This window comes from Arthrobacter rhizosphaerae (assembly GCF_023062595.1).
GTDB classification, from domain to species: Bacteria; Actinomycetota; Actinomycetes; order Actinomycetales; family Micrococcaceae; genus Arthrobacter; species Arthrobacter rhizosphaerae.
The window spans coordinates 57,388-113,842 of record NZ_JALLAN010000004.1; the positions used below are offsets into that span (position 1 = coordinate 57,388).

Genomic DNA, 56,455 nt, shown 5'->3' on the forward strand with positions numbered 1-56,455 from the left:
GTAGAGCGGCAGCAGGATGGTCAGCGATGCAACAAGCATCAAGGCAGTCAGCCACCAATTGACCTTGAAGCCTTCCCGGGAGGAGCGGCGCACAAGCGGCCCGCGCATAGGCGCCTGGCGCCGGTCATTGGCGGCGGAAGCGGAGTGGGGCTGTGCTGTGGATGCGGTCATTAGAGTGAGACCCCCCGGCGCTGGATGAGGCGCAATTGAATGACGGAGATGAGCAGGGTGATGAGGAAGTAGATGACGGCGTTGGCCATTTGGTAGGAGTAATCGCCTCCGGTGAAGCCCGAGAAGATCCGCATGGCCACCGACTGTGTCGCCATGCCCGGGCCGCCGCCCGTGAGCCCGACGATGATTTCGTACGTGCCCAGGAATCCCTTGAAGCCGAGGATAACGTTGATGACCAGGTACCCGAGGATCAGCGGCAGTGTCAGGTGGGTGAATTGGCGCCAGCTCCCCGCACCATCCAGGTCGGCCGCCTCGTAGACCTCCGACGGAACGCTTTGCAGGCCCGCAAGATAGATGATGGTGGCCCCCGGTGCCGCCTGCCACACGGTCACGAGCACGATGGCGATCCAGGCGAGGTTCTCGTTTGCCAGGATGCTGCTGGCCAGCGGTGTCAGTCCGAAGCGCTCGGCAAGGACCGGAAGGGTGTTGGAGAACAGGTAGTTGAACACGAACGAGACGATGAGGGCCGAGAGGACCATGGGGATGAAGAAGACGGTGCGGATGCCGGTGCGCCACTTGATTTTGGCATTCAGCCCGAGCGCGATGGCCAGTGACACGACGTTGACCACCACGGTGGTGGTCAACGCGAAAAAGAACGTGAAGAGGTAGGACTGCAGAACCGCCGGGTCCTTGAAGATGTTGACGTAGTTGGTGAGGCCGATGAATTTCCAGTCACCGTAGCCCGCGTAATTGGTCAGGCTGAAGAACACTCCGACGAGCGCTGGAAGGGTAATGAAAAAGGCGAACAGAGCCAGCACGGGGATCAGCATCCAGTAGAACGTTGGATCAACTTTGTCCCTGGTCTGCCGGAGTGGTGGAGAACCCACGGGTGGAGAATCCGCGCTCGCGGTGTGGCGGGTTGACGGCGGCGTCGCCTGTCCCACCGAGGAAGTTGTGGTCATTGCTTGCTCCTGAAGGTGGGGGTCAGACGGCGGTGCGTTCGGCAACGCGGCGCCACTCGGCGTCGAGGTCCCTGAGGAACTGCCCGGCGTTGCGGTTGTAAACGAAGGATTGGATGTAATTTCCCAACGGGACCGACGGCGGGAAGTACGTGCCTGCGCCCTGGTAGTAGCGCCCCTCCGCCACATAAGCAGCCAAGCCGCTGATCTGCGGGTTACCCACCGCCGGAGCATTCATGAGGGGCGAGAATGCGGCGTTCTTTTCGTTGAAGGTGTTCACCACCGACGGCTCCAGGAGATAGTTCACAAACCTCTCCGCAGCAGCCCGGTTGGGTGTGTTCCGGGTGATGGACAACGCCATATCCACGTTGACGCGGGCTTTGGTATCGGCGGGATTGTTGGTGGCAGGCAGCGGGAAGGTACCCAGCTGGATGTTTTTGTTGGCTTTGACGAGTTCTGACAGCGCCCATGGCCCTTGGAGATACATGGCTGCCTGTCCCCTGCCGAAGGCCGCATTGCCGTCGGCATAATTTTTGCTTGACGCCCCCGTTTGCGTGAACGCGGTGAGCTGCAGGATCTTGGGAAGGGCCGGTCCGAAGTTGCTGGAGAAGGACTCGGGAGCATCTTCCCTAATGTCGGCACCTTCTGCGTAGAGACGGGCGAAGAAGTCCTCCACATCCACGGTCCCGCCGGTGACGTAGTCGAACGCACCCTGCTGAAGGGTCCAGGTGTCCTTGAACGTTCCGTAAATGGGGGTAATTCCTGCCGCGCCGAAGATCTCGCAGGCTGCCAGAAACTCATCCCACGTCGTCGGCACAGCCACTCCATTCTGAGCGAAGATGTCCCTGTTGTAGATGACTCCGGCCCCGGCGAGGGAAAACGGAATGGCGCTGGTTTCACCTTTGTACTGGCCCCAGGAGTTGACCAGGGCCTGGACCTTGGGATCGATGGTGGCAGCGGACGGCAAATCTGAAAGATCCGCAAAAACGCCCTTCCGGGTGAAGTCTGCAGTTGCTTGGGCGAAACCACGCGTCACGACGTCAGGCGGGTCATTCCGGACCAGCGAGGGCACAAAGTTGCCTTCGTTGAAGTCCTGGACCACGTGAATATCCGGATTCAGCGCTTCGAAGTCCTTGATCACCTGGTTGAAGTACGCCACAACTTCAGGTTTGTTCTGCATAAAACGCAGCTGGGTGACGCCCTTTTGCTGCGCTGGTGAAGACGTTGCGCACGCTGAAAGGGGCAGCAGCGCCGCGGTGCAGGAAATGCCTGCCGCCTTGAGCAGCAAGCGTCGGCTGGGCAAGACGGCCGTCATAGCCCACGTCCGCCCTGGCGGCGGCCAGGGCCGTGTCGAAAAATTCTCACTGTTGCTCCTTTGCAAAAGGGCCGGGCAGTTCGCTGATGACGAACCTCATCTGAATGAACATTTTATATAGGTTCTAAATTTAGTTCCTCAAGTATTATGTGAGCAGAGCCACAGGGAGGTCAAGAGGGATGTCTGAAATTACGGCCGGGACGCCTCAGTTGCTGCGGCGGGTGAATGCCGAGGCCATTTTGCTAGTGATGCGTTCAACCACCGCAGTCACCGTGACAGAGCTGATTGAGGCAACCGGCCTGACACGGGCCACAGTGATCGCCGTCTGCGAAGATCTGGAGCAGCGGGGATGGGTGCGGGAACTTCCAAACCAGCGCGATTTCGGGGGATACCAGAAAGGGCGCCCGGCGCGGCGGTTCGAACTCAATGAGCGTGCGGGTTACGTCCTCGGAGTAGACGTGGGCGTAGCAAAGACAACAGTGGTGGTGGCTGACTTACGCGGCACACTGCAGGGCCGCGCGAGCCAGCCCTTCCGGTCAGCCGAGATCCCGGCAACGGAAAGGATCGAGGTCATCGACCGCACGGCCATCGCCGCTCTGGAGGACGCCGGAGCATCTCCCCAGGACGTTATGTCAGTCTGCGTTGGCATCGCCGCTCCCGTTGACCGCAAGGGGGACGTCCTGGTCACGCAGAGCTTTTGGGGCAAGTTCGACGTCGGACTTCGCTCCGCACTCACGGACCTGCACGGCTGGAACGTCCTGCTGGAGAACGACGCAAATCTTGCGGCCCTGGGCGAACGATGGCGCGGATCAGCCGTTGGCATCGACGACGTTGTGGTGATTCTCGCCAGTGAGCGCTTTGGCTCCGGGGTCATCGAAGACGGCAGGCTGCTTCGGGGATCCGGCGGAGGTTTCGGCGAGATGGCCTATCTGGACCTCGTGGAAGGCGTTGGCGATCCCTTCGGCATCGCTTCACTGGCACGGCGCTGGGCCGCGGAAGCCCTCGCCAGCCCCGCTAAGACAACCTTGCGCCCGTCAGCACCGGGCACTGAGGTAGAGGCAGAGGATGTTTTTGCGGCCGCTGCGGCCGGCGACGCCGTCGCCCTGGCCATCCTCGACCGTCTGTCGGACCGCGTGGCGCGGGTGGTGGCCACGGTCTCCACCATGGTGAACCCCGAACTTGTGGTGATCGGCGGCGGCGTTGCAAAGTCCGCCGGCGTCCTGCTGGAGTCAGTGGCCGAACGCCTCCCGCAACTGACCGCCACGCCGCCTCGCCTGGCCGCCTCGCCCCTGGGCGATGCCATCGTCACCGTCGGGGCAGTGCGCCGCGCCTTGGACCACGTCGAAGCCAATTGGCTTGAAATGGAACCTGCCGCAGCATCCTGACCGCAGTCTGTTAGCGCTCAGTAGACGGTCTGCAGGGCTGCAGCTATGGGCAATGAGCCGTCCCGGAACTCGATGGTGCGTCCGGCAGTCTCCGGAAGGCCAAGCACGGCCGCGGCCACCAGCGCCACGTTTGCACGGGAGGTGGCTTTGCCCTTTGAGGTGTCTGCCGGGTTGACGTCGATGAGCCCGTTCCCCGGGCCGTTGGTGAGGGTACCCGGGCCGAGGATGGTCCATTGGAGACCGCTCCCCCGCAGATATTCATCCGCAGCGGCCTTCGCGTCGGCGTAGGGGAAAAAGCCGTTGTCCTCCGGAACACCGTGTCCGGGCCCGGCGCCCAGATACGAGACCATGATGTACCGCCGTACGTCAGCTGCTGCCGCCGCATCCATCGAGCGGATGGCGGCGTCCCTGTCCACCGCATAGGTGCGTGCCGGATTGCCGCCTCCTGCGCCTGCCGACCACACCACAGCATCGTGGTTCTGCAGGGCGACGGCGAGCTCCGCCGTCGTCGAGGTTTCAACGTCAAGGATGGACGGCGTTGCACCGGTGGCGGCGACATCGTCCAGATGGTCCGGATTGCGGATGTAGGACGTGACGCCCTGCCCCTGTGCGGAGAGAATGGTGGAGAGCTGCAAGGCCACTTTGCCGTGGCCGCCGATGATGGCAATACGCGTCATGCAATCATTGTGCCTCAGGCGGCCGCCTGGGGCGGGAAGGAGCCGTGATGCAGCAGGTCAACGCAAAGTACATCAACTTCGCGTCCATCATCGACAAGAGCACGCTGGAGCAGAACCTGAAGACATCCTCCATGCCCTTCATCTGGCCGCACCTTGCTTCGATGCCGGACGCGCACCTTGGGAAGGGCGCCGCCGTGGGGTCGGTCATCCCCACGGTGGGCGCAATCATTCCGGCTGCAGTCGGCGTCGACATCGGATGCGGGATGATCGCGGTCCGCACACAATTCAGCCTCCCTGACCTGGACCGCAGGGACCGGAAGGTACTGCGGGTGGCCATCGAACAGGCCATCCCCTTGTCGGCCGGAAAGAACAACCGAAGGCTGACCGAAAGTGCCGCGGCAAGGGCCAAGGTCCTTGAGGCCGATGCCAGGAATGCAGGGTTCAACCCGTCCACCTATCTTGAGAACTGGGACCTCCAGCTCGGGACCCTCGGATCGGGAAACCACTTCATCGAAGTTTCCCTGGACCAGGATGATCATGTTTGGCTGTTCCTGCATTCCGGCTCGCGGGGCGTGGGAAACAGAATCGCGCAGCACCACATCGTTGTGGCCCAGGAGTACTGCCGACGCCGGTCCATCACTGTGCCGGACCGGGACCTTGCGTACCTGGAGGAGGGCACGCTGGAATTCAGCCGGTACATCGCCGAACTGATGTGGGCGCAGAAGTTCGCCCTGCTGAACCGTGAGGAGATGATGGATCGGGTTGTCCGTGCCGTGACGCATTGGATGGGAGAGCCCGTGGTGGAGAAGGAGCGCATCAACTGCCATCACAACTACACCACCAGGGAACGCCATTTCGGGAAGGAAGTGTGGTTGTCCCGGAAGGGAGCCATTGACGCCTCCCCAGGCAGACCCGGCCTCATTCCGGGGTCCATGGGAACCAGGTCCTACGTGGTGGAGGGGAAGGGATTCGCACCTTCCTTGAATTCAGCGCCGCACGGGGCGGGGCGGGAGTATTCCCGTACAGCCGCACGGAAGACCTTCTCCCGGGAGGAACTGCGCAAAGCCATGAAAGGCATTGAGTACAGGGATACGGACGCGTTCATCGACGAAATCCCTGCCGCCTACAAGGACATCGACATTGTTATGCAGGACGCCGAGGACCTCGTGGCTGTGAGGGCAACGCTGCGCCAGATCATCAACGTGAAAGGTGACTAGTCCGGGTCGCTGTTTGGCCGCCCGCGGGTTGGGGTACGTGAAGGGTGCAGCGGTAGTACGTTGCACCGATTCTTAGGAGAGTCTTAGGAGAACTGCATGAACTACTCGGCCAGCCCCAATGAAAAGGCAATCACCGCCGGTGAACTGAACCGCAGCCACGTCGGTCACACCATCAGCTTCCAGTCGAACGACTTCACGGTGGTTTTCGGGCGGATCGCGGGAATTGCAAGAACTGACGTCCAGGTCTATCTGTCCCTGGATGGTGTATCAGGCGGCACCCATTTGAAGGACGAGTACGACCTCCCCGTCGGCCATGAGGTCTACCTGCAGCTGGATCCCCTGAGCGGGGCAGGAAAGGCCCTCTCAGACGCGGAGAAGACCATCAAGGAAAAGCTGGACGACATCGTTCGGAACCTTCGGGACCGGGAGCAAAAGGCCGGTTCCGAGTAAGCGCTCAAGGACCTGCCGGCCCCTGCGATGAAACGAAGATGGCTGTCCGTAACCGTCTTAATCTTCGTGCTGCTGGCCACGGGCTGCGAAGGCCCCGTACCGTTCCAAACAGACACCGACCCTCCCGAAGTCTCCGGGTCACCGCCGACACAGGCTCCGACGTCGCCCCGGACGACGGCGGCCCAGACACCCGCGCCCGCAGCGACGATCCTCCGGCCCGGCAAGTACAGGTTCAACGCGGCCACGGGCGCAACCGGGACAATGGAAATCCCCGCTCCGCCAGTGCCTGGGATCGAAGAACTCAGGACCTTTGTGAATGAAGCTCCGGTCACGTACCTCACCGCCGTCGTCGATAACCGGCAGGGATCGGTCGCTATCAATATGGACAGCATCAGCATTTTCACCCCGGAAGGTGCCGAATATAAATATCAGAGCGCATCCGACTACATCAACAAACTTCGTGAGGCGGTGCCGGCCGAGGCGCCGGCGGAGATCCGGAGCAGGTTCGATGAGCTTTTCAAGGCGCACCTTGGCGATGCACCGCCCCTGGCTGCAAAGGATTTCGTGCTTGTTGGGCCCGCAGTTCCCAACGAAATGAGCGAAATCATCGTCCACCCCACCAGCGGCTTCCATCCGGTCCCGGCGGTGCCTGCAAACAATTAATGTGCATGGAGCGTTTCACATGGACGGACGGTGGGTATGGGCTTGATACCACCGATGAACTAAGCCATGGGGTCTCAGTCGGTGGGAGGCGGCTCGTTATGTCAAAACGGGGGTGACGAGCCGCCGCCTCAAACCCCTTGCAGCACCCCCACTGCGGAGCCGTCTCAGAGCAGGGCAGTGCCCACTTCCCCCCTCGGATCCCCTAGGGCCAAACACCGAATCGCGATAAAATGACGGACAAATACGTCTCGGCGGTGAGGTGAATGTCCAGCAAGCAGGAAGGGTCCGATGGCCTGGGCGCAGGCTGCGTGTTCTGGCTCCTGGCGACGCTGATCTGGCTGGTCGTCACCCATCCATGGGTGCTCCTGATCCCGATCGCGATCTGGCTGTGCATCTTCCTTTCCAACCGTCCAAAGAAAGTGCGCGGTCGGCCTCCCCGTCAGCCAGTGGCCCCCACACCGGCGCCGAGGACCATGGTCGCAATGCCTCCCGTGAGGACGAACACGCCGGTACGACCTCCGAAGGTCATCCCTCAGCCAGTCAGGATCGCCCCTCCCGACTTCATTGCGAAGGACCGGGAATACAACAGATATCTGGCCAGAACATGGGACGAGGAGTTCGAGGCGCTGGTCAAGAAGCATGACCGGTTCCCCCCGAAGTAAGGAAAAGACCCCGGAATCTCAAGGATTTCGGGGAGCCACGCTCTAGTGAGGGGATGACCATGCGTTCATCACCGTGCTGGCTCTGACGCGACTCCCAGCCTTTCTGCCTTATGGAATCCATCGAGTTCGGACTGTGGCGCTAGTTTCCCTCTGCGCCACAACCGCAGCTTTCCCGCACGATCAGCCGGACTGGAAGTTGCCTCTCCACGGGGGCGGAGCGGGGATCCGTAAGTGCGTCGGCGAGGATTCTCACAGCTGTGCGCCCGATCATTTCCATTGGTTGACGAATGGTAGTCAGTGAAGGCCGAGCCAGGCGGCCTGCGGCAATATCGTCGAAACCGGTTACGGCCACCTGGTGTGGGACCCGGATTCCGGCGGCCTTGAGCGTGTCCATGACCACCAAGGCCTCTTGGTCGTTGGCGCAGACGAAACAGTCGGGGAGGGACCCGGAGGCCAGGAGGTCAGCGATTAGGCCGGAAGTCACTGCATTGGCGCCGGGATGGCCCTCCAGCGGAGGGGGTACGTCCAGTCCATGTGCATGCAGGGCAGTCCTGAAAGCGTTGTATCTGGCTTGTGTCTCGGCGTTCGGGATGGTGACGAACATGAATTTCCGGAACTTGTGAAAGCCGATCAAATGCTCCATCAGGTGCCCGATGCCGGAGGCATTGTCTATCGTGACGCGGTGAAGGCCGCTGTCACCGGAGGGGTCGGAAAGTTCAACAACGGGAATCCGGGCGGAGATCCGACGGGATACTTCAGCGGGAATGGTGCGGGCAAAAACGATCAGTCCGTCGACCCGGCCGGCAATGTCAGTCACGGCCCTTTCACCGCTTGCCTTGTTGCCTCCCCCGAGCATAAGCGCGTAACCCCGGCGGAAGCACTCCAGCTCAACGCCCCGTTGGACCTCGTCGACCCATATCGGGAACATCCGGCAATCGCCATTCGCTTCCGAGACATCCTCGTCGTCGTTTTCCTCTGCTTCCGGCAACAAATTCAAATAATCGAACGAGAAGAGCCCGAGAGCCCCCGTCCGCCCTTTGGCCAGACCGCGGGCGCTTGCACTGGGAACATACCCCAGCGCGCGCGCAGCCTCTAAGACTGAGTCCCTCGTCGAATCCCTTACACGGTGAGGCTGTGTGAAAGCAGTGGAAACCGTGGCGATCGAGACTCCTGCCCGCTTCGCCACGTCATAAACCGTTGGCCCCTTGACCATCGCCACCCTCTTCCTGCCAGCTCCAATGCGCTTAACAATAGGCCTTCAATGATGAATTGCTGCGTTTGAATCGATGGAAGGCCGAGGGATTCCGCGAAAAGTGTTGTCAAAGTCACACTGATGCGCTTAGATTGTGTCTCAGTGCCCGAATTAGCGGTATCTACGCAGATTTATTGCCCATAATCGAAGCGCTTCAGTTCAGGGATTTGTCCCACTGTTGGCGCCCGGGGCGCCTGATTGAAAGGAAAGAACATGATCCATGCTCCTGCGGACACAGGTGTCCGGCTCAGGAAAGCGGCCGCGCTTGGCCTGGTCGCCGGGTTGTTGCTAACCGGTTGCGGCCGCGGCAACGAGGTCGCCAGCGGTACAGAGACCGGCAAGGCTATCGCGGCCGGGGCCGCCACCGGAACGATCAATTTATGGGCTCAGGGCGGGGAAGCGGAGTTGCTTCCGGAATTCGTGAAGGATTTCGAGGCGGAGAACCCCGACGTCAAGGTCAATGTCACCGCCATCCCGTGGGATGCGGCGGTCAACAAGTACCAAGCAGCCATTGCCGGAGGTACCACACCGGACATTGCCCAGATGGGCACCACGATGATGACCGATTTCGGTGACGCTTTCGATCCGAAGCCGGCTGAGATCGACACGTCCGGGTTCCTTCCGAGTTCGGTCAAATCGACAGAGGTCGCCGGTACGGCCGTGGGTGTCCCGTGGTATGTAGACACCCGTGTCTTCTTTTTCCGTAAGGATCTGGCCGAGAAAGCGGGCTTCACCGAATTCCCCACTACATGGGAGGGCCTAACTGAGATGGCGAAAGCCCTGAAGGCCCAGCCAGGCGTGGAAGACCCCTTCCAGCTGCCGGTTAAGGAACTCCAAGGCATGCTTCCGTTCCTTTGGTCCAACGGAGCTGAATTCATCACCAAAGACAACTCCAAGTGGACCTTCGACACCCCTGAAATGGTCGAAGCAATGAAGTACTACCAGAGCTTCTTTACTGAGGGACTGGCCAACAAGAACCCACCGACGGGCGCCGGCGCCGGTGAAGCGGCCTTTGTCAACGGAACCGCTCCCGTGCTGATCGCAGGACCGGGCCTTCTCGGGCAGCTCAACAAGGCCGGCGGTCCCGGCTTTGAGGACAAGTACATGGTGGCGAAGATTCCCACGAAAGTTACCGGAACCTCCTTCATCGGCGGATCCAACCTGACGGTTTTCAAGGACGCCAAAAACCGGGACGGAGCCTGGAAACTGGCTGAGTGGTTCTCCAAGCCGGAGGTGCAGGCCAAGTGGTACAAGGTCTCAGGAAGCCTGCCCGCAGTTGAGAGCACCTGGAAGGACCCCGTGCTGGCCGGCGACAAGAAACTCGCTGTGTTCGGTGAGCAGTTGAAGGACACCAACTTCCCGCCCACGATCTCCACCTGGACCGAGGTGGCCGGCGCAGCGGACTCCGAACTGGAAAAGATCGTCAAGGCCGGAAAGGACCCCGCCGCAGCAATGAAGGATCTCCAGGCGACCGCGGACAAAATCGGGACCGGCAAGTAATCATGGTCACCACTGAAACCAGGCGGGCTGGCAGCTTCCGGGCTGTCCGCCCGCCCAGGGCCCCCGAGCGTCTGGGCCCGGCCGCCAGACGCCGCCGGCAGTCTGTCATCGCCTGGCTGTTCGCCTTGCCGTTCGTCCTCATTTTCGGCTTCTTCATGCTGGTCCCGCTGTTTTCCTCCTTCCTGCTGTCCTTCACGGACTTCACCAGCAAGGACGTCCGGAACCCCCTCGGCGTAGGATTCGTCGGACTGGACCAGTTCGCGGAACTCTTCGGCAACCAGCAGTTCCTTCACTCAATGCTCAACACGGGATACTTCGTGATCGTCGGGATCCCGTTGACGATGGCCGTCGGCCTGGCCCTGGCAGTGGCTTTGAACAACGGCATCACCCGCTTTCGCAGCGCCTTCAGGGTGGGTTTCTATACCCCGGTCGTGACCAGCATCGTGGCTGTGGCCGTTGTGTGGAGGTTCATCTTGCAACCGGACGGGCTGCTGAACCTCATGCTGGGCTGGGTAGGGATAGCCGGACCGGACTGGCTGAACAGCACTGAATGGTCCATGCCGGCGATGATCATGATGGCTGTCTGGCGCAACATGGGCACCCTGATGATCATCTTCCTGGCGGGCTTGCAGAACGTCCCCGTGGATGTGTTGGAAGCGGCGCAGGTCGACGGCGCAAACGCCTGGCAGAGGTTCATCCGGATCACACTGCCCATCCTGCGGCCCACCCTGCTGCTGGGCGCGGTACTGCTCTCCGTAGGTTTCCTGCAGTTTTTTGAAGAACCCTTTGTCATGACCAAGGGCGGACCCCTGGACTCCACGTTGTCGGTGAGCTACTTCACCTTCAACCAGTTCGGATACGGAAAATACGGCCTGGCCTCGGCCGCCAGCTACGTGCTGTTCGTGGTCATCGCGCTGCTGAGCCTGATCCAATTCCGCGCCCTCCGCTCCAAAGACTGAAGCGAGTAGACAATGACCGATACAAAAACCGCACCGCTGCGGGATCGCCCCACCACCCGAACGTTCGCCACACCGCGATCTGGGCGCTACTCAGCTTGGAAGAGGCAGGGCTGGGTTTACGCCGCCCTTGTTCTCGCCGGAGCCGGGACCGTGCTGCCCTTTGTCTGGATGCTGCTCGGCTCCTTCAAAACCCAGGGGGAACTGCTGCGGAGGCCCGTCACCTGGTGGCCGCAGGACCCCACGCTGGACAACTACGTGCGCTGGTTCACTGAACTGCACATAGATCTCTTCTTCATGAACAGCCTGCTCGTGGCCGTCGTAACGGTCCTGGGAAATCTGCTGTTCTGCTCAATGGTCGGGTATGCGCTGGCCAAAATGGACTTCGCAGGAAAGCGTGTCCTGTTCCTGCTCGTGATGGTGACCCTCATGGTTCCCGGTGTGGTGACCTTCGTCCCGCTGTTCGTGATGGTCAGCAAGCTGGGCCTGGTCAACACCTACCCGGCGCTGATCCTGCCCTTCCTGGTCTCACCGTTGGGGGTCTTCCTGATGCGGCAGTTCATGATGGGGATCCCGGACTCCCTGATCGAGGCGGCCAGAATCGACGGGGCAGGGGAACTGCGGACCTTCACCAGGATCGTGATGCCCTTGTGCGGACCGCCACTGGCAACACTGGGGATCCTCACGTTCCTCGGCTCCTGGAACAACTTCCTCTGGCCCCTCGTGGCCGCCCAAAGTGAAGAAAAATACACGCTACCCGTTGCTTTGTCCTTATATTCGACCGGGCAGAACGCTACAGACTACGGCCTGCTGCTGGCAGGTGCGGTGCTGGTGATCGCCCCCATAGTTGCCCTGTTCATAGCCCTGCAACGCTTCTTCATCCAAGGCGTAGCCGCGACCGGAATCAAGTAAACGCTCTCAGGCAATCCTCCAAACGAACCGATCCCTTCCTTCCCAGGAGTCCCATGTCTTATTCCCTTCAGCTCTACACGCTCCGCAACGCAATGCAGGAGGACCTGCCCGGAACGATCTCCAGGGTCGCCCAGATCGGATTCACCCAGGTTGAACCGTACAACTTCGTGGCCACATCCGAGGAGCTTGGCGCCGCCCTCAAGGACAACGGCCTGACGGCACCGTCCGGCCACGCACCGCTGCTAAGCCAGGATCAGGATGAAATCTTCGCCGCCGCCAAGAAACTTGGCATCGGCACAGTGATTGATCCCTACCTTCCGGCAGAGCATTGGCAGGATATGGAAACCATCCAGGGCACAGCGGCCAAGCTCAACGCGGCAGCTAAGAAAGGCGCTGAGTACGGCATCCGCGTCGGATATCACAACCATGCCTGGGAGCTGGAGTCCAATATCGGAGGCACCACCGCCCTCGAATACTTCGCCGGACTCCTGGACCCCGAATTGGTCCTTGAGGTAGACACCTACTGGGCCGCCGTGGGGGGCCAGGACCCGGTGGAACTCCTGACCCGGCTCGGGGACCGCGTGCGGTTCATCCATATCAAGGACGGCCCGGGCACCACGGACACCACAGCCCAACTGCCGGCAGGCCAGGGAACCATTCCGGTCCTGAATGTCATCGCGGCCGCCAGGTCCCTCGAGGTGGGAGTCGTTGAGTTCGACGACTACTCCGGCGACATCTTCGAGGGCATTACCGAAAGCCTGACCTACCTGACCGCTTCCTCGCAGTCGGAAGGAGCGAATGCATGAGCACCGCCTTCACGCCCTCCACAAACAAGAGTCCCGTGGGTGTCGCGGTCATCGGAGCCGGCAACATCAGCAAACAGTACCTTGACAACCTGACCGTCTTTCCCGACTTAAAGGTCCATGTCATCGCGGACCTTTTCGAGGACGCGGCCGAGGCGCGGGCCAAGGAATACGGCATCGCCGAGTGGGGTTCGCCCGAGCTGGCGCTGAACCATCCGGACGTCGAAATCATCGTGAACCTGACCATCCCGGCGGCCCACGTGGAAGTCGCGACGGCGGCCGTGAACGCCGGCAAGCACGTCTGGACCGAGAAGCCCTTTTCCCTGGACCGCGAATCCGGGCTCGGACTGCTGAAGGCCGCTGACGCCGCCGGCATCCGTCTGGGGACAGCCCCCGACACTTTCCTCGGAGCCGGCCTGCAGACCGCCCGCAGAATCATCGAGCGCGGCGACATCGGCACCCCGCTCAGCGCACTCACCATGTTCCAGACCCCGGGCCCGGAATCCTGGCACCCGAACCCCGCGTTCCTGTTCCAACAGGGAGCCGGCCCCCTGTTCGACATGGGCCCCTACTATCTGACCGCTTTGGTTCAAACCTTTGGCTCCGTACGGACGGTGGCCGCTGTCGGCTCCTCGGCCAGAGCAGCCCGCGTCATCGGTTCCGGCCCCAAGGCAGGGGAGACATTCGCCGTCGAGGTCCCCACCCATGTCTCCGCTATGGCGCGGTTCGAGGGCGGCGCGTCCTCGCACAGCATCTTCAGCTTCGAGTCTGCGCGCGAGCAGACAGGCATCGTGGAAATCACGGGCTCCGAGGCTACTCTGTCACTGCCGGATCCGAACGAATTCGACGGCGACCTCAAGCTGTGGCGTCCGGGTAGTGAAGAACCGCAGGTCATCCCGGCCACCGGTCCATCCAACGGCCGCGGCCTGGGCGTACTGGATATGGCCCGATCCATCCGGGGCGGTGTCCCGCACCGCGCCACAGGAGACCTCGCCTTCCACGTGCTGGACACCATGGTCTCCATCACAGAATCTGTGGAAACCGGCTCTTTTGTGGACGTCACCAGCAACGCACCCGTCTCGGCGGCCGTCCCCGAGGACTGGGCGCCCGAATCCGCAACCCTGTAGAAACCACCGAGGAAAACATCAACCTTGCAGCCACGAAGGCGCCCGCTACCTGCGCATCTCCTCTACAGCCGACGCCGGTAACTGGTGGAACATCGCTCACGTCCGCCTGTACAGCTGAACCGACAGGAAGGAAGAGGACGTGATCGAAGATGCCCGTGGAAAGGCGGGGCAGGGGGATGATGATGACGGCGGTCGAGGTCCTACACCGTCGTCACCACGCCTTTCCTATCGAACCAGTGATACTCGAAGGCGCCCCGAACATGATGCGGATCTGGAGGTCAACCACGCCTTTGACCACGAACATGTTCTGTGTGCCGCCCTGCAGTCGCTCCCTGCCCGCTGGCAGCAGGTGCTCTGGTACGCGGACGTGCTCCAGGAAACTCCCCACGTCATCGCGCCCAGGATGGGGCTGGCCCCGAAGGCGGCATCAGCCCTCATCCGGCGAGCCCGAACCGGACTCCGCAGAGCTTACCTCTCCAGGGGTCCGGTGGAGAGCTGAACGAAGCCGGGGATGGGAGTCCGTAGTGCTGCCCCGGTTGGTCCTAAGCCTGAACGAGTGGGCTACCGGGTGAAGCAGGGCAAGGAAGCTTCCACGCCGCAGCCGGATCGGCGCTAGCATCGTGGATATGCCACCGCGAAAGTCCCCCAACCTCCTGAAGCCGACGATGAAAGACGTTGGTGTGTTAGCTGGCGTATCGCAGAGTACCGTGTCGCATGTGGTGAACCGGACGGGAAAGATCCCTCCGGAGACTACCAAGCGCGTCCGCGACGCTATACGGCAGTTGGGCTTCCGGCCCAACGACACAGCGAGAAACCTGCGCTTGCAGCAGAGCAAGACCTTTGGGCTGATCACAGACAGAATCGCGACCTCTCCGTTCGGCGGAAAGATTCTGCTTGGTGCCCAGACGTATGCGTGGGAGCGAGGGTACTTGCTCCTCGTGGTCGACACTGGCCTCGATGCCGATATCGAGGTTGCGGCGGTGGACGCGATGCTCTCGCGTCAAGTGGACGGTCTCCTCTACGCGTCCATGTCCTGGCGCGAAGTCGATGCGCCCGGCGGGGTCTCCAAGGTTCCGACAATGCTGATCAACGCGTGGTCGGCAAGGGAACCGATCCTTCCATCAGTCGTGCCGGACGAGGTGTCAGGCGGCCGACTTGCAGCGCGCGTGGTGATTTCCGCAGGGCACCGACGCATCGCCTTCCTCGGTGGACCTGACGATGACCAAGCCCGGATCGAACGTGAAAGAGGCTTCCGGGAAGAACACGAGGCTTCCGGTTTGGCCGTGGACCCGGGCTTAATCCATACCGGCGACTATCATGTCGACTCGGCGTACCGTCTCGCCATTCGTTTGCTCACTGAGCCGAATCCGCCCTCGGCGCTGGTGTGTGGAAATGACCGGATGGCGCTTGGCGCCACAATGGCGGCATTCTCGATCGGCCTTCGGGTTCCCGCTGATCTTTCTATCGTCGGCTACGACGACCAAGAGGAAATCGCAGACCAGATCACACCAAATCTGACGACCGTGTCGATTCCGCACTACGAGATGGGCCGAACGGCCGCAGAGCTCCTCATCAAGGCCATCGATACCGGAAAGCCCCCCGCCGGCACGGCAATTCCTGGCGAACTCATACTCCGGGACTCCGTGGCTCCACCCGCCTTGACCTGATTTTCCTCGGGCCCAGGTCTGTGTTTCCTGCCCCGTTCCCGCCGTATTTCTGATATCAGGACAGCACCAGTCCGTGATTCTCTGTTGCCGGCACTCTCCTTTGTGACCTCAATGTGACTTGCCCACGGGCCGGGCCGGACCGACACCTTGACAGCCATCTGAGGTTTAGCTCACACTCTTCATATTCCGCAATTCATACGTATGAACAGAGAGGTTCACCTTCGTTGAAGAGGATCACAGCAGGCTCCTTCCGCTGAACGGACAAAAACGTCCACAAGATCCGTCGTCCCGCCGCCAACCCGATAACCGGGAACAGAAGACCATGACCGGGCACCCGTTTGCCCGAACCCTTCACACACATGGCCTGTCGTCCTCGACGGCGTCTCACAGGTCCCGCTACTCCCTTCTGGGAAAAGCCCGATTGATTGGACTGAGCGCCGTACCCCTATAGGCAATATCGATGTCAAGGACCGTGCCTGCCCGAAAATCCTGCCCTGCCCGTTAGCCGCGGATAGTTCCCCGGCCCGAATGACCTAAGGAGTGAACAGTGACGTAGACCCGTCTATTCAGTGCATTCTTGCGCGGCAATTGGCGTCAAAAAGTGGCCGCCTGAGATCGAATCCAGCTGCACCCTGCAGCACCACCCTGGCAAACAAGTCCCTACGGAGGAATGAGCATATGCGCACTCAAAGACGTACGCTGCTTGGGCTCACGCTATTGAGCGTTGGCCTTGCAGCGGCACCAGTGATCCAACCAATACCTGCACAGGCAGCGCCGAAAAGCAGCACCCCTGTGCAGGTCTGGCTCACCGACATCGGAAGCAACCAGTGGGTCGCCAAGCAAGACGACGTATCGTTCCAAACCCAGCAGACCACCAACCCGCTCACCATCAAGGTCGACGACAGCGTCAAGTACCAGAAGATGACGGGCTTCGGCGCCGCGCTCACCGACTCCTCGGCTTGGCTCATTGACAAGCTTCCGTCCGAAAAAAAAGACACCCTGATGCAGGATCTGTTCGATCCCTCCGCGGGTATCGGCCTTAGCATGCTCCGCTCCCCCATGGGTGCAACGGACTTCAACTTCGGCGGGAACTACTCCTACAACGATATGCCGGCAGGCCAGACGGATCCGACGCTGGAGAACTTCTCCATCGAGCACGATGTCCCGTACATCATCCCGCAACTGAAGCAGGCCATGGCCCTGAACCCGGACCTCAAGATCGCCTCGACTCCCTGGAGTCCCCCCGGCTGGATGAAAACCTCGGATTCCATGCTTGGAGGCACCCTCCTCGACGAGCACTCCCCGGCGCTTGCCAACTATTTCGTCAAGTACATTCAGGCCTACGAGAAAGCCGGGGTGCCGATCTCCTACGTCACGCCGCAAAATGAGCCGCTGAACGCTCCAAGCTGGCCCGGGATGGCCCTGACACCCGGCCAGGCAGGGAAGCTGGTCCAGCAGATGGGCCAGGCCTTCGACGCCAACAAGATCTCCACCAAGATCCTCGGCTGGGACCACAACTGGGACGTACCCTCGTACCCCGAATCCATGTACAACGATCCCGCTACCGCCGATTACGTCTCGGGCGCAGGCTTCCACATCTATAGCGGCACCCCGGTCTACCAGACTTTGACCCACAACGACTATCCCGGCAAAGAGATCTACCTGACCGAAGCCACCGGCGGTGTGTGGCAAGCCAACGACCAGGCCGCTTTCCGCGAGGCCCTCAACACCTGGATGATCGACTCCACACGGAACTACTCCAATGGCACCATGTTGTGGAACATTGCACTGGACCCCGAGATGGGTCCATTGAACAGCGACACGAACGGCATCGGGATGTGCCGCGGACTCGTGACCATTGACCCGGACACCGGGGCCGTCACCTACAACCCGGACTACTACGCGCTTGCCCAGGTCACCAAGTTCGTGAAGCCCGGAGCCGAGCGGATCTACTCGAACACCTTCGGTTCCGGCAGCGTCAACAATGTCGCCTTCCAGAATCCTGACGGGTCGAAGGTCCTGGTCGCGTTCAACGATTCGGCTGCCGCTCAGACGATCACCGTCGCAGACGGAGCGCAGTCATTCGACTACTCATTGAACGCCGGCAGCGCCGCAACGTTCGTCTACTCGGAACCCAAGAACGGTGACAAGGGAAGCGCCGGAGCCGCTGACGGCGTGCGCGCCACCACCGATCCCACTTACGACTTCGCCTTCAAATCGCCATCGGGCCAGCAGACCATCACCTATGACCCGAAGCTGCTGCCCCTCCAGAACTCCGTCATCAGCGGAAGCGACCTGACCACGTACTCCCTTCCGGTCGGAGCATCCATCCAGCCACCGGGAGAGGAGCTGAGCCGCAGCGGATGGACTCTCTCAGGCTCCTCGAACGACTCTACTGATCAACCGGTGAACGCCGTCGACGGCGATCTCAGCACACGATGGCGCACTGCAGGAAAAATGAGGAGCGGCGACTGGTTCCAAGTGGACCTCGGGGCCCAGACCAGCTTCAGCCAAGTCGTACTCGACAACACCGCGGACAACGCCTTCGGCTCCGTCTTCCAGTACCAGGTGTACGTCTCCAATGACGGCGTCAACTGGGGTAGCGCGGTCACCAACGGCGCCGGTGACCTTGGCAAGACAACCATCACCATGCCACCGCAGACGGCACAATACATACGCGTCGTCAGCACCGCACCGTCGTTCTTCTTCCGCTGGTCAATCGGGGATATCAAGGTGTTTGGAGCCCCCGGCGAACCCGGCTCCATCCAGGCACCGACCGCAGTGTCCAAGGGCCTCCAGCTTCAGAACTGGACCAGCCCCGACGGCGCGAAGGTCTCCGTTGTGTACAACGGGACCAAGGGCAGCGAAGCCTTCCCGGTATCCCCGGACGGCAAGTACACCTACACGCTGCCCAGCGGGACTTCCGCGATGTTCACCACCAAGAGCCTGTCTAATGATCCAACGCCCGCCTTCGGCAGCCTGACGCCAGCCCAGGGCATCCCGGGCTATAAGTTCAAGATCACCGGTTCCAACTTCGGCGCGACTCAGGGACTGGGGACTGTGTACTTCGGAGGGACCAACGCCAAAATCGAGAGCTGGTCTGATACCAGCATCAGCGCGTTTGTTCCGGCTGGGCTTCCGTCGGGAACATACACGGTGTCTGTGAACGGAGCAGGGGGCAAGTCCGCAGGCGAATCCACGTTCACCGTCAACGGCCTGGGCACGCCTCTGTCGAAAACCGACTGGACTCAGACGGTGTCACACTCAAACATGTCCCCTGGCGATGCGCCAGCGAACATGATCGATGGTGACATCGATACCCGCTACAGCTCCGGATCCGGGCAAGCCAACGGCATGTCCGTGCAAGTGGACCTGGGACAAGCACAGACCTTCAACACGGTTGCTCTGGATGCCGGTAGCAGCATGGGTGACTACGCGCGCAGCGCGGAGGTGCACGTGTCATCGGATGGAACCAACTGGACAAAGGTCGCCTCCATCAAGGCGGACGGTCAACAAATCCAAGCAGTATCCTTCCCAACGCAGACGGCCCGCTACATCAAGGTCGTCAACACCGGCAGCGCCGGCAACTGGTGGTCAATCGCGGAGTTCAACGTCTACGCAGACGGAGCCGTGCCCCCCGTCGACGATGGCGGAACCACCAACCCCGCCTATGGCACACCCCTGTCAAGGTCCGGCTGGACCCCCACAGCCTCCAACACCAGCCCATGGCCTAACGACGCGCTCGAGAAGATGATCGATGGTGACGCCACCAGCCGCTACAGCTCCGGCGCATCGCTGACCAGCGGGATGTGGGTACAGGTAGACATGGGGCAGGCGCAGACCTTCAACAAGGTGGTGCTCGATTCGGGCACCAGCATCGGTGATTACGCGCCAAGCGCGGACGTGGAGGTGTCCTCCGATGGGACCAACTGGACAAAGGTTGCTTCCATCGTTTCGGATGGCGAACAAATCCAGGTAGCGTCCTTCGAAACGCAGACAGCGCGCTACATCAAGGTGACCAACACCGGCAACTCCGGCAAGTGGTGGTCAATCGCGGAATTCAGCGCATACAGCTGACCTCGCACAATCACGGCTCCGAGCCCGGCCAGCTTGTCTGTCCGGGCTCGGAGCGGCGTGGCCTGCCAGTAACGCAGCGCCGCCCCTTTGCCGCTCACAAGAGCCAGTCCTAAATTCCACACCCATCAGGCGCCGCGCGAAGGACCACACAGCCAATGCCCGACTCCATCGTTTCTTCCCCAGTGTCCGAAGCCTTCCGGCCGGCAATCCACTATGCCTGCAAGAACACCTGGCTTAACGATCCCAACGGGTTGATCTTCCACGACGGCACCTACCACCTGTACTACCAGAACAACCCGTTCGGGAACATCTGGGTCCCTTGCCTGGAGCACGGACGGCGGCTACAGCTGGACCAAATACCACGAAAATCCGGTCCTGGACCGCGGTTCCGCAAACTTCCGGGACCCGAAAGTGTTCCGCTATAGCGGCCCGCGTGGCAGCTATTGGGTCATGGTCGCCGTCGAGGCCCACGACCACACGGTGGTCCTCTACCGTTCCGATGACCTGAAAACGTGGGAATATCTCAGCAGCTTCGGCCCGGCCAACGGAACCGGCGGCGTGTGGGAATGCCCGGACCTGTTCCACCTGCCCCTGGACGGAAATGAGGACAACATCAAATGGGTCCTCACCGTCAACCTCCATCCCGGCGGGCCCAACGGAGGCTCAGCCGGACAGTACTTCGTCGGCCACTTTGACGGCGTGACGTTCACCGCGGCATCCACCGTCACCGACGGACTGCAGGATCCGGCACGAATGGACGAGTATCTTTGGCTCGACTGGGGCAGGGACTACTACGCAGCCGTGTCCTTCAACAACGTCCCGGACGGGCGCCGGCTCATGATCGGGTGGATGAACAACTGGCAGTACGGCAACGAAATTCCGACGTCGCCTTGGCGGAGCCCCATGTCGCTCGTGCGCGAAGTATCGCTCGTCAGCTCCAACGGACAACCCCGTCTCAGCCAGCATCCAGTGTGGGAAGACCCGGGGTCGGACACCGGCACAGTGTCTTATACAGGGCTCGACGTCGACGGCGTCCACCCGGTTGAGGGCGGCGCCGCAGTGCAGCTCATCGAGGCCACGTTTGTGCCCGGCTCAGCGGAAGAGTTCGGCCTGGTGATCCGCGGCAACGGGGCTGAAGGGACCAGGATCGGCATCCGCCCCGCCGACGGCCGACTCGCAGTAGACAGGACAATGTCGGGCAACACGGACTTCCACGAGACCTTCCCGTCCATCGACTCCGCGCCTCTCCAAGCCCCAGGAGGAACCTATGTTCTGCGGATTTTTGTCGACCACTGCTCAGTAGAGATTTTCGCCCAGAACGGACAGGTCACCATGACAGAACTGATCTTCCCGGACCCGGAAAGCATCAGTGTATCGGTGTACGCCTCCGAAGGGACTGCGACAGTTTCCTCACTGAAGCTCACCACGCTGCCCTGACAAAGGCCGCCGCATGCAGACAGATGGCGCCTCCTGAGATTCCCGAATCCCCATACCGAGCTCAGGTTTTTCCAGCTCCAGCTACAAGCCATGAACCGCGTGGCGGTCAGGCTGGTGGGGCCGTCCGTACTGCCGTGAGTAACAACCCATCCAACGCAAGGCCTCCGGTTCCGGTCGGGGGCCTTTGCGCGTCCGGCGCGATTCAGGCCCGAGGGACGAGGACCCGTTTCTGCATTCAGTTCCCCAATGCCCGACGCCCATACACCTGACTCTACGTCTGGTGACGTCAGGCAAGGCCAGGAGAGGCCTAGCAGGAACAGGGCGGGTTCTGTAGCTCAACCACCAATGAGGCCCTTACGTCCTCCTCTAGCACGGCAACGCGGTATCCAGCGGGCGACTCAGGCAGACGGATACGTAGCCATTTTGTAGCCACCCCTCAGAAATGGCTACCAACTGAGGGAATACAAGGGAGCGGCCATCTCTCAAGGGGATTCCCGTTAACTAAAAAACCCCCGGAATCTCAAGGAATCCGGGGGTTCTTCTATGTAGCGGTGGGGAGGCTCGATCTCCCGACCTCACGATTAGCTGGCGGTACATTTCGACGTCATCCGTCATCAGCCGTCTTCCCTGTGATCCAGGGGAAAAACGGGTATAGGTGCTGCTTTGGGTACTCGTCATTGATTGACGTACGTCGTCATTTTCGTTGGGTAAACGTTGGGTGAAGTCGGAGAAATGAGAGGAGCACTTTGCGGCTGTGTCGTTCAGCCTAGCTCCAGTGCCCATTCGTTTTCGTCCGCTTCATCCATCAACAGACTTTGATCGGAGGGGTCCAGGATGGCCGAGAAGACCATCTCTCCGGATTGCACCTCGATCTCGGCTACGCCATCAGGCTCAGGCAGCCAATCGTTAGAAGCAACGCCTGGGAACGACGTCATCAGGATTGCGTAAGTTTTGGCGTCGGCCAACCCGTGCGCGCCAATCGCGATGTATACGATACCGCTGTCCATCATGCGGATCTGCACCCAAACCAGCGCGTCCCCGATCTCGAAGCAAAAGGCCTTGCTCATGTTCAAAGAAAGCCAAGCGCACTTCCGAACCATTTTCTGCATAATCGATTTCGCGGCAAAAGCCTGCTCCGCGTACCAGCGTTTCCAGTCCTTATCCTGGGGCAGGTAGTCGGCAGTTTTTGCTGGCAGGCTGGCATAAAAGTCCTTGGATGGCGTGTCACTTTGACGCTTTCCCGCCAAACCGAGCCAAAAGGAGCTGTTGCCGCAGACATGCGCCCATGATGGGTTCGCATCCAGCACCGTAACGCCGCCTCGGAATTCGCCTGCTTTTACTTTCAGCCAACGCCGATCATGGAGAGAAAGAATGGGCTCAGCGTCGTTCGACTCGACGAGGTCAGGAATCTTTTGGGCCTTGGCCACCAGCGGGTGATCGACGACATCAAGTGATATGTCAATCGTTGGCCTCTTAACGCCCAAGACCTCCAAGCAATCGAATGTAGGTCGTACGAATCGATACTCAGAGGTCATGGGTGCTTTTCTCTCTTTACTTCTCTGGAACGCCGCCGAGCTCATCGAGCTCTTCAGCGGAAAGTCCGGTCATCATTGACACAACGGAGGTGTTAGTTCCGTCCAGTTGGGACATGGTGTCCTTGATCGCTGCGCTCAGCTCGGAGCGGTGGCTATCTATGTATTCGCGCACTGCTTCGTCTACTACAGCCTTCTTCGTCTTACCGAAGAAGTGTGCTGCGTGCGAAATGAGGCGGTCTGTGTGCTGGTCTACTTTGATTGGTGTGGCGGTGGTTGTCATGTCGTTTCGTTCACCCACGTCTTTTCTAATGTGGCGTTATTTGCGTATTCGCGGTGATGACTCCATGATCCTCGAAGTACCCAAGTACCGCAAGTTCCTTTGCATATCGTTACCATTGTTCCATCCGTCTGTGATCCGGGTCTGAGCACGCACCACCACGTAACCCTTGATTAGCAGGGCCAGAAGACTCCAAAGGGCAAACGGATGCCCTCGCGGTCGAACTTTAGGTTGCCTCTTCCGGAAGTCATTGACGTCGGACCACAGCAGGTCTATCACTGGGGAGCGAGCGCGTGGTTCGATGGGCAATGACTGAACAATCGTTCCAACCTGCCATGTACGAGTACGGCATCCGAAAAGAAGACGGCGGCACCGAAGCAGGCTTTCACACCGAGGCCCAAGCAAAGATCACCGCCGATGATCTTGGCCTAGATCCCAACACCTACTCCATCGAGCGCCGCCCGATCGGCTTGTGGGGTCAGGAGAGCCGGGTTGACCTGCTAAAGCTGTATACCGTCCCGGAAATTTCCGTCATCCTTAGACACCTCAGTGTCTACACCATCAGGCGCCTGGCGAGGCAGGGCAAGGTTGATTGGGTCAAGGGCGAACGCAACAGTGTCCTGATGACTGAGGGCCAGATAGCGGCGCTCCTGAAGCACCTGACGCAACCCATAAGGCCCACGGAAGTGGATCGACCCCTCCCGAATGGCGTCGACTCTCTGACCAGCGCACGGTCGCGAGCGAGAGCAGGCCACCGCTAGCCCCTGTTGCCGTGGCGTGAGACCTCGTAGTGTGATCGGACAAGGCTTAGACACCAGCACAGGGGGCAACAGAGATGTCACTGCACGAAGAAATTGGGCCGGATTTCCCGCTGCCCGGCCCCCAGCTACTTCAACTGCTGAATGTGGCCATGCCCAGACTGTAATCAGAGTGCATCGTAGCTATTGGGGGATCCTTTGAAACGCCTGCTCACACCTCTTGTTCTTGTCATGCTCGCCGCCGGCTGTTCCGCTCCAGCCGCCCAGCCACCCGCCCAAACCAGCGAAGCCCCGACGTCCGAAACCACACCGACGCCTGTGGTCATGGCTCCAGGGAAGTACACGTTCGAGAATGCCACCGGCGCCACTGGCACACTGGATATCCCTGGTCAGCCGGATCCTGAAATCGAGAAACTGCGCGAACTTGCAGGCGCCGCACCCACCACCTATCTGACAGTCCATGTGGACAACCGGAAAGGAACGGTTGGAGTGAATATGTACGCGGTGAGCATCTTCACCCCAGAGGGCAAGGAACTGAAATACGTCAACGCCGATACCTACATCGACGAGTTGCGCCCCGACGACGCGCCAGCCGAGGTGTACAACCAGTTCATCGAGCTCGGAAACAAGCATATGGAGATGGCCAAACCGAAAGCCGTGAAGGACTTCGTTCTCGTCGGCCCCACCGTGCCGGACGTCATCGCGGGGATAACGGTCTATCCCACGGGGATGTCCGGGGAGGTCGACGCGCTGCCAGCCAGTTGATGGAAAGGACAGGCTCGCTTTTGGGTTGCTCACAAGACGAAGCATTAGCCGCAAAAGAGGCCGGACCGGTAGACGACTCCTTGCGAAAGGTGGCAATGGTCTACAGGGTCGCCCAAGCGACTCAAGGCAGGCCAACAGCCGCCGTCCAACAGGCCTTCGATTTGCCCTACAGAACGGCCGGCTCCTGGATACAAAAGGCCAAGTTCAAGGGATACACCCCTGACCCGCTCTTTGAGGGGCTCCATCTGACTCAGCAGGCGCCTGATGCCTAGACCACCGCTGCCCGTCGGGTCCTGGGGGAAGATCAAGCGCACAGAGATAGATAAGGGCCGCTGGGTAGCCAAGGCCCGAGTAAGGGATCTTGACGGTGTCACGAGGCTTGTGGAGCGCAACGGCCGCAGTGGGGCTGAGGCTGAACCGAACCTCAACGCCCACCTAGCAGAGCGTACAGCGCCGTCTGCGGAGGACCTGACCCCGGAGAGCCGGCTGACCGCCCTATGGGAGGCATATGAGGCGCACCTACTCGAAGAGGGTCGCGCAATCCGCACCATGGAGCGCTACCGGTACGTCTCCACCTACGTCCTCAAGGGGCTCGGTGGATACAGGATCAGGGAGATCACCACACAGCGCCTGGACGGCTTCGTGAAGGCCCTCAAAACCAACCATGGCCCATCGGTCGCCACGTCCTCCCGGGTGATCCTGAGCAGCATGTTCGGGCCCGCCGTCCGCTTCGGAGCCGCCAACACCAACCCTGTCAGGGATGTCGGCACGATCAAGATGGAATCCAAGGCAGCGAGGGCACTTTCTGCCGATGAGCTCCGCGGCATCCTAGACGCCATGCGCTCGTCGCAGCTCGTACTGAACCCCGCCAATAGGGTCACCCCACGCCAGACGCTCAGTCAGTACTGCGCCGCTGCAGACCTTACCGACGTGGTCATCATGTATGCTGCGACCGGCGCCCGCATCTCAGAGGTGCTGGTAATCCGCTGGCGGGACATCGACTTCACGGCCAAGACAGTCACGATCAGCGGGAAGGTCAACCGGGCGCCTGGTCTGGGCATGATCCGGGAGAGCTTCGCCAAGACGGCCGCCGGCCAACGGGTACTCCCCCTGCCTGCGTTCGCCATCGCCATGCTCATGGGCCGAAGAGTCGCTGCGTTGGGCAATATGCACGACGTCGTGTTCCCGTCAGCACTGGGCACACTCCGGGATCCTCCGCGGTGCACAAGCAGTAGCGCACCGTCCGGGCTTGCCTCAAGCTCGACTGGGTCACATCACATACCTTCAGGAAGACACTGGCCACTCTCCTGGACGATCAGGGCATCTCTGCACGCATCGGCGCTGACCAACTCGGCCACGCCCAAGATATCTATGACTCAGGATGTGTACATGGGCCGGAAAGCCGTGCACACCGAGGTTGCCGATGTCCTAGATCGGGTTGTCCGAATTGCAGGAACTTAGATGGATGAGCCGCGACTTGAGAGAATACGAACAATTGCGAGTGACTTCCACTTGGCCGCGCAGAGTCCTGACATGGCTCATCATCCTGGGCTCCACAGCTTTCCACAGGGGTCCTGCCGTTGGGCTTCATTCATGCTGGCTCAGGTACTGTCAGACTTCGGCGAAGAGGGATGGGTTGTTCGCTGCGGGGAACAAGGACCCGAGTGGCTCTACTCGCACTGTTGGCTTGAGCGCGAGGGCTACATCTTGGATGTCACTGCGGATCAAGTAAAGGGATATGACGGCCTCCTCCTGCACCTCGGCCCATCCCCATTCGAGTCGGTCTTTCGTCGCCTCCGCTCGATCCATGCCTCTGATATCCACGAGCATCCCCCGATACTCGAGGCTTATAGGCAGATTGCGCTCGCAATATCAGCGCCCAGGAGCAGCGGCGAAGCCGAGAAGGGCTGACTTACTCGCCTCTATGGCACCCCAACCCGCAGATGAAGCGAAGAAGTTTCAGACAGGACGGTCACGTGAACTCAATTGATCCCGGCGGGGATGAGATGCATCCAGAAATCGATCCGCTTCCGGAGCAAGCGCTCTCAGGGAGTGCGGGCAAAATAATACTGGCAGCGGGGGCAGCGGCTCTCAATGCAGTGATCCCAGGTATTACCGTACCGGTGGCCGTCGGGATGGCTGCGCTCGACGGGCTGCGAGAGAAACTCAGCAAACAGCAGGAGGCACGGCTTGCTCAATTGCTTCAGTCCGCTTCGGAGGAGTCAACGTTGGACCCCTAACAGTCGTGCATCAACTCATAGAGCGTGACGACTTTGCTCTTCTCGCTGCGGAGGCGATCGACGCGGCGAGGCGCTCCCGACTCGAGGGTAAGGCTTCCGCCCTTGGACGAGTTCTCGGTTCCATCCTTGCCGACGAAGCCCTGCTAGAACCGGAAGCGGTGTGGATCAGGATCATTGGATCAGTTGAACCTCCCCATATACGAATTCTCCAGTCTCTTCTAGAGCATCGCGCACACTGGGGGTCTGGTAGTGAAACAAAGTACTGGCAGACCGGGCACGGTGTGAAGCTCAGCGAACTTGGGGAAAATGTCGGGCTCAATCAGGCCGTTTTACCCCTAGTTCAGGACCTTTCGGGTGCCGGACTTGTTGTAACCTCCGGTATCCAGGGTGTGAACTCCGGGGTGCCAGACGTGTATGGGCAGTCCGTCCACGCCACTCCACTTGGTGCAGAGTTGTTCGCCCGTCTTGCGGATGCCGGCGCTACATCACCCAATTAGTTGGGTTTCCGTTGGATCGGGTACTTAAAACAGAAGCAGGTCAGAGGCATTAGGCCTCTGACCTGCGGAAACTGTAGCGGTGGGGAGGCTCGATCTCCCGACCTCACGATTATGAGTCGTGCGCTCTAACCAACTGAGCTACACCGCCACGAATGAGAAAAACCTGCACCAAGCCGGTCAAAACCGCCTTGACACAGGCCCTCATTCAGAGCCCCCCACCGGAATCGATCCGGTGACCTCGTTCTTACCAAGAACGCGCTCTACCACTGAGCTAGGGGGGCAACGAGTAAATACTCTACCGGACATTCTTCCCACCAACAAATCGAGGAAGGGAAGCCACGAAAGGCCGGGATTCAGCCGATCCCGCGGCGTTTTTATGGGCCCGGAACCCGCCCAGACAGCGGATTGCCCAGCACTAAAACGAGGTGACTTCCGGCACTTAAAAGGAACGGGCCGGCCTGTAAAGGCCGGCCCGTTCTCAGGGACTAGCTGGGCTTACCACTTGCCCTTGCGGTTGAAGTCGCGCTGTCCGCCTTCGTTGCCGTGGCGGGGCTTGCGTGAGCCGTCACCGTGGCCGGCGAAGCGGGAGTCGCTGGCCTGTCCGCGGCTGGCGCCGCTGTCGGCTCCAACGCTGCGCTCAGTGCGTTCGCTGTAGGTGCGTCCACCGCGGTCAGCCGAGGAACGCTCGCCGCCGGCGTAACCGCCGCGGTCGCCGTCGTTCTTCCGGAATTCCTTCTTGAACCCGCCGTTGCCCTTGAAGTTGCCACGGTCTCCGCCGGAGTAACCGCCGCGGTCGCCGCCACGGTTGCCCTGGTAGCCGCCACGCTCGCCGCCACCGGACGGCTTGCGTCCGTTGTCCAGCTCGAGGTGGATCAGCTCGCCGCCGATCCGGGTACGGGACAGGGCACGCAGCTGGTCGGCGCTGAGGTCCGCCGGGAGCTCCACGAGGGAGTGGTCCGAGCGGATGTCGATGCCTCCGATGTGGGCCGAGGAGATGCCGCCTTCGTTGGCAATGGCACCAACGATGGATCCCGGCATAACGCGCTGACGGCGTCCGACGGCGATCCGGTAGGTGGCGTTGCCCTCGGTAAGCGTGCGGGTGGGGCCACGTGAGCCGAAGCCGTCCTTGGCGCGTTCGCGCTTCTGGAATTCAGGAGCAGCAGGCAGTTCCTTGACCAGGAGCGGCTGTCCGCCCTGAGCCATGACGGCCAGTGCTGCAGCGATCTCGGCGGCGGGAACGTTGTGCTCTTCCTCGTAGGAGGCAATGAGGTCACGGAAGGCGGAGACGTCCTGCGATGCCAGGGTTTCCGTGATCTTCTCCGCGAACTTGCCAAGGCGCAGCGTGTTCACAGTCTCGGCAGTCGGCAGGTGCATCTGCTCCACCGGCTGGCGCGTAGCCTTCTCGATGGAACGCAGCAGGTACTTCTCCCGCGGCGTCATGAACAGGATCGCGTCACCCGAGCGGCCTGCACGGCCGGTACGGCCGATGCGGTGCACGTAAGACTCAGTGTCATGCGGGATGTCGTAGTTGATGACGTGGCTGATGCGTTCCACGTCAAGACCGCGGGCAGCAACGTCGGTGGCGACCAGGATGTCGATGCGGCCTTCCTTCAGCGCCTCAACAGTGCGTTCGCGCTGCTGCTGCGGGATGTCGCCGTTGATGGCGGCAGCCTGGAAACCGCGGGACTTCAGCTTGTCGGCGAGGTCCTCGGTTGCCATCTTGGTGCGCACGAAGGCGATGACGCCGTCGAACTCTTCAACCTCGAGGATGCGGGTCAGCGCGTCGAGCTTGTGCGGGCCCATGACCTGCAGGTAGCGCTGCTTGGTGTTGGCGCCGGTGGTGGTCTTGGACTTCACCGAGATCTCAGCCGGGTTGTTCAGGTACTGCTTGGACATCCGGCGGATCTGGCTTGGCATGGTGGCGGAGAACAGTGCCACCTGGCGGTCCGAGGGGGTCTGCTGGAAGATCTGCTCAACGTCTTCAGCGAAGCCCATGCGGAGCATTTCATCAGCCTCATCCAGCACGAGGTACTGGAGTTCGGAGAGGTCCAGGGAACCCTTGGCAATGTGGTCGATGACACGGCCCGGGGTACCGACAACAACCTGGGCACCGCGGCGCAGGCCGGCCAGCTGGGGACCGTAAGCGGAGCCACCGTAAACGGGGAGAACGGTGAAGTCGTCAATGTGCTTGGCGTAGGAGGTGAAGGCCTCGGCAACCTGGAGTGCAAGCTCACGGGTCGGAGCCAGCACCAGGGCCTGCGTCTTGCGGGAGGGGCCGTTGAGGTCGTGGAGCTCGGCCAGGCGGGAAAGTGCCGGTACTGCGAATGCTGCAGTCTTACCGGTTCCGGTCTGGGCCAGGCCCACGACGTCGCGGCCTTCGAGCAGCAGCGGGATGGTTGCTGCCTGGATGGGGGAAGGCTTCTCGTACCCGACGTCCTGCAGCGCGGCAAGGACGCGGGGATCGATGCCGAGGTCCACGAAGCGGATGCCTTCGGCCTCGGTGTCAGCGTCACCAGCGGACGTGTCAGCCTTCGGGGCTTCTTCGCGGACAGCTTCCGCAGCAGGCGCAGCTTCAACAGCAGGCGCAGCTTCAACGGGAGCAGCTTCAACGGCAGGCGCAGCTTCAACGGGAGCAGCTTCTACGGGAGCGGCTTCGGTGAAGACGGGGGTGGAGTCAGCCGGTGCGGCTGCTTGGGGAGTCTCGACGCCGGCAGCGATCTCGGTGTTCGCTTCGAAGGGGTCGTTCTGATTTTCGGGCATAGGGAAGAATTCCTCATCCATAGGGGGCCAGGCGGCACAACCCGAGGGTGAGCGGAGCCGCAGTACATGTGCCGTGGATGCCGGGCATACTTTGACCGGCCGGTCACGTAGAAGTCCGGCGCTTTCGCAATCCCGTGGCAGGACTTCCCGCTGCATCTCTTGGCTGCTATCCCAGCAGTCTGTACAGCGTTTTCTTTAGCCGGCTCTCCCTATGAAAATGCCCGCAATCACATTGTCGGGCCCCAACACTTGCCAGTCCTGCCTCAAAAATTGGGCAAGAATAAGGGATTTCCGGAGTGGGGGATGTTTCAAGTGTAGGGTACAGGTGCCAACTCAGGGAAATCGGGAGGCCGACGGCGGGCGTGAGCTTGCGCACACGGCGCACCGCTCTCCCGCATGACGGCGGACGAGGCCTAGGCCTGGAGCCTGCGCTCAAGTCTGGCAAAAGCCTCCTGGAACTCCGGCTGCAAGCGGATCTCGCCGTCGGCGTCGGCGTCCCGCAGGGCCTCCATGTCCTCAACAGTCGGTTCACTGAACCACTTACCGATAGTCACTCCGTGCGTGGGCACGTAAAGCCTGTGGATGTGGTCACCTGCCCTGATGGTTCCGGTCCGGACGACACGCAGATAGGTCCCCACCCTTCCTGCTTCCGCAAAACGCTTGACCCACTGGGCCTCGTCCATCCGGCGTTGGAAGGTGGCGCAGGGTGTTCGGGGGGACGTTACTTCCACCTCGACGTCCAGCCCGATTTTCCATCGTTCGCCGATGATGGCCCCGGTGGTTTCGATACCGGAGACGCGCAGGTTTTCGCCGAAGATTCCCGGCGGAAGCTCCCGCTGTAGCTGGCCAGTCCAGTAATCAGCATCGGCTTGCGAGTAGGCATACAGGGCCTGGTCCTCGCCTCCGTGATGGAGGCGGCTCGCCTGGATATCGGCGTGCAGGCCGAGTTTGTGAACCTTGACCGGGCCTGTCACTGCCCGCTTGTCGATGGCGGTGACACCCACGCTCCCCTCGTCCTGGAGGAGCTGGTGTACGCGGCAGACTGCAAGCACGGCGGCGGTGTTCATGGCAACAGTCTAGGTTCTCCCGCCAACCGCCTGCCGGGTGGACTGCGGATGGGTCCTTCTCCCCCAAAAACTGTTAGCGGACAGGGTTTGCAACGGCTAGGCTGATTTCAGGATTGTCACTCCGGCGTTAGACCATGCCCGCAGTGCGCCAACGGAGTCAGCATGGACAAGCAAGGGGGACCCATGAACCCGAATCAGGACAGCAGCCGGGACGATAACCACCGCCCGTCACAGGAACCACAGCCCGAGGAACCACAAAAGGATTCCTCCGGGCCCGGGCGTGCGAATGAGCCGGCCACAGGTCAGCCGGAGTGGAAAACCTCCCCTGCAGATTTCACACCGGACCCCTCAGGGTCCAAGGCGCCTCCTTTCCAGGTTCCGAAGCCCGAGCTTCGTCCAGAACTCCTGAATCCACAGAATCCCCCTGCTCAATCACAAGAGCCACAGGACGGACCGCCTCCGCTGCTCGACCCCTTCGCCCGTGAGAGGGAGCGGGAAATGGCGGCACGGAAAAAGCGTTCGCAGCGCCGCACCGTCGTCGTCGGCCTCGGCGTTACTGCTCTCTTGGCCGGAACCATCACCGCCATCGTGGCGAGCAACGCTGACGAGCCGGACTACGCGCAGGTCTGTTTCGACGAAGCAACGGGCGAACGGGTGGAGGACACCCAGTGCAACAGCAGCGCCGGCCGAGGCGGCGGACTCTACGCGTGGTACTTCTACTCCCGCGGCGCCAACGTTCCGCCAGTGGGTCAGAACCGAACCAGCTACCCAAATTTCACCAGAACAATCCCTGAGGGCGCGAAGGCTTCCACCGGCTACAGCACCAAGGGCGGCACTGTCAGCAGGGGCGGCTTTGGCAGCAGCTCCAAGGGCGGAAGCACGGGCGGATAGCGTGAAGAGGCTTTCCTCAACTCCCCGCCCCGGCTGGAAAGAGAAGATCCAGGAGCAGGGACTGGTTTTCTCCACCACCACCATGCCGGACGGCAAAAAGATCGAATACTGGAACGAAGCCGCCTACTACGAGTTCAGCATGGACGAGGTGGAAACCCTCGAAAAGACTGCCGAGGACCTCCACCTGATGTGCCTGGAGGCGGCGAAGTATCTGGCCACGGGTGCCATGGGGCCCATCGGGATTGGACCGCAGGCCCTGGAACTGGCGGCAGAATCCCTGCAGGCCGGCGACATGGACATTTACGGGCGCTTCGATGTCATCTATGACGGCCAGGGTGGCGCCGCCAAAATGCTGGAATACAACGCCGATACCCCTACCGGCCTGCTTGAGGCCGCCGTGGCCCAGTGGTTCTGGCTGCAGGACGTCTTTCCCGAAAAGGACCAATGGAACGGGATCCACGAAGCCCTCATCCGGCAATGGAAGAAGCTCCAGTACCGGACGGGCATGAGCACCCTCCATATTGCCCACTCTGAGGCCGAGGAATCCGGGGAAGACTGGATGACTGCTGCTTACATGCGTGATGTGGCAGGCCAGGCCGGGTGGACCACGATCGGCATCAACATGTCCGATATCGGCTGGGACCCGAACCTCAACCGTTTTGTGGACCTGGACAACTTCATGATCAGCACCATCTTCAAGCTCTACCCCTGGGAACTGATGATGAAGGAGCCGTTTGGCCATCGCCTCCTGCAGCGAGCCCATAACCCTCGCTGGGTGGAACCTGCCTGGAAGATGCTCCTGTCCAACAAAGCGCTCCTGGCCGCCCTCTGGCACCTCTATCCCGACCACCCCAACCTGCTTCCGGCCTACCTGAACGATCCCGGGCCACTCAAGGAATGGGTGGCCAAGCCATTGCATGGGCGCGAAGGGGACAATATCCGCATCAACGCTCCCGGCATCAACCTGGAGATGCCCGGCGGATATGGCCGTGAAGGCTGGTGCTACCAGCAGTACCACCCGCTCCCTGATTTTGACGGCAACCATCCGGTGCTGGGGCTGTGGGTGGTGGACGGAGAATCCGTGGGTTGCGGCATCCGCGAATCCGACGGACCCATCACCGATTACTTCTGCCGTTTTGTCCCCAACACCATTGACGCGCCTGCTCCCCTCTCAGCCCAGGCACAATCCAGCAAGGCAGGTATTGCACTATGAGCACCGAGACAACGACGCCGGGAGTCCCCGGTTCGCCCGTTCCCTCCAAAGGGTTGCGGGCCGGGATCCTGGACCTCGGTGACTCCGTCATGCTGGGCCTGGCGTCAACCGCTCCGGTGTATTCGCTGGCGGCCACGCTCGGGCTGATAGTGGCGGTCAACGGCAACTACACTCCCCTGATCCTGCTCCTGGGCTTCATCCCCGTGCTGTTCATCGCGTACGCCTTCCGCGAACTCAACAGCGCCATGCCCGACTGCGGCACCACGTTCATCTGGGCACGCCGTACTTTCGGTCCGTGGGCTGGCTGGCTCGGCGGATGGGGTGTCGCGTTGGCAGGCATTGTGGTGCTGGCCAACCTCGCCCAAGTAGCGGGCCAATACGTCTGGCTGCTCGTCGGTGACGGGTCCTTGGCGGACAACAGCCTCCTTGTCACGGCAACCGGCGTGCTTTTCATCGCCCTCATGACTCTGGTTAACTACCGGGGCATCCGCCTGGGCGAACACGTCCAGCGCGTGCTGACGTACGTCCAGTACATCTCCCTTGGCATCTTTGTGCTGGCCCTGGTGTTCAGGATTGCGGGTGGGGCTCCGGAGGGCCAGGCGTTCGATATTGAATGGTTCAACCCGGTCGGTGCCTTTGCCGATCCCGGGGCCGTGGTGCACGGGGCGCTCTTGGCCCTCTTCATCTACTGGGGCTGGGACACCTGCCTGGCCGTCAATGAGGAAACCGAAAATCCCACCAAAACCCCCGGCCGCGGAGCCGTCATCTCCGCCTTTTTGCTCGTGGCCATCTACGTTTCCGTGGCCCTCCTGGTGATGCTGTACGCCACCGTTGGTACGGAGGGAATTGGCCTGGGTAACGCCGAAAACCAGGACGATGTGTTTGTCGCCATGAAGGATGTTGTCCTGGGCCCCTGGGGCTGGCTCATTGTGGTGGCGGTGCTCGCCTCAGTGCTGTCCTCAACCCAAACCACCATCCTGCCCACTGCCAGGGGAACGCTCTCCATGGGAGTCCACGGGGCTCTGCCGGCCAGGTTCGGCCAAGTCCACCCCCGCAACCAGACCCCGGGGTTCTCCACCACCGTGATGGGCGTCGCAGCCATCGCCTACTACGTGGCCATGAGCATCCTCAGTGAAAACCTGCTGTCCGATTCCATCAGCTCGATCAGCCTCTTCATTGCCTTTTACTATGCGCTGACCGGTTATGCCTGTTTCTGGTTCTTCCGCGGAACGCTGCGCCAATCAGCCAGGAACCTGTGGTTCCGCGGCATCCTGCCTTTACTTGGTGCGCTGATGCTGACGGCGGCCTTCTTCATCTCCGCGGTCCAGATGTGGGACCCGGCCTACGGTGACACAGAGATCTTCGGGGTGGGCGGCGCGTTTGTGAGCGGGGTGCTCCTCTTGGCGCTGGGCGTGGTCCTGGCCGTGGTGTGCCGGTTTGCACCGGCCACCCGCGGTTACTTCGTCAGCAAACAACCAGCTTTGCGCTAGCTGCCTGTCCGGCCGTTGGAGATGAACGAGAAGGCATGGTCAAGGTCGGCGATCAGATCCTCAACATCTTCGATTCCGCACGATAGCCGGATGAGGTTCTCGGGGACAGCCAGTTCCGTGCCTTTGACGGAAGCGTGGGTCATCTCCGCCGGGTAGTTCATGAGGGACTCGATCCCGCCAAGGGACTCCGCCAGGGTAAAGACTGAAGTGGACTCGGCAACCTTCCGGGCCGCGGCCTCTCCTTCCTTGAACTGGACGGAGACCATCCCGCCGAACTTCTTCATCTGTTTCCGGGCAAGCTCGTGTCCCGGGTGCGATGGCAGGCCCGGATACAGCACAGCCTCCACCTCGGGGCGTTCCAGCAGCCATTCCGCCACTGCCTGGGCGTTCTCGCTGTGGCGATCCATACGCACACCCAGGGTCTTGAGCCCGCGGGTGGTCAGGAAGGCGTCCATCGGACCGGAGACGGCTCCGACGGCGAACTGCACGAAGCCGATCTTGTCCGCCAGCTCCGGATCGTTGACCACCAGGGCACCGCCCACCACGTCGGAGTGGCCGCCGATGTATTTGGTGGTGGAGTGAACCACGACGTCGGCCCCGAAGGCGAGCGGGTTCTGAAGGTAGGGGGACGCGAAGGTGTTGTCCACCACGAGGAGGGCCCCGGCGTCGTGCGCTATGTCGGCGAGCGCCGCCATGTCGGTGATCTTCATGAGCGGGTTGGAGGGGGTTTCAACCCAGACGAACCGTGTTTTGTTGGCCGCAACCGCATCCCTCACGGAATCGAGGTTGGCCATATCCACGGGTGTGTTCCCGATGCCCCAATCGCCCAGGATGCCGTTGATCAGACGGTACGTTCCGCCATAGGCGTCATTGCCGAGAACGATATGGTCCCCCGGCCGGGTAAGCGCCCGGATGAGGGAATCTTCCGCGGCCAGGCCTGAGCCGAAGGAAAAGGCTGCCGTGCCGCCTTCCACGGCAGCAAGCTGCTCCTGGAGGGAGTCGCGGGTGGGGTTGGCGCCGCGGCCGTATTCGTAACCGTCCCGGAGCCCGCCGATCCCGTCCTGCGCGTAAGTGGAGCTGAAGTGCAGCGGTGGAACCACGGCGCCGGTGCGTGGTTCGAAGGCCTGGCCGGCATGGACGGCGCGGGTGTTGAAGCCGGCGGATTCTGGGACGGGCATGATGCTCCTTGAGTCGTTGCTGAGTAGGGAGGCGGTCAGTGGCTGAGGTAGGCGAGAAGGTCGTGGCGGGTGAGGATTCCCACCGGGGCGCCGACGAACGTCACCATCACTGTGTCGACGTCGGAAAGCAGCTCGCGGGCGGCGGAAATGGTTTCGAGCGAGCCGATGACGGGCAGCTTGTCCCCCATATGCTCGGCGATCTTGTCCGTCAGCTTGGCTTCCCCGCGGAACAGTTTGGCAGTCAGCGAGCGTTCATCGACGGCGCCCAGCACCTCACCCATGACCACCGGTGGCTCCTGTGACAGGACCGGGATATGGCTGACGCCGAACTCGTTCATGATGTTGATGACGTCGCGGACGCTCTCATTGGGATGAATGTGCACCAGGTCAGGCAGCTCCCCCGTTTTGGACTTGAGCACCTCTCCCACAGAGGTTTCCTCCCCGCCGGACAGGAAGCCGTAGGAGCGCATCCACTTGTCGTTGAAGATCTTGGCGAGGTAACCGCGGCCCGAATCGGGCAGGATGACCACTACCACCGCGCTCTCCGGGAGGTCCCGGGCGGTCTGCAGGGCGGCAACAACGGCCATTCCCGATGACCCTCCCACCAGGAGCCCCTCCTCGCGGGCCAGGCGCCTGGTCATGGCAAAGGAGTCCCCGTCAGTGACGGCGATGACGTTATCGGGGACGGCTTTGTCGTAGTTGGCGGGCCACATGTCCTCGCCCACACCCTCGACGAAGTAGGGCCGTCCGGTTCCGCCTGAATAGACCGAACCGGCGGGGTCCGCCCCGATGATCCTGACCCGGCCGCCGTCGGACTCGGAACGGTCAGCCGAGATCTCCTTGAGGTACCGCCCGGTACCTGTGATGGTGCCGCCGGTTCCTGCGCCGATCACCACATGCGTGACCTTGCCGTCGGTGTCCTGCCAGATTTCCGGGCCGGTGGTCAGGTAGTGGCTGCCCGGGGCGGCCGGATTGGAGAACTGGTCCGGCTTGTAGGCGCCGGGGATCTCCGTCACGAGCCGGTCCGAGACGCTGTAGTAGCTCTGTGGGCTGTCAGGCGCGACGGCGGTGGGAGTGACTACGACCTCCGCACCGTAGGCCTGGAGGACTGCGCGTTTGTCCTCGCCCACCTTGTCCGGCACCACGAAAATGCACTTGTAGCCCTTTTGCTGGGCTACAAGTGCGAGTCCGACTCCGGTGTTCCCGGAGGTTGGTTCCACGATGGTTCCGCCAGGCTGGAGTTTGCCGCTGCGCTCGGCGTCCTCAATCATCTTGGCCGCGATGCGGTCCTTGATGGAGCCGCCGGGGTTCAGGTACTCGAGTTTGACCAGGACGGTAGCCCTGATGCCTTCGGTGACGTGGTTCAGTTTGATCAGCGGGGTGTTGCCGATGAGGTCCAGGATGGACTGGGCATACTTCATAGGTACAAAGTTACCGCTAGTCCCGTGCATCGCATTGGTCGGCCACACCCCCTTCTTCCCGGCAGTGCACTGATCCCTACCCGGCCGGCCGCTGGTCGGCCGCCGCACTCTGTTCGCTGGGCGAGGCGTTCTGCCACAGCCCCATGAGATTTCCTTCGGTGTCACGGAAGTACGCCGCAAAGCCCATGTCCATTACTGGCTGCTTGGGGGAAACCACCGTGCCGCCGAGGCCTGCGATTTTGGCCAGGGAGGCGTCGATGTCCTCAACGTCCACGGTGATGACGGGGACTGTCAGCTCCCCCTCCTTCTTGAACATTCCGCCGTTGATGGAGCCCGGTTCTTTTGGCAGGCCCTGCTCATCGGAGGGGGTTGTCATCACCATGTTGTAGTCCATATCCGGCACCGGACTGATGTCCCAGCCGAAGGCGGAACTATAGAAGTCCCGGGCACGGTCCTGGTTCTCGGTGGGTATTTCGAAATGCACAACTTTTCCAGCCATGTGATTCACCTGACAATTCGAAAAGGCCTGGCACGGGCGGTCCGCGCCACACGCAAATTCTAGTCTCGGGGCCCTTTTCAGGTAAGCGGCCGGAGGGCCCTGCGGAGGGAAATGCCACCCCTTGGACGTCCGCTAATTTGCTGTCAGCACAGCCACACTGCTGTAGAAAGCGTGGATGTCTTCAGACAGGGCCTGCGGCGACTCATGGGCTGCGTAGTGGCCGTGTTCCGGGTAGACGGTCCAGGCGGCAATGTTGCTGTGGTCACGCTGGGCGAAGCGTCGGATCGACTGGAAATCCCTGCCGCCAGCGGCCAGAGCGATGGGTACCGTGGTTGGTCCTTCCGTGTGCTCCTGCGTCTTGGCCATCTCGTAGTAGAACCGCAGTGACGAAGCCATGGTCCGCGTAAACCAGTAGATGGCGACGTTGGCCACAACGAAGTCGTCATCCAGATCTTCGCCCAGAAGCTGGCTGTTCCAGCCGAGAAGGCCTGCTGGCGAGTCGGCAAGTGCGTGGGCGAGTGTCTGCGGAGCCTGGGACTGCAACTGGTTGAAAGCACCCATATTCTCCCAGAACCACTTCAGGTGCTCAATCGCGGACTCCTCCTCGGGCGTCAGATCGGCAAATTCTGCGGGATCCCCGGTGGGGAAGGAAAAGAGTTGGGTGACGTGCACCCCGATGACATGGGCGGGATCGAGGCGGCCGACCTCCGGGGAGATGATAGAGCCGCCGTCATTTCCAACCGCCCCGTAGCGTTCGTATCCGAGCCTGGCCATCAGTTCAACCCAGGCCCTGGCCACGCGGTATTGGTCCCAGCCTCGTTCCTTTGTGGGGCCGGAGAAGCCAAAACCGGGAGTGGACGGAACCACAACGTCATAGCCCGCGGCCACGAGAGGGTCGATGATGTCCAGGTATTCAACAATGGATCCCGGCCAGCCGTGGGTCAGGATGAGCCCGATCGCGTCGGCTTTACCGCTCCTCACATGCAGGAAGTGGACATTCTGCCCGTCAATCTCCGTGGTGAACTGCGGATAGCTGTTCAGCCTTGCCTCGAAACCACGCCAGTCGAAGGTCTTGCGCCAGTGGGTCAGGAGATGCTGAACACGGGCAACTGGAACTCCATAGGCAGCGCCGGAGTCGGGGAGCTCGTCCGCCCAGAGTGTCCTGTCCAGCCTGGCGTAGAGATCGTCAAGCTCGGACTGGGGAACATTTACCTTGAAGGGGTGAATGCTCTGGTGTTGGGGGGCCATTTCCGGGTTGGTTGCTTCCATTTCCATGGTGTTCTCCTCGGGCGGGAATCTATTTGGCTTCCGAAACGGAATGCTTCATTCCGTTATTGCCACTCTAACGGAACGAAGCGTTCCGTTCAAGTGGTATTCTGGAATTTATGAGCACTTCGTTGGAGCCCACCGGTTCGCCCAGCCAGTCCACACCGGGGCTTAGCGGCCGCCGTGCAGAGGCAGCCCGCAATGACCACACCATCCTCGCGGCCGCCCGAAGCGTCTTCCTGCAAGACCCCCAGGCCCCTGTTTCCGCGGTAGCAAGGGCGGCCAGCGTCGGCATCTCGGCGCTCTACAGGCGGTATCCAGGCAAGGAGCAGCTCCTCCAGAAGCTCTGTGCTGACGGCCTCCACACGTTCATCTCGATCGCAGAGCGGCACGCGGACGGACAGCCGGATCCTTACACGGCGCTGAAGGAGTTTGTTCGAGGAATCGTTGATGCGGACGTCCACGCCCTGACTGTCAAGCTTGCAGGAACCTTCACCCCAACCCCTGAACTTGGCGAGCTTTCGACGCGTGCAACACTGATGGCGCAGGCGATTTTTGACAGAGCTGCCGAGGCCGGCACGTTGCGCCCGGGCGCGGACTCCAATGACATTCCCATGATCTTTGAACAGCTCACGGCCATCCGCTTTCAGGATGAGGCGCGAACTGCTGCCCTTCGGCACCGGTACCTGGACATTCTGATGGACGGACTTCGGGCGCATCCCGCGGCCGGCACTCTTTCCGCCCCTCCTCCCACCGACGCAGAGCTCGGCGAGCGCTGGGTCCCGCGGCAGGAGGCCTGAGGGGGCACATGTTCTGGCACCCGCTGCCCCGTCCGCAATCCTGTCAGCCGGGCGTGGGAGCATAGTCATGTGACCCCTGCTCCTCCGTACACAGGCTTGGCGCCTGTCGCCGCGTTTGCCGACGCTCCGGCCTTTCCCGCGGGGACGGCGACCGCCGGCGGGGCAAGGGCCGCCGACGCTTCGGTGCAGTGGTCACCAGACGGGGACTACGACCTCCTCCAAACACTCGGCATCCTTCTGCGCGGAAATTCAGACCCGGCCGCCAGGATCCGGCGTGATGGATATTGGATGGCCTTTACGACGCCGGACGGCCCGGCCACCCTGCGCCTCTCACCCTGGGCGTCCGGTTCCGGCACCGTAATCGACGCTGCCGCATGGGGTCCTGGATGCGCTGCAGCGTTGGACGGAGTTCCGGCTCTGCTCGGGGCCGGGGATGACTGGTCCGCTTTTGATGAACCGGCGTTCCACGCCACGCTTCCTGCGCTGGTGGTTGAAGCCCGACGCCGGAACAAGGCCGTGCGTTTGCCCTCCACCCGTCGGGTCATAGATTCTCTGGTGCCCACGATTCTGGAGCAGAAGGTCACCGTCATCGAGGCCCGCCGCGGCTACCGCTACCTCATGTACCGGCACGGCACCCCAGCCCCCGGCGCCGGCACCTTTGCCCCCGCCGGGCTCCTGGTCGCACCCACTCCCGAGGCATGGCTCCGCATTCCGTCCTGGGAGTGGCACCAGGCGGGAGTGGGACCCCAGCGGTCCGCGACCGTCATGCGGGCGCTGCGCTCCGCCGTCGCGCTTGAACGCCTCGCCGCACTGCCGGCCGTGGAGGCAGCCCAAAAGCTGCAGACCATCCCGGGAATCGGGGTGTGGACCGCCGCCGAGGTAGTGCAGCGGACGCACGGCTGCCCGGATTCCATCGCCGTGGGTGATTACCATCTCGCGGCGTACGTCGGCGCAGCTCTGACTGGCCGGAGAACGGACGACGCCGGCATGCTGGACCTGCTGGCGCCCTGGAAGGGGCACCGCCAGCGTGTAGTCAGGATGATCGGGCTGAGCGGCTTCCGCAAACCCACGTTTGGGCCCCGAATGACCATCCAGGACCACCGACGGCACTGAGCTCCCCGCCTCATCGACAATCACCATCAGCAGGGCAGGAGAGTTCTCCCCATCACTCCCTCGCCCGCAATAGCCTAGGCTTCAATAGGATCAGCAGCAGGACACCGGGGGAAGCATGGCAGGCATTTATGGGGCAGACGTTGCCCAATTGCGGGCGCTTGGCAAAGAATTGAACGACGCTTCAACAGCGATGGCGTTCGCGAAGCGGGTGTTGTCCGCACATGTCCAAGCTTCCGCTGCCTGGAAAGGCGCCGATGCCGACAACTTCCGCAGGGATTGGAATACGCAGCATCGTGCGCTCCTCGAGAAGGTTATCCAGGATCTTGCATCCGCCGGCAAGGTGGCCAAAGCCAACGCTGATGAGCAGGAAAAGACCAGCGCAGTATCAGGAAGCGGCCGCGCCATTGGCGGTGCAGGCCAAGGCAACAGCAACCCGGACACGCCTGCGGGACGCGCAGATCATTCCATTCCCCGGCACCCGGACCAAGGGCAAGCGGACCTCAGCCATGAGCAATTGGAGAAGCTGAAAGGCCTCGTGAGGGATGCTGGAGTGAACAACGACTTGTTTGAAGGCAACGACAACGACGTCAACGAGCTCCGGGATGCTCTTGCCGACTTGAAGCCTGCCCAGCTGGACCAATTTCTGAAGACATTGTCCGACGACGAGCTTACAAAATTGGCGGAGGGTTCCGTCTCAGACGGCAAAGGACTCTTCAACTGGGAGGGAACCACGCCCTTCGAGAAACACCAGCTCCTGGACCAGCTGCTGTCGAAGGCCTCACCGGAACAGGTGGACCGCCTCAGCAGCCTTATCCCCTGGGCGCAGCCCGACGGCCAAGCCAACGGCGACGCTGCGGCTCCGGGAGGGGCGCAGGGTGATGCATCCAATAGCTGGCTGACTCCTGATTCAGCCGTCCTCGGCGAGCGTCAGGGGAAGAACGACATCGACCAGGGCAACTACGGAACCTGTGTGGTCATGTCTGCCGCGGGAGCAATCATCAATAATGATCCCTCCTGGGCAAAGGAACACGTGACGGACAACGGCAACGGCACCGTATCAGTCAAGCTCTACGACAAGAACGGCGACGGGCAGTGGATTACAGTCACCAAGGATCTGCCAGCCAAGGAAGATGGCACTCTGAAAGGGGCCCAGCCAACGCCGGGGGGCAACTGGCCAGCCTATGTTGAAAAAGCTCTCGCTCAGGTTTATACGGATGATGATGCCAACGATCCCGAGGACGGACAAGGCAATCCCGACATCGCCCGGCCCCCGGGCAGCTACAGGGCCATTGAAGGGAACTATGGTCCGGATGTCTCTGCTTACCTGACCGGAACGCAGGGTGAGCAGACCGAGGACGCCGACAAACTGTGGACCGCGGCCGCCAACGGCCAGCCGATCATCGTGACCACGCAAAGTGAGTATCCAGCGGATCCGCCAGTGGGCTACGTAGCCGGTCATGCCTTTTTCGTCGTTGGGTCCAAGGACGGGTACATAGAACTCCAGAATCCCTGGAGGCCTACAGCGGACCATATTTTTATGTCCAAGGATGATTTTAAATCCAAATTCAGCGACGCCACGATCATGGCCAAATGACAGCGGCCCGCTGGCTCACAGCTTTCCTGACCGTCCTGCTCGTCACCTCGTGCGCCGAGCAGCCCATACCCTCAAAGGATCCGACCATGACAGCCGAATGCACGGAATCCGGTCACTATCTTCTGAATCAGGCAATCGATGTATCCACACCGAGTCTCCCGAAATCAGCCAAAGGAAGGGCGCACACGCCCGAAGTCGGGCTGATGGGCATTCGTTTCCGTGATGTACCGCCAACAGTGACCATCCAGATGATCTCTCCGGAACCCAGCGGGGAACCGATCGAGATCCGCGATCTCAAGGTCGGCGACGAAGCGACATACGCCGGTTACACCATCAGGATCACGGCCATTTGCGAGCGAACGGCAAGGTTCGACCTCGTCAACCAGCCTGACTCGTAGGGCCGCCCAAGCTCAGCGGACGGAAGCTGTCCTGATGCCCGTGGACGCCCTCGCGGTATGGGTATAGCGTGACTCCAGAGAGTCCCGCAAGCCCGGAACCAGAGCACTAGCAGCACGCATTCTCTGGAGTCACTCATGATCCACACGGACAAACTCAGCAAGAATTTCGTCGTCAAAAAGGAAACCGTAGAGGCGGTCAAGGCCGTCAACATCGATGTTGCCCCGGGCGAGCTGGTCGCTTTCCTGGGCCCGAACGGCGCCGGCAAGTCCACCACCCTGCGGATGCTCACAACCCTTCTGAGACCCACCTCCGGAACAGCGACCGTGGCGGGCGTGAATGTGGTCTCGGATCCGGCCGGAGTGCGGGCACGCATCGGGTACATTGGGCAGGGAAACGGCGGCGGGCACAGTTTCCGGGTGATCGACGAACTCATCATGCAGGGCCGCTTCTACGGGATGAACACCGCTGACGCCAAGGCGCGGGCAGAGGAACTTCTGAAGTCCCTTGATCTCACCGACCTCGCCAAGCGCACCGTGATCAAGTTGTCCGGCGGCCAGCGGCGAAGGATGGATGTGGCGCTGGGGCTGATGCATTCGCCGCGGCTGCTGTTTCTGGATGAGCCGTCCACCGGCATGGATCCGCAGAACCGGGCCAACCTCTGGGAGCACATTACGAGGATGCGCGCCGAGTACGGCACCACCATCGTCCTCACCACGCACTACATGGACGAGGCGGACACGATGTCCGAGCGCGTCATCGTCATCGACCACGGACAGATTATTGCCGACGACACCGCTGCCCGGCTGAAGGCGAATCTCGCAGGAGATCTGCTGGCTGTTGAGGTTGCAGCAGGTTCGGCCCAGGACGTCAGGGGGCTGCTGGGCCGCGCCGCGGCGGGCGGCGAACTGCAGGAAAACGCGTCCGACGGCGTGGTCCGCTTCCGCCTGCGGCTCCCCGAAGGCGCCCGGCTGGCGCCGGCGCTGTTGAAGGAAATGAACGACGCCGGCGCTCCCGCACAGTCCTTGGAACTGAAGCCTCCCACGCTGGACGACGTGTTCCTGGAGCTGACCGGCCGCAACCTCCGGGAAGGAGCGAACCGCTGATGGCTGTTGGAACCAGCCAGGACGTCATTAAGAAACCTGGCCTCTTCCAGATTTTGAAGGACACCCGCTATGTCTTCTGGCGCGAAATGCTGCTTCCGCTGCGGGATCCGTTTTCGCTGATCTTTTCGCTGATCCAGCCCCTCGTTTTCCTTGGTCTGTTCGGCCCGCTGCTGGGGTCCGCGGTAGGAGCGCCTGCTTTTGGCGGCCAATCAACCCTTCAGTGGTTCCTTCCGGGTGTGGTGGTCATGATTGCGCTCTTCGGGACATCGATGACAGGTTCGAACCTGCAGTATGAACTCATGACCGGTTCCTATGAGCGGATCCTGGCCACTCCCCTGTCCCGCTCGTCCCTGATGATCGGGCGGGCGCTCAAGGAATGGGCTCCACTGGTGGTGCAGGGGCTGCTGATCGCTCTCGCGTGCATACCGTTCGGTTTTGTCTTCTACCCGCTGCATGTGCTTTTCGGGTTGGTCATCCTGGGGATCTTTGGAATCGGGCTTGGAGCGCTGTCCTACGCCCTGGCCTTGGTATCCCAAAGCAAGGAATGGATTTTCTGGGCAGTGCAGCAGACTCTGCTGTTCCCGCTGATGATTCTCTCCGGCATCATGCTCCCCGTCGAGGCTGGGCCTGACTGGATGAAGACGGCCAGCCTGTTCAACCCGCTAACCTACCTCGTCAACGCGGAACGCGAACTGTTCGCCGGGAATGTCGGAACGGACACGTTGGCGGGCCTGCTGGCAGCCGTGGTGAGCGCCGCCGTCGGACTTTTTGTGGGCGTGCGGACAACCAACCGGAACATCAAGTAGGGGGATTGCCGTCCTCGTGGATCACTGCGTTGCCGTCGCTCTGCAGGAACGCGAGCACCGCAGCAACACGGCGGTGTATCCCCGTCGCGGGGAGGCGAAGTTTGGTGAAGATCGCGTTGACGTGCTTCTCCACAGTGGAGGACGAGAGGTAGAGCGACTGCTCGATGCCGGCGTTCGTCCTTCCCCGCGCCATCTCCCGCAGCACGTCGAGTTCACGAGGCGACAATTCGGAAAGCGGGTTCGCCGCGCCTGCGCTGCGGCGCCGCACGAGCGTGTCGACGATCTGTGGGTCGATGACCGAACCGCCCACTTGCACCTCACGGAGCGCGTGCACGAGGTCCTCAAGGTCGCCAATGCGGTCCTTCAGCAAGTATCCCAGGCCCGCCGAACCGTCGGCGAACAGCGCGAGCGCATAACTTTCGTCAGCGTGCTGCGACAGCACCACCACACCTGTGTCCGGATGTTCAGCCCGTATCGCGCGCGCCGCCTCGATGCCTTCCATATGGTGGCCGGGCGGCATGCGGATGTCAGTTAGCACGGCGTCGGGAGAGAATCGACGCACGGCATCAAGCAACTCGACAGCGTTGCGGTGCAGGCTATGACGTCGATTTCGCCGGAATCCTCGAGCAGACGACGGAGGCCCTCGCGGACGAGGTAGTTGTCCTCGGCGATCACGACGCGCAGCACGCCCGAGTCATCCACTGCGATCTGCCTTCCGCTCCACGGGGAGCTCTACCAGCACGATCGTGCCGGACGCGTCACTGCCCGAGACGTTCACAGTACCCCGCAGCGCCGCCACCCGGTCATGGATGTTCGCCAGGCCGCCGCGCGGGGCGGGCACGAGGGTGCCGATGCCGCATCCATCGTCGATGATCGCGACCTGCAGATGCCCGTCATTCCGTACGAGCTCAACTGAGGCCAGGGTGGCACCCGAGTGCTTCGCGGTATTTGCGAGCGCCTCCCGCACAACGTAGTACGCCGTCGTCTCCACGATCTCCGGGAACCGTTCGCCGCGTACGCCTTCACCCGCTTTAACGGTCAACGGGATCGGGAACCTCGCCACGCTCGATTCGATGGCCGCCACGAGGCCGTTATCGCTTAATACGGGCGGGTGGATGCCGTGCGCGAGCTCCCGAAGGTCGGTGAGCGTTTCCCGTGCCTGGTCCTGCAGCCTGGAGAGCTCCACCGCTGTCAGCTCGCCCCGCTGCAACCGGTTACGGGCAAGCCGGAGCCCGGCGACCTGGGCAACGACGTTCTGCTGGATCCCGTCGTGGAGGTCCCGCTCCAGGCGCCTGCGTTCGTCGTCCTGTGCGGCGACGAGCCGCTCCCGGGAGGCAGTCAGCTCGTCGAGTTGCTCGGCGAGCTGGGCCGTGAGACGCACGTTTGCGACCGCCGTCGTGGCCTGACCTGCCACCGTGCGCAGCAGGGCGCCCTCGGCCTCACTGTAGTCCCCTCGACGGCGGGGGCCGAGCTCGATTCGGCCGAGCGTCTCATCGCCCCTCACCAAGTCGAACGAGTCGACTGGCTCCCCGCCCGCCTCGCCGGCGGCACCCACTGGGGACTCAGCGAACATGCCGTCGGGTCCGGACAGCTTGATCCGCACCCATCCGGCGTCAAGACCGTCGCGTACCGCGGCGGCCAACCGGGTGAGCAGTTCACGGGGGTCTACCGCCTGATCCAGCTGGGTGCCGAGCTGGCTGAGCAGCATCAACTGGCGTTCACGGTCCCCAAAGACGGCGCGCTGGATCCACCGCCTTAGCCACCCGCGCAGCGGCAGCATGCAGACGGCGAGGAGCGTGGTCAGCAGGATCGCACCGGTGGCCGAAAGGCTGCCGGCGAGCAGCACGGCCGGCGTCGCGGTTGCGACGCCGAAGAGGACAGTGATCAGCAGGTTCGACGAGCGGGAGACCAAACGTCCACGGTCGTTTGGTGCGATGTCAAACGCGCCATACCGGAGTATGCCGTGGATGGCCGCGAGGGGCATAGCGGCCAGCGACACGAAGACTGCGACCGTGGTGATCCAATTCGGCGGGCCAAACGTCCAAAGGACAAAACTGACCAGTGCCGCAGTGACAACCCAGGTCATGACGCGCATACGTGCACGAACTTCGACATCGCCGAAGAGCGCGCGCCAGTAGAACACGCCAAGTCCCAGCAACATGCTCGGCCAGGGCTGATAGATGGCGTAGTGCACAGCAGGGGCGGCCCACTCCAGCCCGGACAGGAAGAACGGATTCGGAACAGCCCCGCTGATGCCGACATATGGCTGCATTACGACGTGCGGGGTTGTGAGCAGCGTCAGCGGGCCAACCAAAACCGGCAACCAGACGAAAGCGACCGCGATCCGTTGCCATCGCCGCTCCGGGTTACCGGTCGGGTATGTAGCGAATAAGGCCAAGAAGGCTGCTGTAGCCACTGCATCCGCCGTCAGCCCGACCATGTTGAAGAGCGGGAACCACGGTTCCTGGATCAACGCAGCATTCCGCTGCACGAAGGTCTCGCATGCGGAGCCGACAGCCATTGCGGTCGATGCCGTCGCAAGAAAGACGGCGGACCGAGACGACGAGACCGTGAGCAGCCAGATGCCAAAGACGAACGTCGGCAGCACGCCAAGTAGTGCCCAGCCGAGCCCATGGTTCCCGGTTGATTCGACAAATCCACGGATGATGACGACGTAGAGCAGCGAGGCAGCTCCAATCGGAGCCAGCATTGCAGGCAATCCCCATCTGCGGAACACACTCCCATGATCCGCCACAGGCACGATTACCGGGAGGGGGTCTTCCCCCCTCACAACTGCGGGTAACCCCCATACACCCTGCGGTCACCCGCGTTCCGGGCACAACCTCTGGGCGCCTACGTTGGGGTCCAGCGGATGCCGCGGAACGGCGGCCGCACGAATGGAGGAAATCATGCGCAGGACCTACTCAGCAATCGCTTGGATCATCGCCGGCGGCGTGGTGGTGCAGGCCGCTTCGATCGCCTTCGGCCTCGGTGGAATGTCGCACTTTATCCAGGAGGGCGGCGTCGTCGACAAGGCCCTCATCGAAAGCCGTCAGGCAACATTCACGGGTGTCCTTGGATTCCCGATTCATGGCATGGTCGGCGGCATGGTCATTCCCCTCGCCGCCCTGGCGCTGCTGATCGTCGCGTTCTTCGTGAAAGTACGCGGTGCACGCCCCTGGGCGGCAATTGTGCTTGCGTTGGTTGCATTGCAGATCACCCTTGGATACTCCATCGCCGATATGCCCTACCTCGGACTGATCCACGGTGCTAACGCGTTGGCCCTGCTGCTCGCCGCCGTGTACGCGGCGCTGCGCATCCGTCGGCGTAAAACCATAGTTGCCCGGGAACTGTCCTCTGATGTCATCGCGACGTGACCTCTTCCGGCGCGTCGCCATCAGCATGGCGGTGACCGGTGCGCTTGGCTTCGGCGCGCTCGGGTGGAGCTCAACGCTGCTGGGCGAGTACTCGGTGATGGACATGCGTGACCCGTCTGCCGGCCATGTCCATGGCTCCGCTGCCGGCGCGGCCGGACCGGCCAGTGCCTTAAGCGTGACCGAGCTCATCGCAGACCCGCTTCGGCCTTCCGACGTGCGAACCGTACTCGTGGCCCGCCAGCAGACGATCGATCTGCCGGGAGGGCGTCCGTTCGAGGGGTACACCGTGAACGGCACATCACCGGGACCAACGATTCGCGCGCAGCAGGGCGCTCTCGTCGAGGTTGTGTTCGTTAACGAATCGGTCGGCGCCGATGCCACGCTGCACTGGCATGGCATAGACGTGCCGAACGCGGCCGACGGGGTCGCGGGAATCACGCAGGATGCGGTTCCAATCGGAGGCCGTCATGTGTACAGGTTCATCGCTGAAGACGCCGGCACCTACTGGTATCACTCGCATCAGGTATCGCATGAGCAGGTGGAGGGCGGGCTGCTCGGTGCGGTGATTATCGAACCTAAAGAGTCACACGCTGGCGGGTTCGAAACCGACGTCGTCGCGCTCCTGCACGTCTACGGCGGCCAGCACACACTCAACGGGCGTGTGCAGGACGAACAGGTGCCGGCGGAGCCCGGCTCGAGCACGCGGATCCGCGTCATCAATACCGACCAGGGCACTGCAGCTGTCTGGTCAGCCACTCCCTTCCGGGTTGTCGCGACCGACGGCCACGACGTGAACGGCCCCACCGTCGTCGAAGGCCGAACGGTGCTCATTCCTGCGGGCGGGAGAGCGGACATCGCGGTTCAGGCCCCTCCGCAAGGCTCCGCGCGCCTCCACGTCGGCGGGGCCCGCAGCATCTCCATCGGCGATCCGGCCGCGACTCCGCCATCAGTGCGGCAGCCGGCTCAGTCGCTCGACCTGCTGGCATACGGCAGCGCTGCCTCTGTCGAACTCGACGCGCGGACACCGGACCTCAGGTTTGACTACGTGATCGGACGCCGCTTCGGCCTCATTGACGGCCGGCCCGGAAACTTCTGGACCCTGAACGGGCGGCTCTTCCCCGACGTTCCGATGTTCCACGTGCGCGAGGACGACGTCGTCGTGATGCGAATCGTCAACGAGACCGGAGAGGTGCATCCGATGCATTTGCACGGTCACCACATCCTTGTGCTCTCACGCGACAATGTGGTGGCGTCGGGCAGCCCGTGGTGGATCGACTCGCTGGATGTGCATCCCGGCGAGTCGTACGAGGTCGCCTTCATCGCCGACAACCCCGGGATCTGGAGCGATCACTGCCACACCCTCCCGCACGCCGTCGACGGCCTGGTCGCCCACCTCATGTACGAGGGAGTCTCGACGCCGTTCACCATCAACGGCGCCGCAGGCAACCAGCCCGAATGAACCCGCTCAACATCAGAAAGAAGACTCCCATGCCATCAATGTCCTTCACTCCCCAGGTCCGTCTTGCTGCCCGCATATGCATAGTGGGTGGGGCCGGGTTTTTCATCCTCGCCATCGCGGCCCTGACTGTACCCGAGCTGGCGCCGGGCAACCCGCCTGTGACGTGGCTCCAGGTTCTTTTCGCGGTCCTCCATTTGTGCCAGATCGCCGGTATCGCGGCAATCGGCTTCACCGGGGCCGTCGGCCGGGCCGGCATGGTCGGTCTGTGGCTGGCGGCGGGAGGCGCCGCCACCTTCGCCGTCGCCGAGCTGATGGTGCTGATCAGTATGCCCGGCTCCGAGACGGCGTTCGGACTCGGATCCCTGCTGACCATCGTCGGGCTGTCCATAGCTGGGGGCTCCGTGCTGCACCAGAGGACGTGGGACGGCCCAGGGCGGTTCCTCCCCCTCGCCCTCGGAGCCTACAACCTGGTGTTGGTTCTGGTCCTGTCTACAGCGTCAGCTCAACTTGGTATTGTCGCACTGGCTTTAAATGCCGTCCTGTGGACCCTGCTTGGCTGGTCCCTGAGTGAAACCAGGTCAACTGTGCCTTTGCGCGGCGGCCTGGCCTGAGCCTGAGCGTGTTTGCGGATGATTCACACGGCAGAACCAGTCAGAGCCCTAGCCTGGCCACTGCTTCCTCACGCATCTCCACTTTGCGCACTTTGCCGGACACCGTCATCGGGAAGCTCTCACGGACATCCACGTAGCGGGGGATCTTGTAGTGGGCCAGGTGTCCCCGGCAGTAGTCGGCGACGGCGTCGGCATCCAGGGGCTCGGTTCCTGGCTCCTGGATGATGCATGCCATCAGTTCCTCGCCGTATCTGGCATCCGGGACGCCTATCACCTGGACGTCCTGGATTGCCGGGTGCGTAAAGAGGAACTCCTCGATCTCCCGCGGATAGATGTTCTCGCCGCCGCGGATCACCATGTCCTTGATCCGGCCCTCGATCACTACGTAGCCATCGTCATCCATCCGGGCGAGGTCACCCGTGTGCATCCAGCCGTCCGCATCGATGGCCTCGGCCGTCTTTTCCGGCTGGTTCCAATAGCCCTTCATCACTGCATAGCCCCGGGTGCACAGCTCTCCAATCCGGCCACGGTCCAGCACCTCACCCGTGGCTGGGTCGACGATTTGGCTCTCAAGACTGGGCATGGTCCGGCCAACCGTTTGGGTGCGGTGTTCCACTGTGTCCCCCCGCCGGGTCATGGTGGACACGGGGGACGTCTCCGTCATCCCGTAGCAAATGGCCACGTCCTTCATTTTCATGTCTGTGATGACCCGGTTCATCACCTCAACGGGACAGGTGGATCCTGCCATCACCCCGGTGCGCAGTGTGGAGAGATCGTAGGACGCAAAGTCCGGCAGCGCGAGTTCGGCGATGAACATGGTGGGCACGCCATACAGGGACGTCCCGCCGAAGTCCTGGACTGCTTCGAGAGCAGCCGCCGGGCTGAATCCACGGGCTGGAATGATGGTGGCGGCTCCGTGGCTGAGCGCATTGAGGTTGCCGATCACCATGCCAAAGCAGTGGTAGAACGGCACCGGGATCACCACGCGATCATGTTCGGTGTAGCCCAGCAGCTCACCGATTGCGTAGCCGTTGTTAAGGATGTTGTGGTGCGTCAGCGTAGCGCCCTTGGGAAATCCTGTGGTTCCCGAGGTGTACTGCAGGTTTACGGGATCGTTTGGGTCAAGTTCCGCCATCCGCGCCTTCAATGTGGAATGCCCGACGTCGTCCGCCCGCTTGAGCAGCTCGGCGTAAGTCAGTTCGGGGTCGTGTTCCGGGACACCGGCGTCGAGCCCCTCCGCCCCGGAATCGGGCAGGAAGACCAGTTCCTGAAGGCCGGGGCAGGCTGCGAGCGCCTCGCGTGCCATTCCCACGTAGTCGCTGTTGCGGTCCGAGGGCGCCGCCACCAGCATCCGCATACCGTTTTGGTTCACCACAAATTCAAGTTCATGGCTGCGGTAGGCCGGATTGACGTTGACCAGGATGGCTCCTGCCTTGGCCGTGGCGTACTGCAGGATGGTCCATTCGGCACAGTTGGGACTCCAGATCCCAATCCTGTCCCCTTTGGCGATGCCCACAGCCAGCAAGGCCCTCGCAAGCCGGTCGACGTCGTCGTTGAACTTCGTGTAACTCCACCGCCGGGCATCTTCGCCGGCAACGGGGGCCGCTTCAATCAGCGCATCATGGAAAGGAAATTCGGCCACCATCCGCTCAAGATTCTGACCGATGGTCTCCTCGAGCAACGGGACGTCAGTGTCCCCGGCTGTGTAAGCGCGCATGCTGGCACGCTACAGCGTCCCCGGCTTCATGAGAAGGGCAACTACTAGGGAGTCCTACTAAACAATTCTTTCGACGTTCCGGTGCCCGGTATTGTGAAGCGCATGACTGAACCCATTGACTTGAAGACCACATTCATCCCCAATGACGGGGAATTCTTCCGTGTAAAGCTCGCCTTGGAAATTGCCATTGACGAGGTGGTCAGCGAACCAGGCTGTATCCGCTACGAACTGACAGAGGCCACCGACGACAGGCTGGTGCTAACCGAGCGCTGGGCATCGGAAGAGGACCTGGAAAAGCATTCAAAGGGCGTTGCGGTACAGGATCTCAACGAGCGGCTGAGTGCGTTGCTGGCCGAACCGGTCAAGTGGGAACGGCTCTAAAGAGCCGTCCCACCTGAGCGGGAAAACCAAGCGTCGCGAAAAAACTAGGCCTCGGGAATCTGGGAGCCGTCCTGGGGACCCGTGGAAGCGGCAGTTGCCTCTGCCCGCGAGCGCGCTACGTGGGCGTGGACTTCTTCCATGTCCAGGGCCTTGACAGCATCGACCACCTGTTCGAGCTGCTGTTCGTTCAGGGCGCCGGGCTGGGAAAACACCAGCACCTTTTCGCGGAACGCCATCAGTGTGGGGATGGACGTAATGCCTGCCTCGGCAGCCAGTTGCTGTTCAGCTTCGGTGTCCACCTTGGCAAAAACGACGTCCTGATGCTTCTCAGAAACAGCAGAATATCTGGGCGCGAACTGGCGGCAAGGGCCGCACCATTCGGCCCAAAAGTCCACCAGTACGATGTCGTTGTCCTCAATGGTCGATGCGAACTGTTCACCTGTTATGTCTACGGTAGCCATCCCTCCACGGTACGCGAGGCCGCTCACGATGTCCCGTCGGTTCGCTGTTGGCACAGTCAGCGACGGCACACCGCGGCGTCGGAACCTGGGCACAACTTAGCTGGCAGGGAACTACACCCAGGCGTGTGGGGCGGGGCGCCGGGCGCCAGGCAAAGCGTTGGTCTCGCGCCACTCATGGATCCACTCCGGGAGCTCAAGCCCAGCAGGCGGCTCACCGAACTCCTTCAGGATTTCCTCCTGGCTGACCGGGCCTCCGCTGCTGACGAGCCGGGTGGCGATGTGGGCTCTGGCGTAGATTTCACCGTCCACCACCATGCGCTGCTCGAAGTAGATGGCTTTTGCATCCAGTCCAATGATCCTGGACTCGATGGTGTAACGCTGCCAAAGCTGGAGCGACTTGCGGAAGGCAATCGTCTCCCCCGCTGCGACCGGAGACCATCCGCGACTGCGCATCTTTTTCCACGTACCGCTCCGAGCCATCAGGTCAAAACGGCCAAGGTCCATCAGGGAAAAATACATGCCGTTGTTGACATGCAGGGCGATGTCTATGTCGGTAGGAAGAACCCGCAGAGGCAACGACGACGTCTCCCAGATGTTCAGACGGGATCGCCGGGACGATGTGAACAAGACCAGCAGCGTGCGAAGCAATAGGTGCATAGTCTCAATGTTACCGGGCAGTAACTTCTTGGCCAAGCGCTGTTCTTTCCAGGTGCTAGCGGCCACCCTATGATGCCCCTATGACCCAGGAACGCTACCGCAACCTCGCCGAGTGGCCCCTTATGGGAACGGCGCTGATTTTCCTCACGGCCTACGCGTGGCAGGTGATCGGGGCAATCGAAGGCCGTGACGCAGACGTCCTTGAGGTTGTCATGTGGATCACCTGGGCGATTTTCGCCGTCGACTACGTCACGAATCTTTCTCTTGCCGAAGACCGCCGCCGCTGGTTTATCCGGAATCTTCATGAGCTGCTCATCGTCGCGCTTCCGTTTTTCCGCCCACTGAGGCTGCTCCGTTTGGTCACTTTACTGGCCGTGCTCCACAGAACCATAGGTGAGACCCTGCGCGGCCGCGTGGTCACCTACGTGGCCGGATCGGCGGCGCTCCTTGTTTTCGTGGGAGCCTTGGCCGTGCTCGACGTCGAGCAATCAGCTCCTGATGCAAAGATCGTCACTTTCGGCGACGCCCTGTGGTGGGCAATCACCACCATCACTACCGTTGGTTACGGGGACATGTATCCCGTCACGGCCATCGGGCGGATGGTCGCCGCAGCGTTGATGATGAGCGGAATTGCTGTGCTCGGTGTGGTTACAGCTTCCATCGCTTCCTGGCTGGTCCAGCGCATCGAAGAGGGTACGGAAGCAGCTGCCGGGGCAGCGGAGGCCCCTGTGCTGACCGAGGTGAACGAACTGCAGCAGGAGGTTCTCGCATTACGCCGCGAAATTGAGGCGCTGCGGAGTGAAAAGAGCATCTAGGCCCCTGCCAGCCAATTGAAGTATTTGCGTTAAGTACGCACTTCCCGCCTAAGTAATCCCGCGAAAAAGTCAAGTATTGGCTACTCGTGTGCCCTGTATGACCCCTCAATAGACTCGATATTCCTAGGGCCGACAAATGACAGCGTTTGTCGGATTTGTCTCATCGATAGCTCCTTGTACTGCTTCGCGCCTTGCCTTGGCAGGTACCAGGAACTGTCGCCCTAGGGGTTCCATCCGGCAATCCCTCAGTTCGATGGGGGGTGAACCAGTGGAATACGAACACGGCGGACGATATGCCGCCTTCAAGGCAGCCAGCCGGGCAGCCCCGCGCTTTGGAGCGGGCAACAAGCTCAAAGCCGGAGGGATTGCGGGCTCCATTCTCGCCGTCGTTCTTACCGCTTCGCTGGTCACCTTCGATGGTGACTCCAGCGCTACTGCTCCGGTGGAGCCCGCTCAGACTGTCGACGTCGTGGTCGCCGGGGACGTTGGGAACGCTGACCAGGAAGGCTCTGCCCCAGCGGCGGGGACCGCCCGAGGGGCGGATTCCCTTGCGGCTGAGCTCCCTGTGGAGGCGGTTGCGGCACCTGCACCCGCTGAACCGGTTGCTGTGGAACCAGCGCCGGAGCCCCCCGCTCCGGAACCAGTACCGGCGCCCATACCTGTCCCCGTGCCAGAGCCAGCCCCGGTCGCGCCTCCAGTTGCTGCCCCTGAACCCCCAGTTGAGGCGCCGGCACCGCCCCCGGCGCCCTTAGTACGGACCATCTATGTTGCCGGCGCAGGCGGCCAGGCCCTCGTGGACAGCTGCATCGGGCCCATTCACTACACACCCAACGATGGCTACTCGCTCTTCATCACGGAGCACGATTACTGTGGCGGCTGGGCCCGTTTTTCAGGGATAGGAGTCGGCGAAACCGTCAGCCTGGGCGGGTATGGGACCTATACAGTGACAGCCCGCGGCCAGGTTCCCAATCCCGGCACCACCAATGACGTCATCGCAGTGTTCGGAGGATTCCCGCGGGCTATCCTGCAGACCTGCATTCCCGGCACCAGGCAGATGCTCTTGATCGCTCTGAACTAGAGCAGAGCCACAGGTGTCCGGTTGCGCACCCACCCTCCAGTGATTGCAGCCGGCAACAGAAAGGCCTTCGGATCCTGACGGTTCCGGAGGCCTTTCCAGTGCGGCCGTCAGTCCGTCGTCAAGGCACTGGTTTTCCGGTTCCCCGACTACCCCGTCTTGCGGAAATGGAAGCTGAGGTAGCGCGGAACCCTCTCCGCGTACTCGGCATAGGACTGCCCGAAGATTGCGGCCGTGGCTGCCTCTTCGCGGAGGACACCAAAATGCTCGGCGAGCACCGCGGCAGGCAAAGTTGCGAGAACCCAGGCTGAACCGGACAGGGTTCCCGTCCCTGCATGGATAAACCACCAGCCGACGTACATGGGGTGGCGCGTAAGCGCATACGCGCCACTGGTAACCAATACCTCCGGCTGCTCCAGTACGAATGCACCCGTCGAGTGGTGACGCCGTTCCGCCAGAGCCCACAGATTCAGGCCGACGCCGGCGAGCACCAGCCCACTCCCGGCGAACCGGTGGAGGGAGCGGAATCCGGGAAGAGGTGCAGGACGGATCCGGTCAAGGATGAAATCCAAGGCCAATCCAGTCAATTGCCCTGGTGGCAGCGGAAGGTTTTCGTATACCTCCCTCAACCGGGCCGTACGGGACACAGTCGCCATGCCTGAACTGTAACCCCAAAGATCGACCAACTCGATACTGGATCAGGATGCCTTCGTTTGTCTGGAAATGACGAAGGCCCGTAAATCTCAAGGAGAATTACGGGCCTTCGTTTGGGTGGCAGATGAGGGATTCGAACCCCCGTAGGCGTTGCCAGCTGATTTACAGTCAGCCCCCTTTGGCCGCTCGGGTAATCTGCCGAACTTCAAAAGAAGATCACTCGCGTCCTCCATGCCAGAAGGGCTGTTTCCAGTCCGTTCCGCTTCCGGTGACCGCGGGCAAGACAACTTTACAGAACTTCCGCCGAAGAATCGAATCGGCGCCGCGAGGGGCTAAAAAGCCCGGA

General features: G+C 61.8%; 51 protein-coding genes, 3 tRNA genes and 1 pseudogene (1 of these 55 cut by a window edge). 33 read left to right on the forward strand and 22 right to left on the reverse strand.

The window, feature by feature from the left end:
- The 3 genes in view from MU551_RS06915 to MU551_RS06925 are tightly spaced (at most 22 nt apart) and all read right to left on the reverse strand, a layout consistent with a single transcriptional unit that may run on beyond the window.
- A protein-coding gene (locus MU551_RS06915; RefSeq protein WP_372489808.1) for a carbohydrate ABC transporter permease crosses the window boundary here: on the reverse strand, nucleotides 1-171 show its start. 747 nt of this gene lie to the left of the window's left edge; the window shows 171 of its 918 coding nt (coding positions 1-171); the start codon lies at nucleotides 169-171; the stop codon falls past the left edge of the window.
- Nucleotides 171-1,133, reverse strand: a complete 963-nt coding sequence (locus MU551_RS06920) for a carbohydrate ABC transporter permease (RefSeq protein ID WP_281506968.1) — start codon at nucleotides 1,131-1,133, stop codon at nucleotides 171-173. Before MU551_RS06920 ends, MU551_RS06915 begins: the two co-directional genes overlap by 1 nt.
- Nucleotides 1,134-1,155: 22 nt before the next feature.
- Nucleotides 1,156-2,445 carry an ABC transporter substrate-binding protein gene (locus MU551_RS06925; RefSeq protein WP_247041929.1) on the reverse strand — a complete coding sequence of 430 codons (1,290 nt, stop codon included), beginning with the start codon at nucleotides 2,443-2,445 and terminating at the stop codon, nucleotides 1,156-1,158.
- A gap of 179 nt (nucleotides 2,446-2,624) precedes the next feature.
- On the opposite strand from MU551_RS06925, the gene MU551_RS06930 reads away from it, so the two are divergent.
- A complete protein-coding gene (locus tag MU551_RS06930; protein WP_247041931.1) occupies nucleotides 2,625-3,830 on the forward strand; it encodes an ROK family transcriptional regulator in 1,206 nt (401 codons plus the stop codon).
- 17 nt (nucleotides 3,831-3,847) lie between these two features.
- Here the strand turns inward: MU551_RS06930 and MU551_RS06935 are convergent, their stop codons facing one another.
- Complete coding sequence (locus tag MU551_RS06935) at nucleotides 3,848-4,507, reverse strand: SDR family oxidoreductase (protein WP_247041933.1); 660 nt, start codon at nucleotides 4,505-4,507, stop codon at nucleotides 3,848-3,850.
- A 47-nt stretch (nucleotides 4,508-4,554) separates the two neighbouring features.
- Between MU551_RS06935 and MU551_RS06940 the strand changes: the two genes are divergently transcribed.
- The 4 genes from MU551_RS06940 to MU551_RS06955 all read left to right on the forward strand — a co-directional run bounded on the left by MU551_RS06940 (nucleotide 4,555) and on the right by MU551_RS06955 (nucleotide 7,499).
- On the forward strand, nucleotides 4,555-5,724 hold the full coding sequence (locus tag MU551_RS06940) for an RtcB family protein (protein WP_247041935.1): 1,170 nt from the start codon (nucleotides 4,555-4,557) through the stop codon (nucleotides 5,722-5,724).
- Nucleotides 5,725-5,820: 96 nt separating this feature from the next.
- A complete protein-coding gene (locus MU551_RS06945) occupies nucleotides 5,821-6,174 on the forward strand; it encodes a hypothetical protein (protein WP_247041936.1) in 354 nt (117 codons plus the stop codon).
- 27 nt (nucleotides 6,175-6,201) lie between these two features.
- Nucleotides 6,202-6,837: a hypothetical protein gene (locus MU551_RS06950; protein ID WP_247041937.1), complete on the forward strand. Its 636-nt coding sequence runs from the start codon at nucleotides 6,202-6,204 to the stop codon at nucleotides 6,835-6,837.
- Between the two features lie 263 nt (nucleotides 6,838-7,100).
- Complete coding sequence (locus MU551_RS06955; protein WP_247041938.1) at nucleotides 7,101-7,499, forward strand: hypothetical protein; 399 nt, start codon at nucleotides 7,101-7,103, stop codon at nucleotides 7,497-7,499.
- 139 nt (nucleotides 7,500-7,638) lie between these two features.
- Here the strand turns inward: MU551_RS06955 and MU551_RS06960 are convergent, their stop codons facing one another.
- The gene (locus MU551_RS06960; RefSeq protein ID WP_247041939.1) at nucleotides 7,639-8,712 is read right to left on the reverse strand and encodes a LacI family DNA-binding transcriptional regulator; all 1,074 of its coding nucleotides are present in this window, start codon (nucleotides 8,710-8,712) and stop codon (nucleotides 7,639-7,641) included.
- Between the two features lie 252 nt (nucleotides 8,713-8,964).
- Here MU551_RS06960 and MU551_RS06965 point away from each other — a divergent pair, with 252 nt between their 5' ends.
- The 9 genes and pseudogenes from MU551_RS06965 (at nucleotide 8,965) to MU551_RS07005 (ending at nucleotide 21,230) form a co-directional block, all read left to right on the forward strand.
- On the forward strand, nucleotides 8,965-10,251 hold the full coding sequence (locus MU551_RS06965) for an extracellular solute-binding protein (protein ID WP_247041940.1): 1,287 nt from the start codon (nucleotides 8,965-8,967) through the stop codon (nucleotides 10,249-10,251).
- 2 nt (nucleotides 10,252-10,253) lie between these two features.
- A complete protein-coding gene (locus MU551_RS06970; protein ID WP_247041941.1) occupies nucleotides 10,254-11,210 on the forward strand; it encodes a carbohydrate ABC transporter permease in 957 nt (318 codons plus the stop codon).
- Nucleotides 11,211-11,222: 12 nt separating this feature from the next.
- Nucleotides 11,223-12,119: a carbohydrate ABC transporter permease gene (locus MU551_RS06975; RefSeq protein WP_247041942.1), complete on the forward strand. Its 897-nt coding sequence runs from the start codon at nucleotides 11,223-11,225 to the stop codon at nucleotides 12,117-12,119.
- A gap of 53 nt (nucleotides 12,120-12,172) precedes the next feature.
- A complete protein-coding gene (locus MU551_RS06980; protein WP_247041943.1) occupies nucleotides 12,173-12,925 on the forward strand; it encodes a sugar phosphate isomerase/epimerase family protein in 753 nt (250 codons plus the stop codon).
- Nucleotides 12,922-14,049: a Gfo/Idh/MocA family protein gene (locus MU551_RS06985; protein WP_247041944.1), complete on the forward strand. Its 1,128-nt coding sequence runs from the start codon at nucleotides 12,922-12,924 to the stop codon at nucleotides 14,047-14,049. The genes MU551_RS06980 and MU551_RS06985 overlap by 4 nt, the downstream gene beginning before the upstream one ends.
- A 139-nt stretch (nucleotides 14,050-14,188) precedes the next feature.
- Complete coding sequence (locus tag MU551_RS06990; protein ID WP_247041945.1) at nucleotides 14,189-14,548, forward strand: sigma-70 RNA polymerase sigma factor region 4 domain-containing protein; 360 nt, start codon at nucleotides 14,189-14,191, stop codon at nucleotides 14,546-14,548.
- A 127-nt stretch (nucleotides 14,549-14,675) separates the two neighbouring features.
- Nucleotides 14,676-15,716, forward strand: coding sequence for a LacI family DNA-binding transcriptional regulator (locus tag MU551_RS06995; RefSeq protein ID WP_247041946.1), 1,041 nt, complete (start codon nucleotides 14,676-14,678; stop codon nucleotides 15,714-15,716).
- A 678-nt stretch (nucleotides 15,717-16,394) separates the two neighbouring features.
- Complete coding sequence (locus MU551_RS07000) at nucleotides 16,395-19,793, forward strand: discoidin domain-containing protein (RefSeq protein WP_247041948.1); 3,399 nt, start codon at nucleotides 16,395-16,397, stop codon at nucleotides 19,791-19,793.
- 155 nt (nucleotides 19,794-19,948) lie between these two features.
- Nucleotides 19,949-21,230 (forward strand): annotated as a pseudogene (locus MU551_RS07005) (glycoside hydrolase family 32 protein).
- A gap of 761 nt (nucleotides 21,231-21,991) precedes the next feature.
- Here MU551_RS07005 and MU551_RS07010 read toward each other — a convergent pair.
- Nucleotides 21,992-22,723, reverse strand: a complete 732-nt coding sequence (locus MU551_RS07010; protein ID WP_247041950.1) for a hypothetical protein — start codon at nucleotides 22,721-22,723, stop codon at nucleotides 21,992-21,994.
- A 58-nt stretch (nucleotides 22,724-22,781) separates the two neighbouring features.
- Nucleotides 22,782-23,045 carry a type II toxin-antitoxin system VapB family antitoxin gene (locus MU551_RS07015; protein WP_247041953.1) on the reverse strand — a complete coding sequence of 88 codons (264 nt, stop codon included), beginning with the start codon at nucleotides 23,043-23,045 and terminating at the stop codon, nucleotides 22,782-22,784.
- 305 nt (nucleotides 23,046-23,350) lie between these two features.
- Here MU551_RS07015 and MU551_RS07020 point away from each other — a divergent pair, with 305 nt between their 5' ends.
- The 4 genes from MU551_RS07020 to MU551_RS07035 all read left to right on the forward strand — a co-directional run bounded on the left by MU551_RS07020 (nucleotide 23,351) and on the right by MU551_RS07035 (nucleotide 26,805).
- Nucleotides 23,351-23,803, forward strand: a complete 453-nt coding sequence (locus tag MU551_RS07020) for a hypothetical protein (protein ID WP_247041954.1) — start codon at nucleotides 23,351-23,353, stop codon at nucleotides 23,801-23,803.
- 195 nt (nucleotides 23,804-23,998) lie between these two features.
- Entirely contained in the window at nucleotides 23,999-24,565 is a 567-nt protein-coding gene (locus MU551_RS07025; RefSeq protein ID WP_247041956.1) for a hypothetical protein, read from the forward strand.
- A 264-nt stretch (nucleotides 24,566-24,829) separates the two neighbouring features.
- The gene (locus MU551_RS07030) at nucleotides 24,830-26,026 is read left to right on the forward strand and encodes a site-specific integrase (protein ID WP_247041958.1); all 1,197 of its coding nucleotides are present in this window, start codon (nucleotides 24,830-24,832) and stop codon (nucleotides 26,024-26,026) included.
- 515 nt (nucleotides 26,027-26,541) lie between these two features.
- A complete protein-coding gene (locus MU551_RS07035) occupies nucleotides 26,542-26,805 on the forward strand; it encodes a hypothetical protein (protein WP_247041960.1) in 264 nt (87 codons plus the stop codon).
- 571 nt (nucleotides 26,806-27,376) lie between these two features.
- Here MU551_RS07035 and MU551_RS07040 read toward each other — a convergent pair.
- The 4 genes from MU551_RS07040 to MU551_RS07055 all read right to left on the reverse strand — a co-directional run bounded on the left by MU551_RS07040 (nucleotide 27,377) and on the right by MU551_RS07055 (nucleotide 31,129).
- A tRNA-Met gene (locus MU551_RS07040) sits at nucleotides 27,377-27,450 on the reverse strand.
- A gap of 61 nt (nucleotides 27,451-27,511) precedes the next feature.
- Nucleotides 27,512-27,583, reverse strand: a tRNA-Thr gene (locus tag MU551_RS07045).
- Nucleotides 27,584-27,797: 214 nt separating this feature from the next.
- A complete protein-coding gene (locus MU551_RS07050; RefSeq protein ID WP_247041961.1) occupies nucleotides 27,798-30,062 on the reverse strand; it encodes a DEAD/DEAH box helicase in 2,265 nt (754 codons plus the stop codon).
- Between the two features lie 413 nt (nucleotides 30,063-30,475).
- The gene (locus MU551_RS07055) at nucleotides 30,476-31,129 is read right to left on the reverse strand and encodes an MOSC domain-containing protein (protein WP_247041962.1); all 654 of its coding nucleotides are present in this window, start codon (nucleotides 31,127-31,129) and stop codon (nucleotides 30,476-30,478) included.
- A 183-nt stretch (nucleotides 31,130-31,312) separates the two neighbouring features.
- Between MU551_RS07055 and MU551_RS07060 the strand changes: the two genes are divergently transcribed.
- From MU551_RS07060 to MU551_RS07070, 3 genes are read left to right on the forward strand one after another with little or no spacing between them, the layout of a single operon-like run.
- Nucleotides 31,313-32,020: a Tat pathway signal protein gene (locus MU551_RS07060; RefSeq protein WP_247041963.1), complete on the forward strand. Its 708-nt coding sequence runs from the start codon at nucleotides 31,313-31,315 to the stop codon at nucleotides 32,018-32,020.
- A 1-nt stretch (nucleotide 32,021) separates the two neighbouring features.
- Entirely contained in the window at nucleotides 32,022-33,233 is a 1,212-nt protein-coding gene (locus MU551_RS07065; protein ID WP_247041964.1) for a glutathionylspermidine synthase family protein, read from the forward strand.
- Complete coding sequence (locus MU551_RS07070) at nucleotides 33,230-34,723, forward strand: APC family permease (RefSeq protein WP_247041965.1); 1,494 nt, start codon at nucleotides 33,230-33,232, stop codon at nucleotides 34,721-34,723. The genes MU551_RS07065 and MU551_RS07070 overlap by 4 nt, the downstream gene beginning before the upstream one ends.
- Here MU551_RS07070 and MU551_RS07075 read toward each other — a convergent pair.
- The 4 genes from MU551_RS07075 to MU551_RS07090 form a co-directional block, all read right to left on the reverse strand.
- Nucleotides 34,720-35,901 (reverse strand): cystathionine gamma-synthase, encoded by a 1,182-nt coding sequence (locus MU551_RS07075; protein WP_247041968.1) that lies wholly within the window; start codon nucleotides 35,899-35,901, stop codon nucleotides 34,720-34,722. The genes MU551_RS07070 and MU551_RS07075 overlap by 4 nt on opposite strands.
- A gap of 35 nt (nucleotides 35,902-35,936) precedes the next feature.
- Nucleotides 35,937-37,322: a cystathionine beta-synthase gene (locus tag MU551_RS07080; RefSeq protein WP_247041971.1), complete on the reverse strand. Its 1,386-nt coding sequence runs from the start codon at nucleotides 37,320-37,322 to the stop codon at nucleotides 35,937-35,939.
- 76 nt (nucleotides 37,323-37,398) lie between these two features.
- Nucleotides 37,399-37,821: a VOC family protein gene (locus MU551_RS07085; protein ID WP_247041973.1), complete on the reverse strand. Its 423-nt coding sequence runs from the start codon at nucleotides 37,819-37,821 to the stop codon at nucleotides 37,399-37,401.
- Nucleotides 37,822-37,953: 132 nt separating this feature from the next.
- Nucleotides 37,954-39,096, reverse strand: coding sequence for an epoxide hydrolase family protein (locus MU551_RS07090; protein WP_247041975.1), 1,143 nt, complete (start codon nucleotides 39,094-39,096; stop codon nucleotides 37,954-37,956).
- A 110-nt stretch (nucleotides 39,097-39,206) separates the two neighbouring features.
- On the opposite strand from MU551_RS07090, the gene MU551_RS07095 reads away from it, so the two are divergent.
- The 6 genes from MU551_RS07095 (at nucleotide 39,207) to MU551_RS07120 (ending at nucleotide 44,902) form a co-directional block, all read left to right on the forward strand.
- The gene (locus MU551_RS07095; protein ID WP_247041977.1) at nucleotides 39,207-39,887 is read left to right on the forward strand and encodes a TetR/AcrR family transcriptional regulator; all 681 of its coding nucleotides are present in this window, start codon (nucleotides 39,207-39,209) and stop codon (nucleotides 39,885-39,887) included.
- 183 nt (nucleotides 39,888-40,070) lie between these two features.
- Nucleotides 40,071-41,000 carry a DNA-3-methyladenine glycosylase family protein gene (locus tag MU551_RS07100; protein WP_247042351.1) on the forward strand — a complete coding sequence of 310 codons (930 nt, stop codon included), beginning with the start codon at nucleotides 40,071-40,073 and terminating at the stop codon, nucleotides 40,998-41,000.
- Between the two features lie 115 nt (nucleotides 41,001-41,115).
- The gene (locus tag MU551_RS07105; RefSeq protein ID WP_247041980.1) at nucleotides 41,116-42,594 is read left to right on the forward strand and encodes a calpain family cysteine peptidase; all 1,479 of its coding nucleotides are present in this window, start codon (nucleotides 41,116-41,118) and stop codon (nucleotides 42,592-42,594) included.
- Nucleotides 42,591-42,992: a hypothetical protein gene (locus MU551_RS07110; RefSeq protein ID WP_247041981.1), complete on the forward strand. Its 402-nt coding sequence runs from the start codon at nucleotides 42,591-42,593 to the stop codon at nucleotides 42,990-42,992. Before MU551_RS07105 ends, MU551_RS07110 begins: the two co-directional genes overlap by 4 nt.
- A 135-nt stretch (nucleotides 42,993-43,127) precedes the next feature.
- On the forward strand, nucleotides 43,128-44,096 hold the full coding sequence (locus MU551_RS07115; protein WP_247041984.1) for an ATP-binding cassette domain-containing protein: 969 nt from the start codon (nucleotides 43,128-43,130) through the stop codon (nucleotides 44,094-44,096).
- Entirely contained in the window at nucleotides 44,096-44,902 is an 807-nt protein-coding gene (locus tag MU551_RS07120) for an ABC transporter permease (protein ID WP_247041986.1), read from the forward strand. The genes MU551_RS07115 and MU551_RS07120 overlap by 1 nt, the downstream gene beginning before the upstream one ends.
- Here MU551_RS07120 and MU551_RS07125 read toward each other — a convergent pair.
- Both MU551_RS07125 and MU551_RS07130 read right to left on the reverse strand, forming a co-directional pair.
- Nucleotides 44,895-45,476, reverse strand: a complete 582-nt coding sequence (locus MU551_RS07125) for a response regulator transcription factor (RefSeq protein WP_247041988.1) — start codon at nucleotides 45,474-45,476, stop codon at nucleotides 44,895-44,897. The two genes, MU551_RS07120 and MU551_RS07125, sit on opposite strands and share 8 nt — an antisense overlap.
- 120 nt (nucleotides 45,477-45,596) lie before the next feature.
- Nucleotides 45,597-47,612, reverse strand: coding sequence for a sensor histidine kinase (locus MU551_RS07130; protein WP_247041989.1), 2,016 nt, complete (start codon nucleotides 47,610-47,612; stop codon nucleotides 45,597-45,599).
- A 199-nt stretch (nucleotides 47,613-47,811) separates the two neighbouring features.
- Here MU551_RS07130 and MU551_RS07135 point away from each other — a divergent pair, with 199 nt between their 5' ends.
- Genes MU551_RS07135 through MU551_RS07145 form a run of 3 tightly spaced genes read left to right on the forward strand, consistent with a single transcriptional unit; the run spans nucleotide 47,812 to nucleotide 50,349 of the window.
- Nucleotides 47,812-48,279: a hypothetical protein gene (locus MU551_RS07135; RefSeq protein WP_247041992.1), complete on the forward strand. Its 468-nt coding sequence runs from the start codon at nucleotides 47,812-47,814 to the stop codon at nucleotides 48,277-48,279.
- A complete protein-coding gene (locus MU551_RS07140; RefSeq protein ID WP_247041993.1) occupies nucleotides 48,263-49,738 on the forward strand; it encodes a multicopper oxidase family protein in 1,476 nt (491 codons plus the stop codon). The genes MU551_RS07135 and MU551_RS07140 overlap by 17 nt, the downstream gene beginning before the upstream one ends.
- A gap of 29 nt (nucleotides 49,739-49,767) precedes the next feature.
- The gene (locus tag MU551_RS07145; RefSeq protein WP_247041994.1) at nucleotides 49,768-50,349 is read left to right on the forward strand and encodes a hypothetical protein; all 582 of its coding nucleotides are present in this window, start codon (nucleotides 49,768-49,770) and stop codon (nucleotides 50,347-50,349) included.
- Between the two features lie 40 nt (nucleotides 50,350-50,389).
- Here the strand turns inward: MU551_RS07145 and MU551_RS07150 are convergent, their stop codons facing one another.
- On the reverse strand, nucleotides 50,390-52,066 hold the full coding sequence (locus tag MU551_RS07150) for an AMP-binding protein (RefSeq protein WP_247041995.1): 1,677 nt from the start codon (nucleotides 52,064-52,066) through the stop codon (nucleotides 50,390-50,392).
- Nucleotides 52,067-52,168: 102 nt separating this feature from the next.
- On the opposite strand from MU551_RS07150, the gene MU551_RS07155 reads away from it, so the two are divergent.
- Nucleotides 52,169-52,447: a putative quinol monooxygenase gene (locus MU551_RS07155; protein ID WP_247041996.1), complete on the forward strand. Its 279-nt coding sequence runs from the start codon at nucleotides 52,169-52,171 to the stop codon at nucleotides 52,445-52,447.
- 44 nt (nucleotides 52,448-52,491) lie between these two features.
- Here the strand turns inward: MU551_RS07155 and trxA are convergent, their stop codons facing one another.
- Both trxA and MU551_RS07165 read right to left on the reverse strand, forming a co-directional pair.
- Nucleotides 52,492-52,908: a thioredoxin gene (gene trxA, locus MU551_RS07160; RefSeq protein ID WP_247041997.1), complete on the reverse strand. Its 417-nt coding sequence runs from the start codon at nucleotides 52,906-52,908 to the stop codon at nucleotides 52,492-52,494.
- A gap of 111 nt (nucleotides 52,909-53,019) precedes the next feature.
- Nucleotides 53,020-53,565 (reverse strand): acyl-CoA thioesterase, encoded by a 546-nt coding sequence (locus MU551_RS07165; protein ID WP_247041998.1) that lies wholly within the window; start codon nucleotides 53,563-53,565, stop codon nucleotides 53,020-53,022.
- 80 nt (nucleotides 53,566-53,645) lie between these two features.
- On the opposite strand from MU551_RS07165, the gene MU551_RS07170 reads away from it, so the two are divergent.
- Together MU551_RS07170 and MU551_RS23475 are read left to right on the forward strand one after the other, a co-directional pair.
- The gene (locus MU551_RS07170) at nucleotides 53,646-54,380 is read left to right on the forward strand and encodes a potassium channel family protein (protein ID WP_247042000.1); all 735 of its coding nucleotides are present in this window, start codon (nucleotides 53,646-53,648) and stop codon (nucleotides 54,378-54,380) included.
- A gap of 268 nt (nucleotides 54,381-54,648) precedes the next feature.
- A complete protein-coding gene (locus MU551_RS23475) occupies nucleotides 54,649-55,458 on the forward strand; it encodes a peptidoglycan-binding protein (protein ID WP_247042002.1) in 810 nt (269 codons plus the stop codon).
- 146 nt (nucleotides 55,459-55,604) lie between these two features.
- Here MU551_RS23475 and MU551_RS07180 read toward each other — a convergent pair whose 3' ends face one another.
- Both MU551_RS07180 and MU551_RS07185 read right to left on the reverse strand, forming a co-directional pair.
- Nucleotides 55,605-56,111: a methyltransferase family protein gene (locus MU551_RS07180; protein WP_247042004.1), complete on the reverse strand. Its 507-nt coding sequence runs from the start codon at nucleotides 56,109-56,111 to the stop codon at nucleotides 55,605-55,607.
- A gap of 116 nt (nucleotides 56,112-56,227) precedes the next feature.
- Nucleotides 56,228-56,309 (reverse strand) — tRNA-Tyr (locus MU551_RS07185).
- Nucleotides 56,310-56,455: the final 146 nt, after the last annotated feature.

What these genes read in the sequence shown, in the direction of transcription:
- MU551_RS06945 (WP_247041936.1), top strand. Translation starts at nt 5,821, where the DNA reads ATGAACTACTCGGCCAGCCCCAATGAAAAGGCAATCACCGCCGGTGAA.
- MU551_RS06970 (WP_247041941.1), top strand. Translation starts at nt 10,254, where the DNA reads ATGGTCACCACTGAAACCAGGCGGGCTGGCAGCTTCCGGGCTGTCCGC.
- MU551_RS07130 (WP_247041989.1), bottom strand. Translation starts at nt 47,612, where the DNA reads ATGCTGGCTCCGATTGGAGCTGCCTCGCTGCTCTACGTCGTCATCATC.
- MU551_RS06975 (WP_247041942.1), top strand. Translation starts at nt 11,223, where the DNA reads ATGACCGATACAAAAACCGCACCGCTGCGGGATCGCCCCACCACCCGA.
- MU551_RS06935 (WP_247041933.1), bottom strand. Translation starts at nt 4,507, where the DNA reads ATGACGCGTATTGCCATCATCGGCGGCCACGGCAAAGTGGCCTTGCAG.
- MU551_RS06960 (WP_247041939.1), bottom strand. Translation starts at nt 8,712, where the DNA reads ATGGTCAAGGGGCCAACGGTTTATGACGTGGCGAAGCGGGCAGGAGTC.
- MU551_RS07170 (WP_247042000.1), top strand. Translation starts at nt 53,646, where the DNA reads ATGACCCAGGAACGCTACCGCAACCTCGCCGAGTGGCCCCTTATGGGA.
- MU551_RS07055 (WP_247041962.1), bottom strand. Translation starts at nt 31,129, where the DNA reads ATGAACACCGCCGCCGTGCTTGCAGTCTGCCGCGTACACCAGCTCCTC.
- MU551_RS06955 (WP_247041938.1), top strand. Translation starts at nt 7,101, where the DNA reads ATGTCCAGCAAGCAGGAAGGGTCCGATGGCCTGGGCGCAGGCTGCGTG.
- MU551_RS07070 (WP_247041965.1), top strand. Translation starts at nt 33,230, where the DNA reads ATGAGCACCGAGACAACGACGCCGGGAGTCCCCGGTTCGCCCGTTCCC.
- MU551_RS06940 (WP_247041935.1), top strand. Translation starts at nt 4,555, where the DNA reads ATGCAGCAGGTCAACGCAAAGTACATCAACTTCGCGTCCATCATCGAC.
- MU551_RS07085 (WP_247041973.1), bottom strand. Translation starts at nt 37,821, where the DNA reads ATGGCTGGAAAAGTTGTGCATTTCGAAATACCCACCGAGAACCAGGAC.
- MU551_RS07115 (WP_247041984.1), top strand. Translation starts at nt 43,128, where the DNA reads ATGATCCACACGGACAAACTCAGCAAGAATTTCGTCGTCAAAAAGGAA.
- MU551_RS07000 (WP_247041948.1), top strand. Translation starts at nt 16,395, where the DNA reads ATGCGCACTCAAAGACGTACGCTGCTTGGGCTCACGCTATTGAGCGTT.
- MU551_RS07135 (WP_247041992.1), top strand. Translation starts at nt 47,812, where the DNA reads ATGCGCAGGACCTACTCAGCAATCGCTTGGATCATCGCCGGCGGCGTG.
- MU551_RS07140 (WP_247041993.1), top strand. Translation starts at nt 48,263, where the DNA reads ATGTCATCGCGACGTGACCTCTTCCGGCGCGTCGCCATCAGCATGGCG.
- MU551_RS07145 (WP_247041994.1), top strand. Translation starts at nt 49,768, where the DNA reads ATGCCATCAATGTCCTTCACTCCCCAGGTCCGTCTTGCTGCCCGCATA.
- MU551_RS07095 (WP_247041977.1), top strand. Translation starts at nt 39,207, where the DNA reads ATGAGCACTTCGTTGGAGCCCACCGGTTCGCCCAGCCAGTCCACACCG.
- MU551_RS07020 (WP_247041954.1), top strand. Translation starts at nt 23,351, where the DNA reads ATGACTGAACAATCGTTCCAACCTGCCATGTACGAGTACGGCATCCGA.
- MU551_RS06950 (WP_247041937.1), top strand. Translation starts at nt 6,202, where the DNA reads ATGAAACGAAGATGGCTGTCCGTAACCGTCTTAATCTTCGTGCTGCTG.
- MU551_RS06980 (WP_247041943.1), top strand. Translation starts at nt 12,173, where the DNA reads ATGTCTTATTCCCTTCAGCTCTACACGCTCCGCAACGCAATGCAGGAG.
- MU551_RS07080 (WP_247041971.1), bottom strand. Translation starts at nt 37,322, where the DNA reads ATGAAGTATGCCCAGTCCATCCTGGACCTCATCGGCAACACCCCGCTG.
- MU551_RS06985 (WP_247041944.1), top strand. Translation starts at nt 12,922, where the DNA reads ATGAGCACCGCCTTCACGCCCTCCACAAACAAGAGTCCCGTGGGTGTC.
- MU551_RS07165 (WP_247041998.1), bottom strand. Translation starts at nt 53,565, where the DNA reads ATGCACCTATTGCTTCGCACGCTGCTGGTCTTGTTCACATCGTCCCGG.
- MU551_RS06965 (WP_247041940.1), top strand. Translation starts at nt 8,965, where the DNA reads ATGATCCATGCTCCTGCGGACACAGGTGTCCGGCTCAGGAAAGCGGCC.
- MU551_RS06930 (WP_247041931.1), top strand. Translation starts at nt 2,625, where the DNA reads ATGTCTGAAATTACGGCCGGGACGCCTCAGTTGCTGCGGCGGGTGAAT.
- trxA (WP_247041997.1), bottom strand. Translation starts at nt 52,908, where the DNA reads ATGGCTACCGTAGACATAACAGGTGAACAGTTCGCATCGACCATTGAG.
- MU551_RS07015 (WP_247041953.1), bottom strand. Translation starts at nt 23,045, where the DNA reads ATGACAACCACCGCCACACCAATCAAAGTAGACCAGCACACAGACCGC.
- MU551_RS06995 (WP_247041946.1), top strand. Translation starts at nt 14,676, where the DNA reads ATGCCACCGCGAAAGTCCCCCAACCTCCTGAAGCCGACGATGAAAGAC.
- MU551_RS07155 (WP_247041996.1), top strand. Translation starts at nt 52,169, where the DNA reads ATGACTGAACCCATTGACTTGAAGACCACATTCATCCCCAATGACGGG.
- MU551_RS07090 (WP_247041975.1), bottom strand. Translation starts at nt 39,096, where the DNA reads ATGGAAATGGAAGCAACCAACCCGGAAATGGCCCCCCAACACCAGAGC.
- MU551_RS06925 (WP_247041929.1), bottom strand. Translation starts at nt 2,445, where the DNA reads ATGACGGCCGTCTTGCCCAGCCGACGCTTGCTGCTCAAGGCGGCAGGC.
- MU551_RS07150 (WP_247041995.1), bottom strand. Translation starts at nt 52,066, where the DNA reads ATGCGCGCTTACACAGCCGGGGACACTGACGTCCCGTTGCTCGAGGAG.
- MU551_RS07110 (WP_247041981.1), top strand. Translation starts at nt 42,591, where the DNA reads ATGACAGCGGCCCGCTGGCTCACAGCTTTCCTGACCGTCCTGCTCGTC.
- MU551_RS07120 (WP_247041986.1), top strand. Translation starts at nt 44,096, where the DNA reads ATGGCTGTTGGAACCAGCCAGGACGTCATTAAGAAACCTGGCCTCTTC.
- MU551_RS07105 (WP_247041980.1), top strand. Translation starts at nt 41,116, where the DNA reads ATGGCAGGCATTTATGGGGCAGACGTTGCCCAATTGCGGGCGCTTGGC.
- MU551_RS07030 (WP_247041958.1), top strand. Translation starts at nt 24,830, where the DNA reads ATGCCTAGACCACCGCTGCCCGTCGGGTCCTGGGGGAAGATCAAGCGC.
- MU551_RS07050 (WP_247041961.1), bottom strand. Translation starts at nt 30,062, where the DNA reads ATGCCCGAAAATCAGAACGACCCCTTCGAAGCGAACACCGAGATCGCT.
- MU551_RS07075 (WP_247041968.1), bottom strand. Translation starts at nt 35,901, where the DNA reads ATGCCCGTCCCAGAATCCGCCGGCTTCAACACCCGCGCCGTCCATGCC.
- MU551_RS07060 (WP_247041963.1), top strand. Translation starts at nt 31,313, where the DNA reads ATGAACCCGAATCAGGACAGCAGCCGGGACGATAACCACCGCCCGTCA.
- MU551_RS07180 (WP_247042004.1), bottom strand. Translation starts at nt 56,111, where the DNA reads ATGGCGACTGTGTCCCGTACGGCCCGGTTGAGGGAGGTATACGAAAAC.
- MU551_RS06920 (WP_281506968.1), bottom strand. Translation starts at nt 1,133, where the DNA reads ATGACCACAACTTCCTCGGTGGGACAGGCGACGCCGCCGTCAACCCGC.